Annotated in this window: 40 protein-coding genes (2 of these 40 cut by a window edge); 14 read left to right on the top strand and 26 right to left on the bottom strand. The window is 69.0% G+C overall.

The window, feature by feature from the left end; genetic code table 11:
* Window positions 1-2,646: the 5' portion of a PD40 domain-containing protein gene (locus IPN47_20215; protein ID MBK9410326.1), read on the bottom strand. The gene continues 684 nt to the left of window position 1, outside the view; the window shows 2,646 of its 3,330 coding nt (coding positions 1-2,646); it begins with the start codon at window positions 2,644-2,646; its stop codon lies off the left edge, out of view.
* Window positions 2,647-3,170: 524 nt separating this feature from the next.
* On the opposite strand from IPN47_20215, the gene IPN47_20210 reads away from it, so the two are divergent.
* The gene (locus tag IPN47_20210; protein ID MBK9410325.1) at window positions 3,171-4,871 is read left to right on the top strand and encodes an amidohydrolase family protein; all 1,701 of its coding nucleotides are present in this window, start codon (window positions 3,171-3,173) and stop codon (window positions 4,869-4,871) included.
* A 106-nt stretch (window positions 4,872-4,977) separates the two neighbouring features.
* Window positions 4,978-6,891, top strand: coding sequence for an erythromycin esterase family protein (locus tag IPN47_20205; protein ID MBK9410324.1), 1,914 nt, complete (start codon window positions 4,978-4,980; stop codon window positions 6,889-6,891).
* A gap of 59 nt (window positions 6,892-6,950) precedes the next feature.
* Here the strand turns inward: IPN47_20205 and IPN47_20200 are convergent, their stop codons facing one another.
* A complete protein-coding gene (locus IPN47_20200; GenBank protein MBK9410323.1) occupies window positions 6,951-7,454 on the bottom strand; it encodes a hypothetical protein in 504 nt (167 codons plus the stop codon).
* 736 nt (window positions 7,455-8,190) lie between these two features.
* Between IPN47_20200 and IPN47_20195 the strand changes: the two genes are divergently transcribed.
* Window positions 8,191-8,586: a hypothetical protein gene (locus IPN47_20195; protein ID MBK9410322.1), complete on the top strand. Its 396-nt coding sequence runs from the start codon at window positions 8,191-8,193 to the stop codon at window positions 8,584-8,586.
* Between the two features lie 118 nt (window positions 8,587-8,704).
* Here IPN47_20195 and IPN47_20190 read toward each other — a convergent pair whose 3' ends face one another.
* Window positions 8,705-9,865, bottom strand: a complete 1,161-nt coding sequence (locus IPN47_20190) for a carboxypeptidase regulatory-like domain-containing protein (GenBank protein ID MBK9410321.1) — start codon at window positions 9,863-9,865, stop codon at window positions 8,705-8,707.
* Window positions 9,866-10,702: 837 nt separating this feature from the next.
* On the opposite strand from IPN47_20190, the gene IPN47_20185 reads away from it, so the two are divergent.
* The 4 genes from IPN47_20185 (at window position 10,703) to IPN47_20170 (ending at window position 16,878) form a co-directional block, all read left to right on the top strand.
* Entirely contained in the window at window positions 10,703-11,110 is a 408-nt protein-coding gene (locus IPN47_20185) for a hypothetical protein (protein ID MBK9410320.1), read from the top strand.
* A gap of 277 nt (window positions 11,111-11,387) precedes the next feature.
* Window positions 11,388-14,531 carry a glycoside hydrolase gene (locus tag IPN47_20180; protein MBK9410319.1) on the top strand — a complete coding sequence of 1,048 codons (3,144 nt, stop codon included), beginning with the start codon at window positions 11,388-11,390 and terminating at the stop codon, window positions 14,529-14,531.
* A 1-nt stretch (window position 14,532) separates the two neighbouring features.
* Window positions 14,533-15,747, top strand: a complete 1,215-nt coding sequence (locus IPN47_20175; GenBank protein ID MBK9410318.1) for an MFS transporter — start codon at window positions 14,533-14,535, stop codon at window positions 15,745-15,747.
* A gap of 36 nt (window positions 15,748-15,783) precedes the next feature.
* On the top strand, window positions 15,784-16,878 hold the full coding sequence (locus tag IPN47_20170; GenBank protein MBK9410317.1) for a hypothetical protein: 1,095 nt from the start codon (window positions 15,784-15,786) through the stop codon (window positions 16,876-16,878).
* A 36-nt stretch (window positions 16,879-16,914) separates the two neighbouring features.
* On the opposite strand, the gene IPN47_20165 is transcribed toward IPN47_20170, so the two are convergent.
* From IPN47_20165 to IPN47_20115, 11 genes are all read right to left on the bottom strand, one after another.
* Entirely contained in the window at window positions 16,915-18,861 is a 1,947-nt protein-coding gene (locus IPN47_20165; protein ID MBK9410316.1) for a CocE/NonD family hydrolase, read from the bottom strand.
* Window positions 18,862-19,017: 156 nt separating this feature from the next.
* Window positions 19,018-20,328, bottom strand: a complete 1,311-nt coding sequence (locus tag IPN47_20160) for a hypothetical protein (protein MBK9410315.1) — start codon at window positions 20,326-20,328, stop codon at window positions 19,018-19,020.
* A gap of 218 nt (window positions 20,329-20,546) precedes the next feature.
* A complete protein-coding gene (locus IPN47_20155) occupies window positions 20,547-22,019 on the bottom strand; it encodes a phosphatase PAP2 family protein (protein ID MBK9410314.1) in 1,473 nt (490 codons plus the stop codon).
* 69 nt (window positions 22,020-22,088) lie between these two features.
* A complete protein-coding gene (locus IPN47_20150) occupies window positions 22,089-23,042 on the bottom strand; it encodes a hypothetical protein (protein ID MBK9410313.1) in 954 nt (317 codons plus the stop codon).
* Window positions 23,039-23,602 (bottom strand): hypothetical protein, encoded by a 564-nt coding sequence (locus IPN47_20145; protein ID MBK9410312.1) that lies wholly within the window; start codon window positions 23,600-23,602, stop codon window positions 23,039-23,041. Before IPN47_20145 ends, IPN47_20150 begins: the two co-directional genes overlap by 4 nt.
* Before the next feature lie 66 nt (window positions 23,603-23,668).
* Window positions 23,669-24,925, bottom strand: coding sequence for a RagB/SusD family nutrient uptake outer membrane protein (locus tag IPN47_20140; protein MBK9410311.1), 1,257 nt, complete (start codon window positions 24,923-24,925; stop codon window positions 23,669-23,671).
* Between the two features lie 22 nt (window positions 24,926-24,947).
* The gene (locus IPN47_20135) at window positions 24,948-25,592 is read right to left on the bottom strand and encodes a hypothetical protein (GenBank protein ID MBK9410310.1); all 645 of its coding nucleotides are present in this window, start codon (window positions 25,590-25,592) and stop codon (window positions 24,948-24,950) included.
* A gap of 232 nt (window positions 25,593-25,824) precedes the next feature.
* Window positions 25,825-27,933, bottom strand: a complete 2,109-nt coding sequence (locus tag IPN47_20130; protein MBK9410309.1) for a TonB-dependent receptor — start codon at window positions 27,931-27,933, stop codon at window positions 25,825-25,827.
* A gap of 125 nt (window positions 27,934-28,058) precedes the next feature.
* Window positions 28,059-28,832 carry a prolyl oligopeptidase family serine peptidase gene (locus IPN47_20125; GenBank protein ID MBK9410308.1) on the bottom strand — a complete coding sequence of 258 codons (774 nt, stop codon included), beginning with the start codon at window positions 28,830-28,832 and terminating at the stop codon, window positions 28,059-28,061.
* Window positions 28,833-29,358: 526 nt separating this feature from the next.
* Window positions 29,359-29,577: a hypothetical protein gene (locus IPN47_20120; protein ID MBK9410307.1), complete on the bottom strand. Its 219-nt coding sequence runs from the start codon at window positions 29,575-29,577 to the stop codon at window positions 29,359-29,361.
* 673 nt (window positions 29,578-30,250) lie between these two features.
* Window positions 30,251-31,258: a metallophosphoesterase gene (locus IPN47_20115; protein ID MBK9410306.1), complete on the bottom strand. Its 1,008-nt coding sequence runs from the start codon at window positions 31,256-31,258 to the stop codon at window positions 30,251-30,253.
* A 527-nt stretch (window positions 31,259-31,785) separates the two neighbouring features.
* Between IPN47_20115 and IPN47_20110 the strand changes: the two genes are divergently transcribed.
* Window positions 31,786-33,105 carry a M6 family metalloprotease domain-containing protein gene (locus IPN47_20110; protein MBK9410305.1) on the top strand — a complete coding sequence of 440 codons (1,320 nt, stop codon included), beginning with the start codon at window positions 31,786-31,788 and terminating at the stop codon, window positions 33,103-33,105.
* A gap of 45 nt (window positions 33,106-33,150) precedes the next feature.
* Here the strand turns inward: IPN47_20110 and IPN47_20105 are convergent, their stop codons facing one another.
* Entirely contained in the window at window positions 33,151-33,486 is a 336-nt protein-coding gene (locus IPN47_20105; protein MBK9410304.1) for a hypothetical protein, read from the bottom strand.
* 191 nt (window positions 33,487-33,677) lie between these two features.
* Between IPN47_20105 and IPN47_20100 the strand changes: the two genes are divergently transcribed.
* Entirely contained in the window at window positions 33,678-35,852 is a 2,175-nt protein-coding gene (locus IPN47_20100) for a TonB-dependent receptor (GenBank protein MBK9410303.1), read from the top strand.
* 133 nt (window positions 35,853-35,985) lie between these two features.
* Here the strand turns inward: IPN47_20100 and IPN47_20095 are convergent, their stop codons facing one another.
* On the bottom strand, window positions 35,986-38,103 hold the full coding sequence (locus IPN47_20095; protein ID MBK9410302.1) for a S9 family peptidase: 2,118 nt from the start codon (window positions 38,101-38,103) through the stop codon (window positions 35,986-35,988).
* 333 nt (window positions 38,104-38,436) lie between these two features.
* On the opposite strand from IPN47_20095, the gene rsgA reads away from it, so the two are divergent.
* Window positions 38,437-39,426 (top strand): ribosome small subunit-dependent GTPase A, encoded by a 990-nt coding sequence (rsgA, locus tag IPN47_20090; GenBank protein MBK9410301.1) that lies wholly within the window; start codon window positions 38,437-38,439, stop codon window positions 39,424-39,426.
* Between the two features lie 37 nt (window positions 39,427-39,463).
* Here rsgA and IPN47_20085 read toward each other — a convergent pair whose 3' ends face one another.
* Complete coding sequence (locus IPN47_20085; protein MBK9410300.1) at window positions 39,464-40,282, bottom strand: alpha/beta fold hydrolase; 819 nt, start codon at window positions 40,280-40,282, stop codon at window positions 39,464-39,466.
* Between the two features lie 12 nt (window positions 40,283-40,294).
* A complete protein-coding gene (locus IPN47_20080) occupies window positions 40,295-41,659 on the bottom strand; it encodes a serine hydrolase (protein MBK9410299.1) in 1,365 nt (454 codons plus the stop codon).
* On the opposite strand from IPN47_20080, the gene IPN47_20075 reads away from it, so the two are divergent.
* Together IPN47_20075 and IPN47_20070 are read left to right on the top strand one after the other, a co-directional pair.
* Complete coding sequence (locus IPN47_20075; protein ID MBK9410298.1) at window positions 41,652-42,452, top strand: helix-turn-helix transcriptional regulator; 801 nt, start codon at window positions 41,652-41,654, stop codon at window positions 42,450-42,452. The genes IPN47_20080 and IPN47_20075 overlap by 8 nt on opposite strands.
* Window positions 42,453-42,759: 307 nt before the next feature.
* Complete coding sequence (locus IPN47_20070; GenBank protein ID MBK9410297.1) at window positions 42,760-43,197, top strand: hypothetical protein; 438 nt, start codon at window positions 42,760-42,762, stop codon at window positions 43,195-43,197.
* 92 nt (window positions 43,198-43,289) lie between these two features.
* On the opposite strand, the gene IPN47_20065 is transcribed toward IPN47_20070, so the two are convergent.
* The 5 genes from IPN47_20065 to IPN47_20045 form a co-directional block, all read right to left on the bottom strand.
* Entirely contained in the window at window positions 43,290-44,690 is a 1,401-nt protein-coding gene (locus tag IPN47_20065; GenBank protein MBK9410296.1) for a hypothetical protein, read from the bottom strand.
* A gap of 3 nt (window positions 44,691-44,693) precedes the next feature.
* Window positions 44,694-45,731 carry a hypothetical protein gene (locus IPN47_20060; protein MBK9410295.1) on the bottom strand — a complete coding sequence of 346 codons (1,038 nt, stop codon included), beginning with the start codon at window positions 45,729-45,731 and terminating at the stop codon, window positions 44,694-44,696.
* 34 nt (window positions 45,732-45,765) lie between these two features.
* A complete protein-coding gene (locus IPN47_20055) occupies window positions 45,766-46,302 on the bottom strand; it encodes a hypothetical protein (protein ID MBK9410294.1) in 537 nt (178 codons plus the stop codon).
* Window positions 46,303-46,646: 344 nt separating this feature from the next.
* Window positions 46,647-49,709, bottom strand: a complete 3,063-nt coding sequence (locus tag IPN47_20050) for a hypothetical protein (GenBank protein ID MBK9410293.1) — start codon at window positions 49,707-49,709, stop codon at window positions 46,647-46,649.
* 69 nt (window positions 49,710-49,778) lie between these two features.
* Entirely contained in the window at window positions 49,779-51,881 is a 2,103-nt protein-coding gene (locus tag IPN47_20045; protein ID MBK9410292.1) for a S9 family peptidase, read from the bottom strand.
* Between the two features lie 188 nt (window positions 51,882-52,069).
* Here IPN47_20045 and IPN47_20040 point away from each other — a divergent pair, with 188 nt between their 5' ends.
* Both IPN47_20040 and IPN47_20035 read left to right on the top strand, forming a co-directional pair.
* Window positions 52,070-53,104, top strand: coding sequence for a hypothetical protein (locus tag IPN47_20040; protein MBK9410291.1), 1,035 nt, complete (start codon window positions 52,070-52,072; stop codon window positions 53,102-53,104).
* 166 nt (window positions 53,105-53,270) lie between these two features.
* Window positions 53,271-54,962, top strand: a complete 1,692-nt coding sequence (locus IPN47_20035) for a serine hydrolase (GenBank protein ID MBK9410290.1) — start codon at window positions 53,271-53,273, stop codon at window positions 54,960-54,962.
* Here IPN47_20035 and IPN47_20030 read toward each other — a convergent pair.
* The 3 genes in view from IPN47_20030 to IPN47_20020 are tightly spaced (at most 55 nt apart) and all read right to left on the bottom strand, a layout consistent with a single transcriptional unit that may run on beyond the window.
* Window positions 54,959-56,071, bottom strand: a complete 1,113-nt coding sequence (locus IPN47_20030; protein ID MBK9410289.1) for a hypothetical protein — start codon at window positions 56,069-56,071, stop codon at window positions 54,959-54,961. The genes IPN47_20035 and IPN47_20030 overlap by 4 nt on opposite strands.
* A 55-nt stretch (window positions 56,072-56,126) precedes the next feature.
* Window positions 56,127-57,293 carry an Ig-like domain-containing protein gene (locus IPN47_20025; protein MBK9410288.1) on the bottom strand — a complete coding sequence of 389 codons (1,167 nt, stop codon included), beginning with the start codon at window positions 57,291-57,293 and terminating at the stop codon, window positions 56,127-56,129.
* A 50-nt stretch (window positions 57,294-57,343) separates the two neighbouring features.
* Window positions 57,344-57,671 carry the 3' portion of a hypothetical protein gene (locus IPN47_20020; GenBank protein MBK9410287.1) on the bottom strand. 107 nt of this gene lie beyond the right edge of the window, so the window shows 328 of its 435 coding nt (coding positions 108-435); its start codon lies off the right edge, out of view; it ends in the stop codon at window positions 57,344-57,346.

Genomic DNA, 57,671 nt, shown 5'->3' with positions numbered 1-57,671 from the left:
TAACGTGTACTCCAGGTCACCGTTCTCCGAGGTCACCTGGATCTGGTGCTTGCGCGCCGCTTCCATGACCCACTGGCGCTGGTCGCGGCGCGGCTGCTGGTACTGCTTGAGCGAGACCGCCCCCCACTGCTTGAGCTTCACGATCCCCGCCTCGGCGAGTTCCGGCGTGGCGAAGTTCTCCTGGCGCGAGCCGTCGCCGGCGTAGAGCGGATCGCCGGTGGTGAAGACGCGTGAGCCGACGATCGTCCCCGCCTCGACCATCTCCGCGGTGGGAAAGAGGTTCTGCGACCACATCGACGGGTCCATCGTGGAGGTGATCCCGTACGAGAGGAAGATCGAGCCCTCGTAGTTGTGCTGGGGGATGATCCCGCGATGCTCGCGATAGTTGTGCGCGTGCACGTCGATGAAGCCGGGGATGATCGTCTTGCCGCTGGCGTTGAAGACACGCGCGCCGGCCGGGACGCTGCAGCGCCCCACGCAGGCGATGCGGTTGCCGCGCACGACCAGCGTCCCGTTCACCACGGCGCGCTTGTTGAGCGTCACCAGTCGGGCGTTGGTGAAGGCGACCGTCCCCGCGGGAACGTCCTTCGGGATGTTGAGGGCGATGCGCGTGGTGTCGGCGCGCTTCGAGGCCGGGCGATACGAGAAGAAGCGGTCCGCGCTGCCGTAGTCGAGCGTGGAGTCGTTGCGCCACGTCGGGAAGAGACCACCGGTGCTCGTCAGGCGGGTGGCGGGGAGCTTGGGACGGTTGCGATCGATGCGAATGGGGGTGCCGCCGCTCCCCCCCGCGACAAACGGCGTGACCCAGACGTTATCGCTCTCCTGGAAGGCGAGCCACTTGCCGTCGGGGCTGACCATGGCTTCGTCGGCCAGCGGAAACGACACATGCGCGCGCCGGTCGCTGCCATCGGGGCGGACCGAGTACAGCGTGCTCTCGGTGCTGGGCCCGGTACTGAACAGCTGCAGGTAGAAGATCCGTCCATCGGGGCCGTACGCCGGACGAACGATCTGGTTGCGGATGGAGTTGAAGGCGCTCCCCGCGCTCGCGTCGCCATTGTTGGTCACGCGGGTGACGAACTGCGCCTCCCCGCCAGACGCAACGCCGGCACTGCTGACGCGCACCACGTCCCAGTACTGGTTCCAGACGACGCCACGCCCGTGCCGCGATTCTCCTGCCCCGCGCGCCAGCACGATCTCGCGGCCGTCGGCGCTCCACGACGGATGGATATACTCCCCCGCCTCACGCGTGAGTCGCTCGGGAGTCCCGCCAGCCGCACGCACCTTCCACAGGTGCGCGCTCACCGTATCGTCCCAGCTGGTGAAGGCGAGCCACTGGCCATCGGGGCTCCACGCCGGGGCATACTCGAACGGGGTGAACGCGTCGGTGGTCACACGCTTGGGCGTCCCCTGTGGCAGGTCCATGACCCAGACGCGCCCCACGGCCTGGAAGGCGAGACGCTTGCCATCGGGCGATGCGCTGGCCCACCGCGTGAAACGCACGGGGAAGGACGCGCTCGTGTCCTGCACCTGGAAGTTGGCGAGCTGCGAGATCGTCCGCTTCACGCGCGCCGTGAATGGAATCGTGGTGACGACACCACTGGCCACGTCGAGCCGGCGGAGCTTTCCGCCCTGCGTGAGGTAGATCGCCTTGCCGTCCCGGCTCCAGGAGTACCCGGGGAAGGGACGCAGCACCTTGCCCCCCTCGAAGATGTCCTGCTCGACCGGATCCATGACGAGGCGCTCGTGCCCGGTCTCGAGGTTGCGCAACCAGAGCGCCGAGCGCGGGCCAAAGGTGTGCCCCTTCCAGGAGATGGTGCCGTCGGGGATGCGGCGCACGAAGGCGAGCCACTTGCCGTCGGGCGAGACTTCTGGCGCCCCCATGCCGCCCGACGAGGCCTGCACCTGCTGTTGCTGCTCGCCATAGGAGACCGCCGAGATGTCACCCGTGCGGATCTCCATCCGGCGGACCTGCGCCGAGCCGGAGAGGAAGTCGCCGCGCCCACCGTAACCCGCGAGCTGGGAACCCTGGTTGGTGACCTGGAAGTAGAGGTACTTCCCGTCGCGCGAGAGCGAGGGCCACGACGCCGGCTGCTTGCTCCCGGGGAGGAGTTCGACGCCGGCGCCGCCGTCCTTGTGGTACATCCAGATCCCGCCGCCACCCGGGGCGCCAGCGTTAGGCAGCTGGCTGCGCTGCACGACGATGTAGTCGCCGTCGGCGCTCCACGCGGGGGTCACGGCACGCACGTACAGGTCGGTGAAGATGGGGCGCGGGTTGCTCCCGTCGGCGTTCATCACCCACAGGTTGTTCTGTCCCCGCCGGTCGCTGATGAAGGCGATGAGCTTTCCGTCGGGAGAGATGCGCGGGTGCGTATTGATGGCGATCCCGCTCGCTTGCGTCAGGGCGACCGCCTCACCGCCGCTGGCCGGCATTCGATAGATGTGGCCGAGCAGATCGAAGACGAGCCACTGGCCATCGGGCGAGACGTCGACCGACATCCAAGTCCCTTCGGTGGTGGTGAAGTCGATCTCGCGGGTCGTGCCGCGCGGCTGCGTGACGTCCCACGTCGCGGGCTGCTGGGCGAACGAGGGCGAGGCGGCGAGGGTCGCCACGAGGGCGAGCGAGGCGTGGCGGGCGAACGATCGCATGGCGCAGTTCCAGTGAGGTGTCAGAAGCCCAAGACAATACCGCCCGTCTTCCCGATGCGTAATGCCACCCGCGCGCACTCCCCCGGCCCCGCACACGGTAACCCCCGTGATACCTCCGTGAACCTCCGTGTCTTGCTGTCTGAAAGCCTGACACGGAGGTTCACGGAGGGGACACGGGGGTTCACGGAGGAGAACCCAAGCCGCGCGCTGGCGGCGGACCGGGCTTCAGCGCCCGATGCGATGGTCTTCCGAGTGTCGACGTTAGGCAGCGGGCACCCGGCGAATGCCACCACGCAGGAGTTTGTCACGTGCCGCAGCCCTCGCGAGCACGCGAGCGACGATGGGGACGGGCGGGGGGCCATATGGGGTACTCGTGCGGTCACAGGCTGCCCGCCACGCGGGAGCGCTCGGCACCCCCGCACCGTCGCGCCGTGAAGGTGCAGAGGGATGGAGGACGTGCGCGGGGCGGCGATCAGACGTAGGATGGAGCGGTCGCGCCACCACTCCTCCGGACTCGTGCTCTCATGTCGCACCCCCGTTCGCTCGTTGCCAAGGCTCCACTCGCGTCGCCGATGACGCCGCGGTCGATGACCTGGGCCACCGCCATCGCCGCTGCAACGATCGCCACCGCGATGGCCGTCGCCCCCGCGCTGGCACAGGGGCGCGAGAACATCCTCGTCCCCAACAACGGACCGGGCACCCTCCCACTCGGCACCACCCGCGGCGTGCGCGGCAACCGGGTCGTCATCCGCAACGCGACGATCGTGAGCGGGCGCGGGTCGCCGGGGACCAACCGCGGAATGCCCCCGGAAGGGCCCGTCGACATCATCATCGAGAACGGCATCATCACCGACGTCGTGCTCCAGGACGCGGTCAACGCCGCCGGCTATGGCCCCAACTACCAGCGCCCCACCGGCGACGTGGTCATCGACGCCAAAGGGAAGTACGTCATTCCCGGGCTCGTGGAGATGCATGCGCACCTCCCTCCCCTCCGTTCGGACCTGGGGCCGCAGGGGCTCGCCTACGCATATCGCCTGTACCTCGGGCACGGGATCACCACGGTGCGCGACGCCGGCACCGGGGGCGGGCTCAAGCTGATGGCCGACCACCGCGCGCAGAGCGCCGCCCACGCCATGGTGGCCCCACGCCTCGTCCTCTGCCAGCGATGGCCGCTCCCGCTGCGCCGCTGGGACATCGGCAACACCCCCGACAAGGCCCGGGCGATGGTGCGGGAATTCAAGACGTTAGGCGCCGACTGCATCAAGATCTCCAAGAGCCCGGGACACTACCCCGACGTCATGGAGGCCGCGGTCGATGAGGGGAAGAAGCTCGGACTCCCCACCATGGTGGACCTCAAGGTGTCGGAGAGCGATGCCCTCGTCGCCTCCAACGCCGGCGTGCGCTCCATCGAGCACTGGTACGGGATCCCCGATGCCGCGCTCAAGGGGTCGCAGAACTTCCCCGCCGACTACAACTACTGGGACGAGCTCGATCGCTTCCGCTTTGCCGGCAACCTGTGGGCCGAGGCCGACAAGGAACCCGAACGGATCTCCAAGGTCATCGACCAGATGATCAAGAACGGGACCAACTGGGACCCGACGATGGCCACGTACGAGGACAACCGCGACATCTGGCGCAAGCTGGGGATGCCGGTGCGCGAGACGCTCGTGCACCCAAGTGAAGTCGCCGCCGGCCCGGATTCGTCCATCCACGGTGCCTTCAAGCGCGAGTGGTCGACCGCCGACGAGATCAACTGGAAGAAGAACTTCACCATCTGGATGAAGTGGATCCGCGAGTATCACGCACGCGGCGGGCTCCTCACCGCCGGGAGCGACGAGCCCGGCATCGGCGGGATCGCCCTCATCCGCGAACTGGAGCTGCTGCAGGAGTCGGGGCTGCACCCCATCGACGTCATTCGCGTGGCCACCACCAACGCTACCAAGGCGTTAGGCATGGAGACGCTCTGCGGCATTCGCGTGGGCTGCGCCGCCGACCTCGCCGTGATCAATGGCAACCCGATCGAGAACTTCAAGGTGATGTACGGCCGCGGTTACGGCGTCTACGGCCTCGTCCCCCGCGACGAGCAGTGGAAGAGCGGCGGCGTGGCCTGGACCATCAAGGCCGGCGAGATCTTCGACGCACAGGCGCTGCTGCGTGAGGTGGAGTCGTACGTGGCGAGCGAGCGCGCGCGGATGAGTGGAGGCAAGGTCGTGCCGAACCCGTGAACCCGTGCCCGGGCGCGACCGCACCGAGCACCCGATGGGGGTGCTGCGTCGCAGGTCGCGCTCCGCGCAACGATTTCTGTCGACACGCTGTCCAATCCGGCACGTCATGCCGCCTCCCCGACTCGCCGCACGGATTCGCTGTTTCGCCTACGCCGCGCTGGCCATCGCTCCCCTCGTGGGCGTGCGTGGCACGGTGGCGCACGCCCAGCAACCCCTCAACCTCGGCTTCGACCGACCCAGCGTCGCCTACGCCGATCGCCCGTGGGGGTGGTCGTTAGGTTGGTCGGCGTTCGCCCCGGGCGCTCCGGCGAGCTTCACGCTCGACTCGACGGTCCGCGCGGAAGGGCGCTTCAGCCTGCGGGTGGTGGCGGCCGACACGGGCGCGCTGGCGCCACCCCGCATGCTGATGTTGCAGCTCCCCGCCGAGGTCACGCGCGGCCGGGCGTTGCGACTGCGTGGGAGTGTGCGCGCGCAAGGGCTGCGCGGAGCGGCCTCGGTGCATCTCGAGGCGTGGGGTGATCGCGTCGTTCCGGCCGGCGACTCCATGGTGCTGCACGACGCGGCCGTCGACTCGGGTTGGCGATCGTTCGACCTCGCCGTGCGTGTCCCCGACGACGCGACGATCCACTCGATCGTCCTCATGGTTGGGGTACGCGGGAGCGGGACCGCCTGGTTCGACGCCATCACCCTCGATCTCGACGGCCTCCGGATCACCGAGCTGCCAGGCCACACCGCCGCGGTCACCGCTGCGCAGCGCGCCTGGTTGGCGCGGCGCACGGCCCCGATCTCCACGCTCAGCCCCATCTCCAGGGACCGCCACGCCGGGCGCCGGGTCGCCGCGCTCGACCCCGATCTTGCGCTCGTCTCCCGAATCGTGGGCAACGCGCGGCTCGTCGGGCTTGGTGAGTCGACACACGGGACGCGAGAGTTCTTTGTCGCCAAGCATCGACTCCTGGCGCACCTCGCGCGTGACATGGGCTTCGACGTCTTTGCCATCGAGGCCAACCAACTGGCGGTCGAGACGCTCAACGCCTTCGTGCTGGGGGGACCCGGCACGGCGCGCGATGCCATGCGGGTCCTGTTCCGAGTCTGGAATACGGAGGAGATGCTGGGACTGGTGGAGTGGATGCGCGCCCACAACGACGCGAATCCTCAGCGCCGCGTGCGCTTCATCGGATACGACATGCAGGACCATTGGACCCCGGGCGACTCGCTGGACGCGTTCGCCCGCCGCGTGGCGCCGGCATGGGAGGGACGCGTGCGTGCACTCACGAGCGCCTACCGCGCACAGCCGTCGTTCGTGATGCCTAACGCCCCAGACTCGGCGCGCGCGGCGTGGCTCGCCGCTGCGGACTCGCTGTGGCAGGAGGCATCGGCACGGCGCGCGGGATGGCTGTCGGTCGCGCGCTCGCATCGCGACACCATCGCGGTGGAGTGGGCCGTGCATTCGGCCGACCTCCTGCGGCAGGCCGCGTCGCTCAACCGATCGCTCAACTCCCCGGACCGCGACTCGCTCATGGCGGCCAACCTCGACTGGGCGATGCGCACCCTCTACCCCACGTCACGCGCGGTGGTCTGGGCGCACGACGTGCACGTGAGCCATGGTGGCGATCGCCGCCGCTCGTTCAATGCCGGGGCGCAGATGGGCGCGCACCTCAAGCGCACCTATGGCTACGACTATCGCGCCTTTTCGTTTCTCACGCGCGCCGGTGCGTACCGGGCCACGCGCGGCCTCGCCGACCATGAGATGATTGCCGCCGCTGCCTATCCGGCGCCGCCGGGGAGCGTCGAGGCGTTGCTGGCGACGCTCCCCCGCGCGCGGGGGAGCGTCGGGCTCGTGGCCGACGTGCGTGTCCCGGAGCACGACCAGCGTGGCAGCTGGCTCTGGCAACCGCGCCCCATTCGCCACATCGGCTACGCGGCGTACGACTACGGATTCGAGATCCGCGCGGTGATGCCGCTGGAGTTCGACGGTGTCGTCTTCGTCGAGCGCACCAGCGCTGCACGGCCGCTGCGTTAGGCGACCCGCTCACGGCCGGGGCCGCCGAACGGGCGCCCCGTTGACGCGACGCAGGAGCGTCAGATCGGTGGCGGCTCCATCCCCATCTTGGCCCAGTCCTCCTTCGCCGGGCCGTACACGCCATGGACGGGGAGGCCGGCAATACGCATGAGGACGGTGAGCTGACCACGATGATGGATCTGATGCGCCACCAGCGCCTGCAACGTCATGGCGCGCGACCACTGCTCCCCGTACATGTTGTCCATCTGCTGCAGACTCGCGTCATTCCACTGCGCGCGGAGTTGCTCCGGGAGCGCCGCGGCGGCGGTGCGATAGCCGCTGGCGATGTCGGCAGCCTGAGCCGGAACGGCCTCGCGTTCGCCGGGCCCCGCCACCTGCAACCCCGTATGACCCATCATCTCGGGAATGGTCTGGGCAATGTGCCAGGCCAGGCGACCGATGGTGCGCCCGTCGGGGACGGCGGACGTCCCTAACGAGGCGTCGGTGAGCGTGTCGAGGATCTTCTGGGTGGTCTCGGCCTCGTAGGCCCAGTTCGCCAGGAAGCTGTCGATGGTCGTGTACATGCCTACGGTCCTCCTGCGGACGATGTCGGGGGCGTGACGGCGTGCTGACCTGCGCGGGGCAAGTGTACCGCAGGCCACTCAACGGGGGCAAGCCGGAACCTCCCGCAATCCCGCAACCGACCTCCAACGTGCCGAGTGCCTCGCCCTTGGGTGACGCGCGGCACCCCACGGGACCCGGGACGACCGTCAGCGGCATTGATCATCGGTGCGTCGTGCGGGATTCCCAGGCCCGGTCGCGCACGCCCGACATGACGCGCGTCGCCCGTCACTTGTCGGGGCGGCGTGGAACGTGCATTGGGAGGCATCCGGTTACACCGCGTGTTGCGGTGTTGCGATCGCAAGATCCCGGGTTCGATTGGCCGATGTTGTCACGAGACGTTGCAGCCGCATGCAGCGGGTCCCTCGATCCGTGTCACCCGCGTCATGCAGCGTTCATCTCGAGCGCTCGGTGAGGCGACGCGATATCACCGGCCACTGGTGACATCGGGACTGTACAGATCACCACCGCCTGCTGCAATTTCGTAGGGTCACACAATCTTCTCACACCGTCCGACGGTAGCGACGCTTGCATAACGACGATCTCCTCGGACATTCGACGCCCTCGCACGGCGCGGCCAACGGCCGGGCGAGCGAGAGCGCCAGCGTGGACGGCGCGCAGGGCGCCGGCCCGCCAAGTGGCCGCTCGCGCGACGGCACGTCCGGGCGCCGCCTGGCCGTCGTTTCATGCACGGGACCCATGCGCCCACAGCCGGCGCGGGCGCGCGATGTCTTCGAATCGCCGCTGTTCAAGGAACTGTGCACCTTTGCCGAGCGCGAGGCCGACATCTGGTTCCTGCTCTCGGCGGAGCATGGACTGCTCGATCCCGAGACCGTCATCACCCCCACCGCCAAGGGGATCAGCCGCAAGGAGTCGGCGGCGCGACGGGAATGGGCCAGGCTCGTGATCGAACAGCTCACCCCGCACCTCACCGGTGTCGAGCGAGTCCTGGTCCTCGCCAACGCCCGCGCGCGCGAGTTCCTGCTCGACTTCCTGTCGCGCGAGGGGCGCGAGGTCGAAGTCCCAATGGATGGTCTCTCACTGGGCGAGCAGCTGCAGTGGCTGCGCAAGCAGAACGGCGGAACGCCGCACTAGGCGCCTGCGGCAGCTCGTCGACCGCTCCGGAGGGACGCTGCGTGGTCGGCGCGTTGCGACGCGTCGTGCGAGAGCCGGTCGGCGCCCGTCGGGTCAGCTCCGTGGGCGTTCGCCCGCGTCAGCGCGGCGGCCGCGACTTCCGGTACTCGATCTCCAGCGAGCGCACCAACTGCACGACGTCGGGGAGCCCCCATTCGGCCCCCGCGTCGGGCTCGGCGCGCCACCACATTGCGAAGGTGCTTTCCGGGACGACGATGAGCGACGACGGCGAACGGAAGGTGGTGTACCCCTCGAACCGTCGCGGCCCGTCCTTCTGGTTGATCCGAAGGTGGAACTCGATGCGTCGCAGCAGGCTCGTGGACGAGTCCATCAGGGCGTCACCTCCCCAGTCGGACCCCTTGGCCGACGGGCTGGGGGCAAAGCGGAGCCGCACCTGCCGCAGCGAATCGCTCCCCTCCACCCGTGCGGTGGTGATGCAGTGATGATCCCAGAACGCGGGGTCGCCAAGGGTGGCCACGAAGAGGATGGGAACGCTGAAGCCCAGGGGATGAAGGGCGACGACTGCACCCGGGGTGTAGCGATCGCCCCAGCGTTCCGAGTCGCCGCGTTCGCGTGAGCGATTGGCGCGCGTCACCTGTCCCATGCGATTGCGCCTGACGGTGTTCCGTTCGATCTCGACGCGGAACGGATAGGCCTGGCGAAAGGTCTCGTAGCGCTCCGCCCCCTCGCGCAGCTGGTCGAGCGCCCACAAGGCGAGCGGCTTCACGTTGTCGTCGATCGGGGGGCAATCGCGTGCGGCGGTGGTGGAGACCGAGGGGAGGGCAAAGGGGATGCGCGCGAGGCGCACGACCACCGGCTCCTCCCCGCCGCCCGGGAGCGTCGCCCACTCGAGCGTCAGATCGAGATACGCGTAGCCCAGCTGGCGCACGCGCAGCAGGAGTTCGCCCTGCAGCGGGAGTCGCACGCGCGCCTCCCCGTTCTCACGCGTGAGGGCGCGCGCCCCGGTCCCCCGATCGATGACCTCGGCGTTGGCCAACGGCGACCCGTCGGCATCGGCGAGGACGCGGATGGTGACGAGGCGGTCCTGCGCCGCGCGGGCGGTAGGCGCTGGGGCGCGAGAGGACGCGGGCGGGGTGAAGGGGTCCGTGCGCGTCGGCGGCGCGGCGTGCGCGGGTTCCGCACGCGTGAATGGCGTGGCGCTCGGGCGCGCCTGGCCGAGGCTCAGCGCGATGGCGGGGAGCCCGGCACAACAGAGGGTGAGCAGCGAGCGGGGAGACACGAGCGGAAGGCGAGGACGCGTGGTGCGATCACGAGCCACGAACGGCACGCATGCTTGTAGCCAACGTCGGCGTCGAGCGGAAGGTGTCCGGGGCGCCGGCAGGGTGTGCCGCGCGGGTACGCCACGTGCCGGCGCGCCGTGTGCGGGGCCGATGTCGGGAATGGCGGGGAAGCTGCGCAGGGCGGCGTATGGGTTCGGGAGGAACTGGCCGGACACGTGCCGCCGGGCGACGTCACGCCGGGCGACGTCACGCCGGGCAACGTCACGCCGGGCTTGCCGCGCGTGGACTTGCCGGATCGCTCTGCTGCAGCTGTTTTCCGTTAGGTCCTGCCGAGCACGCGCGACCGCACACCTGCACACACGCACCTGCACACACGCACCTGCACACGCGCACCTGCACACGCGCACCTGCGTGCGTGCCGTGACGCGCGGGTGCCCCATCGGTCACGGGGGCGCGATTGGGCCCCCGGGCTGCCTGGGACAATTGACCCATTCCTTTACTGGACGCTCACGGGAGATTGACAAGATTCACAACGCGCGCCGTTGTACCACTCGTCAGGCGGCTTTCTGTCATGACAACTTGCTGGTGGCGCAGCGCGTCTCTAGTATCGAAATCACGGTGCATCGCATGGTGCGCCGGGTGATGCGTCGCATGATGCGTCACGCGAGCGTCCCGGTCACACGCGGTTGCGCGCCACGAGTTCCTGTCCCGTGCCTTCAGCACGGACACCGACCGCGTGCGTGCGCCTCGGGGGTCGTGAAACCCCGCAGTGCCCCACCGCGTAGGCCCGGATACGACTCGATTCGTTTTCCACATACATTCGCAGGAGCCTTGCCATGAGCCGCCGCATCATCCTCTCCGCCATCGCCGCTGTCGCCGCCATCGGGCTGTCCGCCACGACCGCCGCCGCGCAGCAGAGCCGCGTGATCACCAACCGTTCGCAGCGGGTCGTCGCTACGTACGACTTCAAGGGAACGCGCAAGGCGATCAACTTCCCGATGACGGTCACGGTCACCGACTCGGCCGGGACGCTCGTGGCCTCCACGGTCCTGCAGGGCGAGTCGATCCAGCGCCCGCTCACGGTCGCGGTCATCGAGTCCGATCTCGTGCTCCAGGGCGAGACGCCCGACGGCGTCCTCACCCTCGTCCTCGACAAGCAGGCCGACGGCACCACGCCCAAGGTCGCCGACGGGCGCTGGTCGCTCGGCCGGGAAGCGGGGAAGCTGCGCGTCGCCGCTCGTTAGGCCCTGCCGGACGGTCGCCCCTCCCGGGGGGGCGACCGTTCGCGCATTTGTCGCTTCTTTTCGGGGGGCGAGGGCGGCGTCGGGGGAATCGTCCTGTCGCAGCCGACGGCCGGGATGCATGTTCGGGGCTCACGTCCCCTTCGCCTTACCCGTCCCCGCCATGCGCCCTTCCCTCCTTCGCGCCGCCGTCGTGCGGTCTCCGCTCGCACTCGCCGCGCTCCTCGCCGTCGTTGCGCCTGCGGCCCCGCTCACCGCCCAGGACCTCTCCTTCCCCGAGATGCGCTGGCGCGAGATCGGCCCCACCCGCGCCGGACGCGCGCGCGCGGTCTCGGGCGTCGCCTCGCTCCCCAACACCTTCTACGCCGGCTTCGACAACGGCGGCGTGTGGCGGTCGACCGACTACGGCGCCAACTGGGTCCCGATCTTCGACGACCAACCCACCGGCTCGATCGGCGCCATCGCCGTCGCACCGACCAATCCCAATACGATCTATGTCGGAAGCGGTGCGGGGATCATCCGCCCCGACCTGGCCATCGGCGACGGGATGTACAAGTCGACCGACGCCGGCAAGACGTGGACGCATCTGGGGCTGCGCGAAAGCCAGATGATCGCCGCCATCGCCGTCGACCCGCGCAACGAGAACCGCCTCTTCGTCGCCGTGCTCGGTCACCCGTACGGCCCCAACCCCGAGCGCGGCGTCTTTCGCTCGACCGACGGCGGGCGCACGTTCGAGAAAGTCCTCTACAAGGACGAGTACACGAGCGCCAATGAGGTGCTCATCGACCCGAGCGACCCCAACACCATCTACGCCACCCTCTGGCAGCAGCAGCAGAGCTTCATAGAAGGGCAGGGGTTCGGCAACGCGGGAATGGGGATCTTCAAGTCGACCGACGGCGGCACGACCTGGACGCAGCTCTCCGACGGGCTCCCGCCGATCCTGCAGGCCAATATCGCCATCGCCCCCAGCGAGCCCGGGACGCTGTACGCCGTGGTGGCGCCCGGCACGGGGGCCATCGGCTTCTACAAGTCGACCGATGGCGGCGCGCACTGGTTCCAGCCCGTCCTCGGCGCCAACAAGGAAACGCCTAACGGCAAGCAGGACATGCGCCCGCTGGCACGCATCGGGGGGGGCGACCTTCCCACGCTGGCGATCGATCCCAAGGACCCGAAGGTCGTCTACAGTGCCTCGGTGGTCATGTGGCGCACCATGGACGGCGGGTTGACGTGGTCGGCGGTACGCGGTGCACCTGGCGGCGACGACTACCAGCGCATCTGGATCAACCCCAACGACCCGAAGATCATCGTCGCCGTCGCGGACCAGGGCGCCGTGGTTTCCGCCAATCGCGGCGCGTCATGGAGCAACTGGTACAACCAGAACACGGCCGCGATGTACCACGTCACCACCGACAATGCCTTCCCGTATCGCGTCTGCAGCGGGCAGCAGGACTCGGGGTCGGCGTGCGTGCAGAGCCGCTCGGACGATGGGCGCATCACCTTCCACGACTGGCATCCGGTCAACATCCAGGAGTACGGGATGGCGGCCCCCGATCCGAAGAACCCCGATATCGTCTTCGGGAGCCAGCGCTCCGGCGTCTCTCGCTATGATCGCCGCACCGCGCAAACCACGCAGGTGGGACCCGACGCGTCCGGGACGCTCCCCGGCGGCGGAGCGATGAATCGCAACGTGCGTACCATGCCGCTGCACTTCTCGCCCGTGGACAACCAGACGCTGTACTACGTCTCCAACGTCGTCTGGAAGAGCACCGACAAGGCGCACAGTTGGACGCGCGTCTCCCCCGACCTCACCCGCCAGACGTGGGACGTTCCGGCCAACGCCGGGAAGTACGCCGCCACCGTGAAGCCGGCGCCGATGGGGAGCATCACCGCGCTCTCACCGTCGCCGCGTTCGCTGTCGATCCTGTGGGCTGGCACCGACGACGGACACATCCAGGTGACAACCAATGGCGGGACCACGTGGAACAACGTGACACCGCCGTCGATCAAGCCGTGGACGCGAATCTTCAACATCGAGGCGGGGCACTTCGACAACCTCACGGCGTACGCGGCGGCCAACACGTTGCGCCTAGACGACATCAACCCGCACTTCTTCCGCACGCACGACGGCGGGAAGACGTGGACCGAGATCAACACGGGGATTGCGGGCGGCGCGGTCGCCAACGCCATTCGCGAAGATCCGCGGCAGAAGGGGCTGCTCTACGCCGCGACCGACCTGCAGGTATGGGTCTCGTTCGACGACGGCGACCACTGGCAGACGCTCAAGAACGGGATGCCCCCCATCTCGGTGCGCGACCTCCAGGTCAAGGACGACTCGACGTGCCACTGCGCCGACCTCATCGCCGGAACGCACGGGCGCGGCTTCTGGATCCTCGACAACGTGACGCCGCTCCGGCAGGCGGCGGCGGCGCGCTCGGCGCTCTCGTCAGGCAAGCCGTACCTCTTCAAGCCGGCCCCCGCCGTGCGCGTGCGCTTCGGCACCAACGAGCCCACGCCATGGCCCCCGGAGATGCCATCGGGGGAGAATCCGCCCCCGGGGGGGCTCATCGACTACTACCTGGCCAGCGACGCCAGCGGACCCGTGATGCTCGAGATCCTCAACGCCAAGGGGAAGGTCGTCCGCAGCTACTCCAGCACCGAGCCGGTCTTCGACCCCGATCCGGGGAAGGACATGGCGGCCTACGACAAGGTCTGCCAGAAGAACCCCACCGCCGCGTACTGCGGGCTCCCGCTGTATTGGCCCGCACCGCAGTACATCATCTCGACCAAGGCGGGGATGCATCGCTTCAGCTGGGACCTGCGCTTTGACCCCGTGTCGCCGCAGGACCTGATTCCGGCCGGTGATGAAGAAGCGACGGGAGCCGTCCCCGGGCGCACGTACCCCAACTACAACGTGCCGTGGGTTCCGCCCGGCACGTACACCGCGCGCCTCACGGTCAACGGGACGTCGCAGTCGCAACCCATCGAGGTCAAGCTCGATCCGCGCGTGAAGATCGCCCCGGTAGCCCTGGCGCAGCTCAATGCGCTGAGCGTGGAGATGTACGAGGGAGCCGTGGCCGCGCACCGGGCGTTCAACGAGGCCAAGGCGCTGGGTGCGAAGGTCGCCGCGCTCACCGGCGCCGACGCCGAGTCTGTGAAGGGGGAGCTGGAAGCGTTGGCCCCCACGGGGCTGAATCGCATGCGCATCGGAGGCTTCCGCCGGCGCGGCGCGGCGACGGCCACGCCCACGCTGGAGGCGGTGAGCAACGCGTTGCAGGCGGCCGCAATGGGGATGCAAGGGGCCGAGGTGGCACCGACGGCGGTGCAGGTGGCGGCGGCCGCCGCCGCACGCCGGCAGTACGTCACCACGATGGGGCGGTGGACCCTCGCCCGGACGAGGGCCAAGGCGTTAGGCGTGGAACGCTGAGGTGCACGAGGCTCCCCACCCCTGGCGCTACGCCGCCCTGTACTTCCCCATGGGGCTGATGATCGGGTATCCCAGCGTCGCGCTGGGATACCTCTCATCGCGCGCCGGACTCCCCGTCTCGGCGGCGGCGGCGATGGTGGGGTCGGCCTTCTTTGCCCACGCCTTCAAGTTCATCTGGGCGCCGCTGGCCGATTACTCCCTGTCGCGGAAGGCCTGGTATCGCATCGCCATCGGGGTCATGTCGCTCGTCATCGTCGCCCTCACCGCGACGCCGATGCGCGAGTCGAACGTGCCACTCCTCTCGGTGCTCGTGCTCACGGGCAACTTCGCCGCGACCTTCGTCGCCTTCGCCACGGAGGGGTTGATGGCGTTTAACGCCGGGCCGGGAGGGCGCGGCCGGGCGAGCGGGTGGTTCCAGAGCGGAAACCAGTTCGGGCAGACCGCAGGGGGCGGGCTCGGGTTGTGGCTGACGAAGCACCTCCCGGAACCGTGGATGGCAGGGGCGGTGCTTGCGCTCCTCCTCGTGGCCTGCTCGTTGGCACTGCGCGGGCTGCAGGAGCCGGCGGGCCTCCCGCGCGGGGCACGCGTCGCCGACCGCGCGTCGGACGCGTGGCGCGAGTTGCGCGCCGTGCTGCGCAGTCGTGCGGGACGCATTGGGTTGCTGCTGGCGATACTGCCCATCGGGACGGGATCGGCGCAGTTCCTGTTCGGATCGCTGGGGCCGGAGTGGAACGCGTCGGCCGATGTCGTCTCGTTCGTCCTCGGCATCGGTGGCGGGATTGCCATCGTCACCGGGTGCATGGTCGGCGGAGTGCTCGCGTCCCGCCTGCCGAGCGCGCGCGCGTACGCCGTGGCGTGCACCATATCGGCGTTGGCCGCCTTGCTCCTCCTCGTCTCGCCGCGCAACACGTTGGGCTACGCCGCCTCGACGCTGACCTATACCTTCGCGCTCGGGCTCTGCTCCACGACGCTGACGGGGATGGTCCTCGGCGTGATCGGCGAACGCGCGGCGGCGACCAAGATCAACGTCTTCTTCGCCATGAACACGATGTTCGGGCTGGCGATGCTGCGCGTGGATGGGTGGGCACACGACCGATGGGCCACCAACGGGATGTTGCTCGTGGAGTTCGGGATCGGGGCGGCGTGCCTGCTGCTGTTCGTCGTGATGGAGCGGCGGATACGTGGGACGGAGGGATCGGCGGCGGCTCCTGTGTAGTTTGCGGGTGAGCGACGTCGTTCACCCGATTCCAGCATGCTGACCTCCTGCGCCTGGTGCGCCACCCCCTTCCCCGCGAACGACAGCATCGAGGAGATGCCCGTCGGGCGACGCCTCGCCTTCGATGCATCGAAGGGGCGGTTGTGGGCGGTGTGTCGCCGCTGCGAGCGATGGAACCTCGCCCCCATCGAGCAGCGCTGGGAGGCGATCGAGTCGTGCGAGCGCGCCTTTCGCGAGACGCGACTGCGGGCGAGTACCGACCAGGTGGGATTGGCGAAGCTGCGTGACGGCACGGAGCTGGTACGCATCGGCCGCCCAATCCCGCGCGAGTTTGCGGCCTGGCGATACGGCGACCAGTTCGGACGTCGTCGGGCGAAGGTGATCGCGTTAGGCGTGGGAGGGGTGGCGGCGGTGGGCGCGCTGGCGGCGGGGGCCGTCGCGCTCGGAGCCTCGGTGACGGCGTTCCTCCCCGTCATCCATGTGGCCAACCTGGTGAACGTGCTGCGCACCTCGTCGGCGCTCACGCGCGAGCGTCCGCTCGACGACCCGGCGGGCGGGCGAGTCCTCCCGATCGGGAATCCACGCTTGGTCAGCGCCTCCGAAGAGGACGGGGGGTGGGGGCTGGAGGTGCCGTACACCAGCCGACTCACCGACGATGACAAACCATCCGAAGGATGGTGGGCGCGCGGCATGAACAAGTCGGTCGCGATCGGGACGGTACGCCTCGTGGGGCCCTCCGCACGCGACCACCTCTCGCATTGTGTCCCGCGCCTCAACCGCGCGGGGGCGCCGACGCCGCGCATTCGCGGGGCGATCGACCTCATCGGTGAAGCCGGGGGGACCGAGGGGCTCCCGTCATTCCTGGCACGGCATCGCGCACGCTTCACGGCGCAGCAGACCTTTGGCGATTCGGGGGACCTGACCGCCCTCCCCTCGGAGGTGAAGCTGGCGCTGGAGATGGCGGCGCACGAGGAGACGGAGCGCGCGCTCCTGGCGGGAGAGTTGGCCGCGCTCGAAGCGCAGTGGCGCGGGGCAGAAGAAGAGGCGGCCATCAGCGATGACCTGCTGCTGCCGCCCCAAGTGCTCACGAAGCTCGATTCCCTGCGCCGGGCGGTCGAACGCTCGCGCTGACGCGCCGCCCGGCGGCAACGGCCGCGTGTCCGACCGCTAGGGATCCAGCCGGCGCAGCTCCACGCGCGTGGCCTTGAGCGCATGGTGATACACCCGCATCGTCGCCTTCACGAAATCCCCCGGCTTCGCTTCGAAGATGTTTGGCACGAACTTCTGCGGATTGCGATCGATGTGCGGGAACCAGGAGCTCTGCACCTGGACCATGATGCGGTGCCCCTTCCGGAAGGTGTGGTGGATCGAGGGCATCTCGAAGCGCACCGAGTCGGGGCGCCCCGGGACCATCGCCGAAGGCTTCTCCCACGAACGGCGGTAGCGCATGCGCATCGGCTCACCGCGCACCAACTGTTGGTAGCCGCCCACCATGAAGCCGCTGTTGTCCTCGGCCCAGTTGGCCGCCGAATCGGGGAAGACGTCGATGAGCTTGACGATGAAGTCGGCGTCGGTGCCCGTGGTGCTGACGTGCAGCACCGGCGAGACGGGGCCGGTGAGCGTCACGTCCTCGGTGAGGATCTCGGTCTGGTAGGTGAGGACGTCAGGACGGCGCGACGCGTGCCGCTGGTCGGCGGTGATGTAGTCGCGCGGCATCCCCTGCGGCTCGATGCGGTCGACCACCGGGACGGGCTTCGCCGGATCGCTCACGTACTCATCGAAGCCGCTCCCGCGCGGTGGCGGGGCGAAGGCGAGCTTGCCGTCGGGATGGAGGTAGAGCGCGACCGGCTTGGCGGCCGGCGCCGGCCACCGGTCGTAGCGATCCCAGCGATCGGCGCCGGTGCGGAAGACCAGCACGTTAGGCAGCGACGGGTCGGGGGCACCGGCGAGGTGATGGGCGAAGAAGGGATACTCCACCGAGTCGCGATAGAAGGGCCCGGTCTTATACTTCCAGCGCAGGCTGCCTAACACGTTGCCGTCGCCGCGGCTCCACCCGCCGTGCGACCAGGGCCCCACCACGAGCCCGTTCTTCGTCGCCGGCGACTGCTTGGCGATCGACTCGTACACCCACCACGGACCATGCAGGTCCTCGGTGTCGTAGAAGCCGCCGACCGTGAGCACCGCCGCCTTCACGTCCTTGAGGTGCGGGCGCAGGTTGCGCGCCTTCCAGTAATAGTCGTAGGCGGGGTGGGCGAGGATGCTGTCGAACATCGCCGCCGAACCGGCGGGCTGCATGTACCGGCGAGCGGCCGGCCCCACCGGCCCCATCTCGAGGTAGAACTTGTAGGCGTCGCGCATCCCCATGTCGAACGGGTAGCGCTTGTCGTAGCCCGGCTCGGTGCGTGGCCCGCGACCGAAGAAGGTGTAGAAGCCGAAGTTGTGCGGAAGGAGAAAGGCGCCGCCGTGGAAGTTGTCGTCCCCCATCCCGATGTCGGTCATCGGCGCCTGCGGCGAACAGGCGACGAGCGTCGGGTGGCGCGACAGGCAGCTCGCCGAGGCGTAGAAGCCGGGGTATGAGGTGCCGTAGATCCCGACCTTGCCATTGGTCGGCAGGTTGGCCGCGAGCCACTCCAGCGTGTCCCACGTGTCGGTCCCCTCGTCGACGTCGGTCGGCTTCTCGTGCCGTTCGAGCGCCGGGGTCATGTCGCGAAAGACCCCCTCGGAGAAGTGGCGCCCGCGCACGTCCTGGTAGACGAAGATGTAGCCGTCAGCCGCATAACGAGGATTCCCCGAGGGGCCGAGCGCGGGGCGATAGGCGTCGGCGCCGTACGGGGCCACCGAGTACGGGGTGCGCGAGAGCAGCACCGGATAGCGGCGCGTGGTATCGCGCGGGACGTAGATCGAGGTGAAGAGTGTCACGCCATCGCGCACCCTGATCTTCACTTCGCGCTTGGAGTAGGCGGCCTTGACCGCCTCGGCGGACGGCGCCGCGGCGGGGGGTTGCGCCGGCAGCTCCCTGGACGGCGCCAGCAGGGTGGCCGTCAGGAGCGCTGCCAACGGGACGACACGGGCAAACGTCAGGCGATCGCGAGACACGAGGGATGCTCCACGCATTTCGGGGTTGGAGGCGCCGTGCGGCGCCGGGACGATCCTCCACGATAGCTACCGCGACGCCCCGGCGTATGCGGAAGATCGCGGACACGACAACGCCCTCCCGACAGCGGGGAGGGCGCCGAGTCGCCGTGCCGAGTGGCTCGTGGACCGAGGCGCTCAGTTTGGTGCGTGGACCCCCTGCCCGCCGTACGGCCGGTTGGCACCGACCGCCTGTGACTCCAGCGGATAGGGGCGTGTGTTGTCGAGGCTGGCGACGCGTTGTGCGATGGAGCCGGTGAAGGGCGTGCGCGAGGCATTGCCGCCGAAGGGATCGGTGTACCAGGTCGCCGGACCGCCGGCGTTGTTGATCGTCGTCTGGTTGAAGTAGGTCTCGCGATGCGAGCCATTGAACGGCGAGCGTGGGTCGTCCCACGTCAGCTTCAACTGCCCGTAGTTGGTCCCCCAGTCGCACTCGCCGCCGCGCGTCCGTCGCTGCGTGCTCCCGCTCCCGATGCGTTCGTAGCACAGGTCCAGCGCGTAGCTCAGGCGCGAGGCGACGCGCGGATCGTGGTAGCGCGCCGGGTTGAAGACGGCGAAGTGCGGGTCGAAGTAGGCGATCTGTCGCCCGCTCGCGTCGCGCAGGTAGTTGGAGGTGACCCAGTCCTCGTACAGCGCGCTGTAGGACGACCAACGTCCCGCGGGGACGAGGAGGTACTTGTCGGCGCAGGTGCGGTCGGGGATGAGGCGCGTGCCGCGTCCGTTGAGCTGCCCCGGCATCGGCGTCAGGTCGGTCTTCACGAACGTCCCCTTGGCGCAGCCGCGCTCGAAGCGCGCGACGCGATCGATCCGCGACAGCACCGTCGCCTGCAGGAAGGTGCCGTCACTGCAACGCACGGCGTAGAAGATCTCGTGCGTGTTGTTCACCAGCGCATCGGGCGAGTGCGTCCCCTGGTGAAGCTTGGCCATCCAGTCGCACGTCACGCCAAACGGGACGCGCGCGCCATTGACCGAGTAGTGCAGCTGGACGTCGTTCTCCCACTCGATCTTGTGCCCCACGTGGTCCTCGTGACGCATGGCGCCAGGCTGCCAGGACAGCAGCGCTTCGTTGGCCACGCCAAAGGGGACGGCCCCGACCAGCGCGTACAGCTTCGACCCCCGCGGATCGCGCCCGTGCTCGTGGCCGAACGTGCAGCCGGTGGCCGGATCCACCGGGGGATGCCAGGTGGGATAGCGCTTGCCGTCGGGCCCCGTGACGGCGAACTGGTCGTGGACGGCGGCCGTGCAGCTGTCGAATCGTCCCGGGCGCCAGGTCCCCATGGCGGAGCTGTTGCCGCTGGCGGGGGCGACCACCGAATGGCCGGTGTGATCCGATGTGGGTGCGCTACCGTGGTCCGACACTGCGGTCGCCGTTGGCGCGTCGCTGCGCTGGCAGGCGCCCGTCGCGAGGAGCGCAGCAGCGAGGACGGCACGAGATACGGGTGAGAGCATCGGGGTCTCCGGCGATTCACGGGGGGGGAGGTGGCCCAGGGGCGGCCATGGAGCTCCAGCGATCGTGAATCATGCCGCATCGGGCCGCCAAAGACCGTGATGAAGCGAAAGGCCGTTTGGTGATACTGGTCGCGTTCGCCTGCGCGGTGACGTGGGCGCGGCCCTCGCACCGCGGGACGATTGCGCGACCGATTCGTCGCGCGAAGACGTCCGACGAACTACCGGACCCCGTCGGCGTTCATCCGCGCGACCACCGCCTTCCCCACCTTGGTCCCCAATGTGTCGCCCGCCTCGATGTCGAAGCGATAGTGCACCCCCGCCCACACACGCGAGTTGGAGGCCTCCACGGCGTAGTCGTCCCACAGCTTCGCCTTGTCGGGAAAGAGCGCCGTCATCACCTGCGCGGCCGACGTGGAGATGGTCGAGTGACCGGAGGGATACGACGGGAAGGGGGGCGTCGAGAAAATGGTGTTCATCGTCGGGTCGACCGTGATGGGACGGGCGAGCCAGTAGTGGAACTTGGCGTCCCAGCAGGCGACGAAAGCGTCGTACATCGCGATGCTCACCCACACGCGCGCACGCGCCGCGCGCGGGAGGCTCCAGCGGCGCCGGGCCAACTCCTCCTCCACAAAGAGGTCCCATCGCGCCGTCGGCGCCTCGGTGGCCCAGAAACGGGCGCGATCCATCTGGGCCACCGTCCTCCCGCCAGCCGCAAGCCGGCGCAGCTCGTCGAGCGACGCCTGCCACCCCGCGCTCCCGGGGGGCGGATACGGCGACGGGCGATAGGCGCTCCCCGACGGGATCACCCAGGTCTGCCACGTCCCGGCAAGGGCGTCGAACGGGACCTTCACGCGCCGCGCCGGCGTCGGCTGCCAGACGTACGCCCCGGTGGGCATCACGCCATCCCACACCCGGTCGGCGCCGTCGGACGCGGCACGTTGCAACACGCGGCGCGCCACCGCCTCGCCTAACGCGTAGCCCGCCTCCACGTCGCTGCGATAGGCCGCACCGGCGGCGATGCGCGCCTCACCCGCCTCGCGCATCAGCGCCCGCAGCCGCGCCGTGTCACCAGGGAGGGCGTTCGCGGCCAGCACGGCGCGCGCCGCGGCCGCCACCGCGGCGTGCTCGCTCGGATAACTGGGGACACCCCCATCCGACACGCGCAACCGCACACGATCACTGGCCTCGGCTGGGGAACGCCGCCGATAGGCCCACTTGGCATCCCACGTCGCGAGCACCGCGTCGTACGTCGCGGCATGCAGCAGCGCCATCAGCCGCGCCGAGCGCGCCGGGGTGGCGATGCGCACGTCGGGGAGGATGGTCCAGTAGACGCCCAAGAGGTCGACCGCGGTGCGGGTCCACAGGCTCGTCGGGTCACCCTCATGCAGGCGAAGGACCGAATCGCTCACCGCCGTCACGCTGCGTTGCAGCGCGACGATCTCATCGAGTTCCCGAGCCGCCTGCGTCGAACCCTCGGCAGGCGGCGCGGCAGGCCGGAGTGCGCCGGCGCGCGGGAGGACGAGGGTCGGCCAGTTGGCGGCCTCCGCCTCCACAGGTGGCGCCAGCGTGACGTGCGGTTCCGCACAACCGGAGACCGTCAGGAGCAAGGTGGCGATCGTCGCCGGCACCGCGCACCGGACGCGCGGCGCATGCCGCGGCGTTCCGGTGACCCCAGCGCGTCGCCGTTTCATCGACGCACCGCGTCGCTGCGGGACGCCCTCGGGTCGGAAGGTGATCGTCCGCGGCGTGCCGGGGCCGTATCACCAAAGTCGTCGCGGTACGGCCGGATCGCGAAGGGCGCGCTCGCTCCCGATCGGCTCGCCCTGGTCGGCGATGGGTTCGACCGTGATCACGTGGGTCCAGCGCGAGCCGCCCGTGGCGTCCTTCTCGCGCAGGTCGAGCGGGAGGCGCAGGACGGAAGGGAACGGGAAGCCTAACGGGTTGGAGAACCAGTCGTCGCCGGGAAACTCCTCCTCCCCCGCCGTCTGGAAGTCCTCGACCCCGGAGAAGGGGCCCCACCCGGTGTCGTCGCGTGTCGTGATCGCCCCCGACGCGTCAGGGACGAACTTGCCATACGAAAGCCAGATGGCGTCGGGCTTTCCATGGTCGCGCACCATCCACCCTTCGTAGATCCATCCCGGCGTGAGCGGCGACAGGCGCACCCACTGGTCGTTCTGCGGCGTCTGCCGGGGGGCCATGTTGAACAGCCACACGCCACACTCCTCAAACGACGGATAGCCATTCATGAAGTTGTCGCTGGGGCTGAACATGGTGAACTGCCCCGGGACCTGCTTGAGCGGGAGGTTGCCCAGCGTCAGCGCGTTCTCCACCGACAGCGTCGCGCGCCCCCCCTTCCACTCGCCCTTCATCAGGCGATGTGCGGAGGGCGATCCCGCCGGGTCCTTGAGCGTCTGCACGGTCACCACGATCGACGCCGGTTCGTTCGTCGGCAGGGCGACGTCGAGCGTCCCGCTCGTCCCGCTCACGGCGAGCGTGCCGAGGGGGGTGGCGCCGCCGGCCGCGTCGAGGCTCCACGCCTCATAGCGCCCCTGTGACACCGGATCGAGCGCGACCAGCCCGGTCACCGTCAGTTGCAATCTGGCTTGGGCCGAGGGACCGGTGCTCTCCGGCGAATCCCCACCGCCGCACGCCGTGAGCCCCGCGAGCATCGCCAGCACCGCCTGCCTCGCGAGCGTCGCCCCTCGACGCATCATTCGCCCCCCGACCCGCGGTACTGGTCCGCCCCTCCGCCTCCACCGGGGTCGGCGGGGGGCGTCGATCCCGCCCTGAATCCCTTGGTCACGATGAAGGTGACCACCACCGCGAGGGCGCTTCCCACCACCCATGCGGTGCGCTTCTTCGAGAGCGTGCGCACTCGCACGTCCGTCACGTCACGCGTCCCCAGCGTCACCCGCACCCCACTCACCGGGAGCTCCTGCCCCCGGATGGGGGTGACCGAGGCGACGTCGAGCACGTAGCGGTCGCCCTCCATGCCCTTGAGCATCCCCGTCACGCGCAGGATGCCGGGGCCTAACGCGGCGGTGTGCGTTCTGCGCCCCTCATCGGTCAGGTCGAGTGCAATCGCCACACCGGGCGCGAGCGTCGTCGTGGGCGGGACGTACGTGTAGCACGCCGTGAGCAGGTGCAACGCGGCCAGCAGTGCCCCCCCCGTGCGGAGCGAACGCGACCGTGGACGGCGCCCTGTGGCCGCGCCGTCCCGGTGGTCATCTCCGCCACGCTCCTGGTCCATCACCGTCACGTCAATGTCCGGCATGCACGTCACGATCGGGCCGGGCGGCCACGCGCCGATCGTCCGGCGCGTGGCCCTCCCTGCGCGCGATCAGGTGCCGCGCAGGTTGGGGTTGGACTGCGTCTCGTTGAGCGAGATCGGGATGCACTTGTCGCGCGTGTCGAGGTAGCTGTTCTTGGCCGGCCCCGTCTCGGCGTTCCACCGGCGCAGGTCCCACAGGCGGCGCCCCTCGAGCCACAACGTCGCGCCACGCTCCTTCTGCAGCACCGGCCACGCCTGGGCCGCCGTCGTGATCCCGGTGAGCGCCGGCAGCGGCGCCGACGTGGTGTTGTGGAAGGCGCGTACCTGGTTGATGAGCGTCACCGCCCCGGCCACGTCGTTGTTGCGCAACGCCGCTTCGGCACGCAGCAGCAGCATCTCGGTCCCCTTCACGATCGGGATGTCGGCGGCCAGTGTGGCGTACTTGCGCTGGCGGAAGAAGGTCGTGCGCCCATCCTGACCCACCGCCAGCGCGCCGCTGGTCGTACGCACCGTGTCCCACGGCACGCGCGGGTCACGCACCGTGGCCCACTGCGTGTTGAAGACGGTGAACTCCGAACGCGTGATCGTCTCGAACGCCAGATCGTTGTTCTCGGCCGTGGTATTGGTGGAGAACGGCGCCACGAAGACGTAGGCCGTGGGGACGACCGAGGCATCGGTCACCGCTGCCGTCCAGTTGTTCTGCCAGGCGCGCACCGAGGCGCGACCGCCCGAGGCCACGCGCAGGAGCGAGTCCTTGATGGCGCCGGTGAGCGAGTTGGCAATGCGGATGGCCTCGGTGAACTGCGCCTCGGCGCGCTGGAAGTGCACCTTGTGGTCACCCGACGGTCCGCCGTCGATGACCGAGTTGCACGTCAGTTCGCCTAACAAGCGATTGGAGAGCCCGGCGTAGATGTTGGCGCGCGCGGCGAGCGGGGAAGTGTCGTACCCCGTCCCCAGCACCTCCTTCATGCGCACGATCCCCTGCTCCGCCACCCAGCGGGAGCGGTGCATCCCGCCCCAGTGCCCGTTGATGTCCTCGGGGCGGATGATGCCGCGGTTCCAGAGCCCTTCACCCGGGCCGTAGCTCCCGGAGTGGTACAGGTCGTCGGACATGATCGCCGCCCCCTGCGTGACGACGTCATACGCACGCGAGAGGTCGAAGGCCATCCCCGTCACGAGCCCGGTCATGGCCGTCGGGACATTCAGGTTGTCGTCGGCGATGGGGCCGGGGTTGGAGACGTCGAAGAAGTTGCAGCCGGCGGTGGTCGCCAGGGTGGTGATTGCGACAGTCGCCGAGGCGCGTCGCACGATTCGATTCCACTGCATCGTGTGTGATCCTCGGTTGGGGTTACCAGTTGGTCCGGAAGGAGAGCGAGAACGAGCGCAGCTGCGGGAGCGTGTAGTACTCACGCCGTCCCACCTGGCTGTCGGCCTGGTCCGACGACTCCGGGTCGAGGCCGTTGTAGTCGGTGCTGAGGAAGAGGTTGCGCCCGGCGAGGCTGAGCGTGCCGCCGCGCGACCCGGGAATCCACTTGGCCGGCACGCGATACGACAGCGTCACGTAGCGCAGGCGGAAGAAGTCGAGCTTCTGGATCCAGACGTCGCCGAGGTTCTGCGTCGTGTTGTAGCCGCAGCGCGTGCGGTCGAGGGCGTTGATGCCGTTCAAGGCGCTGGCATCGCCCTTGGCCGCGGCGATGATGGCGCGCTGGTTGGCGTAGCACGGACGCCAGTTGCCACGAATGGCGTTCTGGTAACCGACGTAGTTGATGTTGTAGCCCCCCTTCTGGAACTCACCCAGTCCGTCGATGGTGAGCTTGTCGAACAGGGTGAGCGTGGTGCCGAAGCCCATGATGTTGGTGGGCCACGTGGGACCGATGTACATGTTGGTGTCGGAGCGTACCGGCGCCTCGAACTTGTCCGCGTTGAGGATCTTGCGGGCGAAGAGCGAGGTGACCGGGTAGCCCACGCGCACCTCGGTGAAGCTCCCGCCCACCGCGATGAGCGGCCTCGTCGCCGAGGTCGGTGGCTTCGCTCTTGAGGTGCGTGAAGTTCACGCGCCCACGCCAGTCGAAGTTGGAGCGCCGCACGAGGCCCGGCGTCGAACTTGACCTCGAGCCCGGAGTTCTGGACCTCGCCGATGTTCTCGAGCTGCCGGTTAAGGAAACCCTGGCTGGGCGGATACCGCACCTGGATGAGCGCGTCGGACGTGGTGGTGTTGAAGTACGTCATGTCGACCGAGAAGCGACCGGCAAAGGCGCTGGCCTCGAGCCCGAATTCGGCTTCGCGCGTGCGCTCGGGGCCCAGGTTCGGGTTGCCCAGCTGGTTAGGCGAAAAGCCCGGCTTGGCTTCGTCGCCCGCGATCGGATCCCAGGTGCGCACGGCGTCGAAGGCCCCGGCGCCTTGCCCGACTCGCCGATGGCGGTGCGCAGCTTGAACGTCTCGATCGTGTTCTTCGGCCACCACTCATGGTCGGAGAGGGCGTACGCAAAGCCGACCTTGGGATACCACTGCGGGCCGAAGTCCTTGCCGAAGGCGCTGTTGCCGTCGACGCGCATGCCTAACGTGAGGAAGGCGCGGTCGTTCCAGCCGATCTGCTCCTGGAAAAAGAGCCCCGCGTTCACCACGCGGCGGCGCGTATCGGTGCCGACCGTGCGGCGCGCGGCGCTCGTGATCACCGGGTCACCCGGGCCGGAGAACTCGTCGGCCGTCACCGCCGTGCTGCTCAGGTTGTCCTGGAAGAGCTGCCCGCCCACCGACGTCGAGGTGGTGAAGGTGCCACGGAAGTCCTTCTTGTACGTCGACGCATAGTCGACCGAGAGGAACTGCCGCACCCAGTTGGCCTGCGTGAGCTGCCCCACCGCGTTGCGCAGGTGGCCGAACGGGATGATCGAGCGATTCTCGACGTTGTTGTAGTCGAAGCCGACGGACAGGCGGTTGGTCCACGCCTCGATCGGCGAGTAGTTCATGGTGAAGCCGGAGATGTAGTGATCCGTCTTCGTCTTGGTGCCGATGGTGAGCGCCGCGTTGTTGTTCATGCAGATGATCCCCGTCTGCACGCATCCGGCGCCCCGATAGTTGCCCGCGGTGCCACGCGCCACGTTGAGCAGGAAGCCGTTGGCCAGGTTGCCGTCGGCAATCCAGTCCTGGTCGCCCCGCTGGTACGACGAGTTGAGCGACAGCTCGAGCTTCTGGAACGGACGGAAGGCGAAGTTGCCGCGGAAGCCCCCCGTGGTGTACTCGTTGGACTCGAGCGCCCCTTCTTCATTGGAGAGGTTGCCGGCCAGGAAGTACTGCGCGATGTCGCTGCCACCCGCCACCGACATCGCCGCCTTCTGCACCGCCCCGGTGCGAATCCACTTGCCGCGCGACGGGCAGGTGGCGTCCTCGAACTTCACGTCCTGCCCGAACGTCGCGCTCGTCGGCACGATGTCGAGGCCGAACAACTCCGGCCCCTGGCAATCCTTGAGGTAGACCGCCGTGGGGTCGCCATCGACCTTGAGGTAGTCCAGGTCGTTGGTCCCGCCGGTGAGGTCGAGCGACCACTGCGGCTTGCCGGCACGCCCCCGCTTGGTGAAGATCTGGATCACCCCGCCCGACGCCTCCGTCCCGTACAGCGTCGTCGCCGCCGCGCCCTTCACCACTTCCACGCGCTCGATGTCTTCGGAGCGGATGTCGTTGAACGGGTTGATGGTCTGGCGCGCGTTGGTCACCGTCGGGGAGACGCCGCTGTAGATGCGGACGCCGTCGACGTAGATGATCGGGTTGTTGTCCTGCGAGATGGAGTTGTTGCCGCGCAGGCGGATCTGGCCGCCGGCCCCCGGCTGTCCGGAGTTAGCCAGCACGGTCACCCCCGGCGTCTGCGCCGAGAGCAGCTGCTGCGCGTTGGCCACCGGGGCGTTCTGGATCTGCTCGGCGGAGATCGTCGCCATGGAGTTGGTGATCTCCTTGCGGCGCACGTCACCCGTCGCGGTGACCACCACCTGCTCCAGCGCCACCGGCGCCTCACGGATGACGAAGTCGAGCGTCGCCGTCTCGCCGGCGGCGACGTTCACCTGGGCCGAGGCGGGGGCAAAGCCGAGGCGCACGACACGAATCGTGCGCGGGCCGGCGGGCACATTGCTGAGTCGGTACTCGCCGTTCTCGTTGGTCTGGGCACCGATCGCCGTCCCCACCACACCCACCTGGGCCTGGGGGAGCGGGCGATTGGCCCCCTCCACGATGACGCGCCCGCGCACCGAGCCGGTGGCCTGCGCGGCCAGTGGCGAGGCGATGGCGAGCGCGAGCCCGGTCGACAACAACGACCGTGCGAGTGATCGAAGCACATCTCTGGACATGAAGCTCCTCCTGGTGCGTCAGGTGGGGGGAGGGAGGGTCGAACGGGACGTCGGGGGGCAGCGGTACACGATTTCGAAGCAGCGGCAATCAGGGCAAGTCACGTGGGACGGGTCGCGATCGACCGTCAGGTGCAGGTGTGGCGGCGCGCGGCGCCCCGTCGGGCCGCGCGCGTTCGCCTCCTACCGCGTGCGGAGCGGCGGCTGCGGCTTCGAGAGGTCGAGATAGGGACGCAGGTTCCACTCGAAGAAGGTCCAGGTGCGGGTCCACGCGTCGATCTGCTCGGGCGAATCGACGCGCTCCAGCGTCTTGGAGTCGACGCGTCGGCTGAAGGCGTGGCCACCGCAGCCCCCAGGGGCGGGGTCGACGTAGACCTTCGTTTCGGTCGGGCTTGAGGGCGCGCAGCTTCCAGACGATCTGCTGGTCCTCGACGTAGTTCACGTCCTCGTCGTTGGTGGCCACGTGCACGAGGATGGGACGCTGCAGCTTCTCGACCGAATAGAGCGGCGAGCGCTTGATGTACTCGTCCTGCTTCTCGTGCGGGAGCCCGCGCAGCCCAGGCTGCGTGGAGAAGTCGCGCTGGTAGCGCGGCCTTAACCAAACGGAAGACGAGATTGGTCACCGGGACGATCGCGGCGCCGGCCTTGAGCGGCGTGTCGCCGCGGAACAGGAGGTGCGCGGTGATGAAGCCTCCGTGGCTCCATCCCATGACGCCCACCCGCTCGGCATCGACGTGCGGCAGCGTCTTGAGATAGTCGTAGGCGCCGTAGACGTCGTCGACTTCCTTGGCCCCGTAGTCGATCGCGCGGTAGTGCGCCTCGCCGTAGCCAGTGCTTCCGCGATAGTCCGGGGCGATGACGACATAGCCGCGCTCGACCGCCTCCTTCACGAACGGAAGCATCGTCGCCCCCCACGAGGTGCACGCCGCCATGCACCCAGATCATGGCGGCGTGCCCTTGCCCGCGCTTGTTGAGCGGCTGGAAGAGGAAGGCCGGGATGTCCATGTCACCCACCGGCGAGCGATAGGTGATCTTCTTGAAGTCCATCACCCCCGCGCTGCGGGCGGCGTAGGTACTGTCGATCGCTTCGCGGTTCTTGATGTCTTCAGCCCAATCGCGCGTCGAGTGATCGGCGGGATCGGCGCTGACGTACAGCGACTCGGCGCGCGTGGTGGGGGCGGGGCGGCGAGTGCCGTTCGTGCGCGCTCCACCCTGCTGCTGCGCGCCGACTTCCGGCGTCAGGACCAGGACGCCCACTGCCAGGGCGAGGACGACTCGTGCACCGGCGGGGGCCAGTCGAGCAAGGGCTCCGGACATGTAATGACGCTCCTGCATCCGCGGGGGGGACGGCGAAATACGGTGGGAGGGGAGGTCCCGCAATATTTCGTATGCACTCCGGTGTGCAAGAGGAAGAGCCCGCCCGATTGCCTAGCTGGCCATGATGTAGTGGCAGCCGGCTTCCTGCGCGCGAAGGCAGGCGAAAATGCCGTTCGGTTGGATGATGATTCCGGGGATCATCAGCTCGGTCGCGCGCTTGCGTGCCTCGGCGTTCTCGATCCTGTCCTTCTTCGCGATGCGCGACGCCACGAAGCGGAAGGCCCAGCCGCAGGCGAGGACCGTTCCTCCGCTCGTGAGAAACGTTTCCACGTGTACTTCTTCGCCCGTTCGTCGCTCCCAGCCGACGCGCCGCTTACCGGGTTGGTGAGGCGCCACTTCTTCCCCTCATTCGTGCGCAGCTTGTTGTCCTTCCCCACTTCGTAGCGCGCCCAGTACTCGTCCTTCATGATCAGGTCGATGGCCGAGTGGCGGAAGACGACGACGGGAGACATTTCGGCCCGCTCGGTGCCGTAGACCTCCTTGTACATGTCGCACCAAGCGATCGCACGCACGAGGCGGCGCCGTCGGCGATCTCGGGCGATCGAAGACGGCGCGGTACTTCCCGTTCACGCGATCGGTCCAGCTCATGTCCCACGTTTCGGTGATCGGCAGCGGGTGCTCGTCTGGTCGATCGTGACGGGGTGCCGGCTCCACGAGGCGCGGCGCGGCGGCGTGCAGGAGGGACGGGGCGCCGGTCACGCCGAGGATCGAGGCGCCGCCGAGCAGGCCGAGGAAACGACGACGAGGAGTGGGCATTGGAAGACGGGAGACGGGAGACGGGAGACGGGAGACGGGAGCGCGCGGCCTGGCCGGGCGCGGTGCGGAGCGCCGATGCGAGGTTAGCGCGAGGACGCGGTGGCGTCGATACCGAGGGGGATGAAGCGTCCCTCGCCGACGATCGAGCGAGAGATGGAGTACAGGGTGATACCGGAGGGGAAGTTCATCAATGGACCACCGCTGGCTCCAACGATCGCCGCCCTGATCGAAGCGCGTGGCGATGCCGGGGTAGCGCAGGAGTTCGCGGACGCATGTGACCGGCGAGGGCGAGCGGATACGGATGCGGGGCGACGCGCGCGATGACGTCGCGCGCGTTGGAGACGGTGTGTCGGAAGGCGGCCTTCCCGTTGACCGTGATCACGCTGGGAGCGGGCGGGGCGTCGTTGTAGCCGTTGATCGTCTCGACGGCGGTGAAGAACGGGATGTGGTTGAAGGTCACCACGGGGGTGCCGGCCGGGACGACGGCGAGGTCGCGCTCGAGCCATGCCAGCTGCAACGAGTCGACGTGGCCATAGTAGCGCGTGTCGTCGATGTCGACCGTGTTGAGGGCGACGAAATGGACGCCCCCGGCATTGAACGAGTAGTAGTCGGGGCCGCGATAGTGGCGGTACATGCTGCGGCCGTAGAGCGGGTGATCGGCGGCGACGCCGGAGCGGTCGCGCTCGATGCCGAAGATCTCGTGATTGCCCGGGACGGTGTAGAGCGGAACCGGCACGGGCGCGACCTGCTCCTGAAAGAGGTCGTAGTAACCGCGCGCTTCGACCTCCCCCACCCGAAGCGCATCGCGCACCAGGTCGCCGGTGATGAGGACGAAGTCGGGGCGCAGCGAGTCGACGAGGGCGCGCAGGCGCTGCATGCGCCCCACCGACGCCGGGGCGATGTGGGTGTCGGAGGCGTGGACGAAGGTCAGGCGACCACCATGGGCCGGCGCACGCTGTAGCGCGAAGTCGACCGTCGTCGCGCCATCGACCACCGTTGCCCAGAACGCCCCCGTGTTGCGGTAGCCGTCGGGGATGCTGGCAAAGACGATTCCGGTGCGCAGGGCACTCGTCAGGCGGTAGGCGCCGTCGGCGCCGGTGACGACGACCGAGTCCTGGTCGGAGACGGCGACGCCCGCGGATGGCGCTCGCCGAGCCTTGTCGCGAGCGCACCTCGTGCGCGACGCGCGTATCACGGGTGCCGTGCAGGGCCGCAGGGTGCGCCGAGATGACGCCACTCGCGCCGGGGAGGCAGGCGACGGCCATCCACACGGCGAGGCGGGGAGACGTCATGTGGGCGTTCCTCGGCGATAGGGGGAACGAAAGAGTACGGTGCCGAACTCGTCGGCGCCACGTGACGCGGCGCTGCACGTCGGCGCCACGTGACGCGGCGCTGCGCGCCGTCGCCCGCCGGGGCCTTGCCGAGTCCGCTCGCGTCGGCTTGCCGCGGCCTGACGCCCGATGCATCGTCGGTGCGCTGGCGAGGTGATGCGGCACGCACGGGCCGCCGCGACCACGCGGAGGACCGCCGTCATCACGGGCTGATATCGATCGAACGGCCGCCACAGCGGGACCTAACGAGAACCCCGAGGGCTCCATGCTTCGCCTCTTCCGTCCGTCGCGTCACCTCACCTGTCACAAGGCGCGCTGCTTCGTCCCGCCCTCGCCGCGGCTCATGCACGACCTCCTGCAGCGCTACCGTGCCTTGCTCGAGGAACGGCGCATCCCCAAGGGGACGACCTTCAAGCAGTTCTTCGACGTGTGGGTCTCGGCGCGCCGTGGCGAGAACTTCATCGGGCTCGACGACGGCAGCCTCGATCACGGCCCCGCCGGGGGGGCGCAGGCGCTGCATCGCCCCAAGGTGCAGCTCAAGGGGGTGGTGAAGACGCTCGTGCTGCTCGTCGACTTCCCCGACCAGGCGCATGCCATCGAGAAGACGCCGGGCTACTACAAGCGCATGCTCTTCTCCCTCAATCGCGACTTCGCCACGGGGTCGATGCGCGAGTACTTCCGCGGCATCAGCAACTTCAAGCCGGGAGCGAAGGGGAGTGGCATCGACGTGCAGGGCGAGGTCCATGGCTGGTTCCGCATGCCGCAGCCCTTGTCGTTCTACGCCAACGAGGCGTCGGGGATGGAAGACTCCTTTCCGCGCAACGCGCCCGGACTCGCCGCCGACGCCATCAAGGCCGCGCTCGCGGCGGGGGTCGACTTCACGCCATTCGACGCGCTCAAGGAGAAGGTCGTGACGGCGCTCTTCGTCATACACGCCGGGCGCGGTGCCGAGGAGACGGGGGAGAAGGGGGACATCTGGAGCCACAAATGGACGATTCCCGGGAGCCCGGTGGTGGCGCCGGGGCTCAGGGTGAAGACCTACCTCACCGTGCCTGAAGATTGCGGGGTCGGCGTCTGTGCGCACGAGTGGGGGCACCTCGCCGCGCGCTGGGCCGACTTCTACGACACCGGCGAGGACGAGGAGACCACGTCGAACGGGCTGGGTGACTTCTGCCTGATGGCGAGCGGCTCGTGGGGCAACGGCGGCGTGACGCCGAGCCTGCCTAACGCGATGCTGCGGCAGTTCCACAAGTGGATCACGCCGACCATGGTCACGAAGACCACCGCCGGGTTGCAACTGAAGCCCGCCGCCGAGGGTGGGCAGTCGCTGGTGATCGTCAACCGGAAGACGATGTCGGCCCGGCAGTACATCGTCGTCGAGTATCGCCGGCGCCAGAAGCAGGACGCCTTCCTGCCTGACGAGGGGATTGCCGTCTATGTCGTGGACGAGACGGTCGACGACGTCAACGACGAGGAGAACCTGGCGATCGAACTGATTCAGGCCGACGGCAAACGTGATCTTGCCGGGCTGTTCGACGTGGGGAACTCGGGCGACAGCGGCGACCTGTTTCCGTTTGGTGCACGCCGCGCGATCGGCAAGGCGACGCGCCCGGCGCTCAACCTCCCCGGGGGGAAGTGGTCGGGGGTGACGATCACGGTGAAGGGGCGCCCGGGGGACCCGACGATGAGCGTGGATGTGACGATTGGGTGAGGGCGGGGGCGGAAGGCGGTGACCTCCCCCGCCCCGGGCACGCGCCTACGGCCCCGGCTCCCCCTCCCCCACCGGCTCCAGCGCCGTACGCAGCCGCACGAACTGCGGATCATCGAAGGTCTGGAGCCGTACCGGCTTCTCGTTGCGCAGCATGTCGAGCACCGCCGGCAGCTCGCGCACGTGAAAGAACATCCGCACCCCGAAATCCGACGCGACTTCCGGCGGCGGCAGCGGATCGAGTTCGCCGTAGAACTGGATGATCCCGATCGTCTCCGTGTCGTCGAACAGGGTGATGGTGGCGACGGAGTGGTCCTTGTCGACGCCGTTTCGCGACGACCAGAAGTGGTACGCGTAGCGCTTGATCTCGACGTTGGTGGCCATGGCGCGCGGGTGAAGGACGGTTCGCTTCAGCTGGCGAATGCTCCAGCCTGTCGCCCAGGCGGAGCGAAGGCCGTGCGCTGAATCACAGGCGCCGCCGCGCACCGATCGTCGTCACGTAAGGGAACGCCCGACAAATCCACTACGTACAAGCCACACTGCAACGGTTGTTGTGTGCAGCACAAGCTTGGACCATGCCTAACACCCCCTCTATCCGACTGCTGGCCGTGGCGCTGGTTCTGGCGCCCGCCGTGAGCTCCCCTGCGCTCGCACAAGAGCGGAAAGCCGATTCCACGCGCACGCTGCGCACGGTCACCGTGACCGCGACCCGCGCGCCGACCGACGTGCGCCAGGTGCCGGCGCCGGTGACGGTGTACGACTCCGCGAGCATTCGCGAGAAGTCGCCCAACAGCGCCGCCGACCTCCTGCGCGAGGCCCCGGGGGTCGACGTCGTGGGGACGGGGCCCAACCAGGGGCGCCCCTCCATCCGCGGCCAGCGCGGACAGCGCATCCTCCTCCTGCAGGACGGGCTGCGCCTCAACAACAACCGCCGGCAACAGGACTTTGGCGAGCTCCCCGCCCTGGTCGACGTCGACCAGATCGAGCGGGTCGAGGTGGTACGCGGCCCGTCGTCGGTGCTCTACGGCTCCGACGCCATCGGCGGGGTGATCAACCTCATCACCCGCACGCCCCGCGCCGACGGCACGACGCGCGTGCGCGGCAACCTTGGCTATCGCTACTCCGGGGCTGGTGAGCAGCAGCGTGGCGACGGATCGCTCACCGTCACGCGCGGCGCCTTCGCCTTTACCGGGAGCGGCTCGCTGCGCAACGCCGGCAACTACGAAGTCCCCGGCGGGAGCTTTGGCGACCTCACGCTCCCCGACGGCATCAAGCTCGACGACTCCGGCGTGCGCGACCGCTCGCTCAACCTGTACGCCTCGTGGCGCGGGCAGGGGCGCAGCAACGCCTGGATCCGGCACGATCGCTACGTCGCGCGCGACGCCGGCTTCGGCTTCGTGGAGCCCCGCATCCTGGGCGACACCTCCACGCGCATCAAGCTCACCTATCCGTGGCAGGCGGTGCAGAAGACGTCGGCCGGGATCAACCTCTCGTCGTTAGGCCTCCCGTTCGCCGACCGCGTGGACCTCTCCCTCTACACGCAGGGGAACAAGCGCGACTTCGACTCGTTCGTCGACGTCTACGTCCCCACCGGGCCGGGGCGCACCGCGGTCATCAACAGCCGCAGCTACAACACGACCGACGTCGGGAGCTCGGGGCTGCGACTGGAGGCGGCGAAGGTGCTGAGCCGCGTCGTCTTCACCTACGGGCTGGACGCCGTGCGCGACGATGCCGTCGCCAACGATTCGGCCTACTCGCGCACGACGGGCTTTGGCCCCAACCCGATCATCAGCTCCAGCACGCGCCCCTCGCTCCCCGACGCCGACATGCGCAACGTCGGCCTCTTCCTGCAGGGCGACTGGCGCCTGCACGAGCGCTTCTCGGTGATCACCGGGGTGCGCTATCACGACGTGCACGCCGAGACGCGGCAGACGGCGGGGCTCCCCGACAGCGTCGCCGGGCTCAAGGCGAACAACCGCACCACGGTCTACGCCGTGAACGGCATCTACCGCCTCACCGATCATGTGAGCGCGGTGGCGACGTACGGGCGCGGCTTCCGCGCGCCGAACCTGATCGAGCGCTACTTCTCGGGACCGTCGACCGATGGGACGGCGATCCAGGTGGCCAACCCCGGGCTCGACGCCGAGACGTCGACCAACGTGGACGTTGGCCTGCGTGTGAGCGTCGCGCGCGTCGAGGCGGAGTGGTTCTACTTCCGCAACAACCTCAAGGATGGCATCCTGACGCGCCCCACCGGGCGCACGATCGGGCGGCTGGCCGAGTTCCAGAACATCAACGTGGAGCGGCTGCGCACCAGCGGGCATGAAGCCACGCTGCGCGTGGACCTGGGGCGCGGATTCGACCTCAACACCAACTACACGAAGCTAGAGACCAAGAACCCCGACCGCCCGGACATCCCGGTGGCCGGGACCTACAGCTCCAAGCTCAACGCCGCGCTGGGCTACCGGCCGCGCGGCGGGCGCTTCTGGGCAGAAGGGGCGGTGCGTCGCCAGGGCGAGCAGCAGGACATCAACCTGGGGACGAGCCCGATCGGGAGCGTGCTCCCCGCCTTCACCATCGTGAACGTGCGCGGCGGCGTGCGGCTGGCGACCATCGCCGGGCGCCCGCAGGAAGTGGGGCTGGGGATCAACAACCTCGGCAACGCACTTTACGCCGAGGCGGCCAACAGCGCCTTCGTCCGCCCCGAGGCGGGGCGTCACGTCGTGCTCTCCGTGCGCTCGAGCTTCTGATTCATTGAACGAACGCGACCCCGGGACGCGGTGGGACGCTCCCCGGGGTCGTTAGGCTCCTTCGCCGCCCCGCCCTGGCCGACTCGTCTTCCGGCCATGGCGGGGTGTTCGTTAGGGGAACGCGCTCGGCTGCTCAGCTCACCCCGGGCGACTTCTTGAGCCACTGGTCGAGCCAGCGCCGTTCGTTGAGCATGCGGTGCACCTGGTTCCACGAGCCGCTGATGGAGTGCGGCATCCCCTCGTACTGGATCATCTTCGTGGGGACGCCGTTCTTCTTGAGTGCCACGTACATCTGCTCGGCCTCGGAGTACGGGACGCGCTGGTCGACCTCGCCGTGGATGAACAGCGTCGGCGCCTTGACCTTGTCGGCGTAGGTGAGCGGCGACTGGCGGATCATGATCTCGCGCGCCTTGGGGTCCCACGGCGTGCCGTAGAACTCCGTCTCCTTGGTGCGGGCGATGTCGGCGGTGCCATAGTCGCTCACCCAGTTCACGATCCCCGCGCCGGGAATGGCCGCGGCAAAGCGATCGGGATACTGCGTGATGAGCCAGTTGGTCATGAAGCCGCCGTACGAGTGCCCCATGGTCGCGACCTTCGACTTGTCGATCGGGTAGCGGGCGATGGCGTAGTCGATGCCGGCCATCACGTCCTCGCCATCGCGGTTTCCCCACCCGCCCCACGTTCCCCACAGGAACTTCTCGCCGTAGCCGGTGCTGGAGCGGAAGTTGACCTTGAGGACGAAGTAGCCGTTGGCAGCGAGGTACTGGCTCTTGAAGTCGAAGGCGTAGCCGTCGGCCGAGTGCGGACCGCCGTGGTTGCTGACGACGAGAGGATACGGCCCCGCGTTGGCCCGGTAGCCGTACGGATACATCAGCCACCCTTCCACCGGCGTGCCGTCGGCGCTGGCGAACTGCAGTCGCTCGGCGCGGCTGAGCGCGAGGTCGCGTAGGGCCTCCTCGTTGACGCTCGTCAGGCGGCGCTCGTTGCTGCCATCGATGTTGGCCACGTACACGTCGGCGGGGGTCTCGATGAGCCCCACGGTGTAGGCGATGGTGCGGAAGCCCTTATCGACGGTGAGGCTGTTGATGCGGCGCTCGCCCCTGGTCACCTGCTCGACGGCGCCGCCGGCAGCCGCAACGCGGAAGAGGTGGTTCCCGCCCCCGACGCCGCCCATGAAGTAGACGTAGCGCCCGTCGGGGCTCCACATCGCATTGCTCGGCAGGTAGTCCCAATCAGCGGTGAGGTTGCGCTCGGCGCCGCCGTCTGCCGGGACGAGGTAGAGATCGGTCGCGCCGCCGTGGTCGAGCTTGCGGGCGATGACGGCATTGGTGGAGAGCTGCTTGGCGTACAGAACCGAGCGGCCGTCGGGGGAGAACGAGGCGCTGGTGTGCTGATGGTCGGTGTCGGGGGTGAGGCGGCGGACCGCGCCGTCGGTGGCCACCGTGTACACGGCGCTGGCGCCATAGCGACGTTCGTCGCGATACGCAGAGTCGGCGGTGAAGAGCAGGCGCGTGGCGTCGCGGTTCCACTGCAACCCCTGCGGTCGAAGGCCGAGCCGCGTGAGTTGCTGCTCGCGGCCGTCGCGGGCGAGGAAGATCTCCTGCGGCGGGCTCACGGCCGGGTCGGCGCTGTTGGGGACCGGGAACGGCTGGCCATCGCGCTGGAAGTCGAGCCAGTCGAACTGGACTCCCTTGAAGCGCGCCTCGTGCCGCTCCTCGAACTCTGTCATCGCGGCACGTGCACGAGGCGGGGGCGGGACGTTGCGCAGGGAGGCCGTCACCGCGCCGTTAGGGGCGGGGAGGGTGAGTTCGCCGCCGCCGGGACCGTTGCGACGCGAGGGCGGGCGCTCGTATTCCGTCACCTGCGTGGGGGTCGCGGGGTCGAGGCGCCACCCCTTGTTGTCGGCGACGTACTGGAGCTGGCCGTCGGCCGACCAGGAGGGCGCGGTCGCGTGGCTCCCCTCGGGCGAGACGCGCCGCGCCGGCGCGCTTGCAGCTGCCGGCACGAGCCAGACTTCGCTCGGCTCGGCGTTGGTCGCCTCGAGGCGTGCGGTGAGGGCGAAGGCCACCCAACGCCCGTCGGGCGAGAGCGCGGGAGCGCCCACCGACTTGATGCGATAGAAGTCCTCGACCCGCAGGGCGCGGGCGTTAGGCGTGCTGGAGGCGCCAGACTGCGCCGCTACGGGCGACGCGAGGGCCAGCAGAACGAGTGCGCCGGGGAGGGTGACGCGCAGGCGGGTGAAGCACGGCATGGACGACGGCCTCCGAAGGGAAGGAACCGGCGCAAAGCTGGCCACCGAACCCGGACGATGCTAGCATTCTCCCCAACCCTTTCGTCGGTGATGCCGTTGCAGTCCCCCAACGCTGTCGGTGGCCGCGCGCCTCGCGCGTCCTGACCTGATCGCGCGCGCCCACGCTGGTTGGTGGGCGCTCCCCGGTTGCCGAAGTCGGCGACCGCCCTCCCGTCGGACGTCGCGGGGCGCCCTGTCGCGCTCCCGCCGGTGGCATGTGCGCCATCGGCCTCTGCTGACACGCGCCCACCTCGCGCTCGACGCGCGAGCGGTGGCGCCCAGACGCCGACTTCCATGACCTTGATACGAGCCCGCGTAGCCGCGGTCCATCGTTCGTCGCTCCAACTCCTGCATGCCGGTGCGCTCGTGCCGGCAACGCTTTCGTCATCACTCATTCGCGACCCCGACCCGCTCGCGCGCCCCGGCGTGGGCGACTGGGTCACGGCCGAAGCACTCCCCGACAACAGCTGGCGCGTGGCCGCCGTGGAACCACGCCACTCGGCGCTGGTGCGACGGGCGGCCGGCGAGCGCCTCGAGCCGCAGCTCCTCGCTGCCAACATCGACGTGGCGCTGCTCTTTGCGCCGCTACCCGACGACGTGAACCCGCGGCGCCTCGTGCGCCTGGCCGCCCTCGCGTGGGACGGCGGGGCGACACCGGTAGTCGTCCTCAGTCGTGCCGACCTCGTGGACGGCACGGCGCTGGCCGAGGCGATGCAGCAGGTGCAGTCGCAGCTGCCGGGGGTCGACTGCGTTGCCATCTCGTCGATGAGCGACGAAGGCGTGGCCCCGCTCAGGCCATGGCTGCGTCCCTCGTCGACGCTCGTCTTCCTCGGCCCGTCGGGGGCGGGGAAATCGACCTTGGTCAACCGGCTGGCCGGCGCCGCGCTGATGCGCACCGGCGTCGTCGCCGATGATGGCAGGGGCAAGCACACCACGACGCACCGCGCCCTCATCACCTTGCCTGACGACGTGACGGTGATCGACACGCCAGGGCTGCGCGAGGTGGGGATGTGGGTGGGGAGTGCGGGGAGCGAACACCTCTTTGCCGACATCATGACGCTGGCGGAGGGCTGTCGCTTTGGCGATTGCACGCACGCCCAGGAGCCGGGGTGCGCCGTGCTGTCGGCGCTCGAGAGCGGGACACTCGGCGCCGACCGCTACGACCAGTGGCGCCAGCTGCAACGTGAGTGGGACCGCGCCGAGCGTTCGGTGCACGAGCAGCGACGGTTCGAACGGACGTTCGGCCGGGCGGTGAAGCGGTTCTACAAGGACCGCGGGACGTGATGCCCGGAGAGGCAGGGGGAGGCGGCGCGCCGTCGGACTACGGGCGCGCCGCTGCCCCTCCCTGCTCCACCTCGCGCAGGAAGGCCGCCAGCACCGCATTGAACGGCTCGGGGTTTTCCATCGGCAGCGCGTGCCGCGAGTCCGCGACCACGGCCAGGCGCGCGTTGGGCATCAACCGCAGGTACTCCTCCTTCGATGCCACCGACGTGTAGTCGTGGTCTGCCGTGACGACGAGCGTGGGGAGAGCGATCCCACCGATGCGATCGAGCACCGTCCAGCCGAGGATGGCGTTGAGCGTCGCGAGGTACGCCTTGGGATCATTGGCGCCCAGCGTGGCCTTGAAGCTCTCGCGCAGTGCCGCGTGCTCTGGCTTGGGGAAGAGCTTGGGGGCGAGGATCTTTGCGAAGGTCGCGGGTCCGGCGAGCCTGGTGATCACTTGGCGCACGCCGATGGCCCAGCGTTCCACGAAGGTGCGCGGGACGACCGCCGGCCCGCTGTTCACGATGGTCATCGACGTGAAGTAGGACGGATCGTCGACCGCCATCTGGAAGGCGATCATCCCACCCAGAGACAGCCCGACCACGTGCGCCGGCCGCGCGCCCAGGTGGTCGAGGAGGGCGCGGGCATCGGCGGCAAACTGCGGGATGCTGAACGGTCCCTGGGGGTGCAGTCGATCGCGCGAGGCCGGCGTGCCGCGCAGGTCGAGCGTGACGACCCGATAGCGCGGGGCGAAGGCCGCGACCTGCAGCTGCCACGTCGCAGCATTGGCGCCCAGCCCGTGGAGCAGGAGGAGTGGCGGCCCCTCGCCGGACACCTCGTAGGCGAGATCGGCGTCGGCGAGGGAGAGGATGGGCATGCGCGCGTTTCCCTACTTCACCACCGCCGCCAGCACCTTTCCCAGGAACTCGTTGATCGCCCCGTTCTCGATCCAGCGCACCACGACCACCAGGTCATGCTCGGGGTCGACGTACACCAGGTTGGTCCCGTTGCCCACGTGCCCGAACGCCGACGCCGGGGCGTTAGGCATCCACTTGCGGTCGGTGTTGAGGAACCAGTTCATGTAGCCGTAGGTGGGCTGCGGTACCGTGGGGGTGAGCGAGAGCTTGACCCACTCTTCGGAGAGGATGCGCTTGTCGCCCCACATCCCGCGCCGCTGGGTGAGCAGGCCGAAGCGCGCCATGTCCCAGGCGTTGATGAACATTCCGCCGCCCCAGTGCCCGCCCCCCGACACGACCTGCACGGGGCGACCGTCGAGGGTGATCCAGGCATTGTCGTAGCCGTTCCACCGCCAGGTGCGCGAGGCGCCGATGGGGTCCATCACGTGGTCGCGCAGCACCTCGGGGAGCGGGCGACGCCAGATGTTGGTGGCGGCGAGGGCGAGGACGTTGACGCGCACGTCGTTGTACTCGTACGCCGTCCCCGGCGCCTTGCGCGGTCGCGATTTCCACTCGGCGCTGTTCTGCGCCGGGCGATCGGCCCACTCCGGCTTCCCCCACAGCGTCCCCTCCCAGTCACTCGTCTGCCGCAGGAGGTCGTCCCAGATGATCGTCTTGTTGTGCGGCGTGTTCCACGGATCCAGGAACATCGGGTGGCCGAGTTCCGAGCCCGGCTCAGAGGAGGCCGTCAGCCGCAACCGGTAGACGGGCGCCTGCGACTTCCAGACCGTGTCGCGTACCGAGGGGATGAGCCCGCGGTCAAAGGCCAGCCCCACGGTGGCGGAGAGGAACGACTTGGTGACCGAATGCGTCATGTCGACGCGATCGGGCTCGCCCCACTGGGCCACGAGGTAACCGCCGCGCACGATGACGCCGCTCGGCTCGCCGCGGGGCTTGAAGGGGCCGATCCCCTGGGCCAGCGGTTCGTTGCGGCCGAAGGAGCGATAGTGCGACTCCTCCATGTCGCGCGGGGCCTTGGCGTCGTTCGCGATGGCGAAGGCGATGGCGGCGGCGAGGGCAGCGGAGTCGAGGCCGGCGGCGGCGGGGGCGCGACGCTCCCAGGTGGTGCCGGGGGACGTACGGGGGCGCGGCACGCGCGCGAGCGGGGGCCTGGGAGAAGGCGACCGTCGAGGCGCCGGCCGACGCGGCGACGGAAGACCAGAATGCGACGACGATGGCGGAGGCGCGTACCATGCGGGGCCCGGTTGAGGGAGTCGCACCAAGCTACAGGACGAGCGCGGCGCGCCATAGCACGTCGCGCGAGCGGGCGGGCCGGCGCATTTTGACCATGTGGCCATCGCCCCCCCATATCGCTACGCCGAGACCGCCCCCTCGCCCGCGCTCGCCGAGTGGGTGCTCTCGTTCTGGCACTTTGCGGCCGACGCGAGCCCTCCGGCTGACGCTCCGTTCGCCGTGTGGCCCGATGGCTGCACCTCGGTCGCGATCGTCTCGCTCCCCCGAATCGCGCCAATGCTCACCGTCGTGGGGCCGCGCGCGACGTCGTTCCAACCAGGCGTTGTCGCCGGCATGCGCCTCGTGGGGATGCGGTTGTGGCCCGACGCAACGCCGCTCGTACTCGCGCTGTCCCCGCGCGCGCTGCGCGACCATCAGGGGCCGCCACCACCGACGCTCGCCGCGCGATTCGCGAGCGCTGTCGCCGCCATTCCGGCCAATGGGACCAGCGACGAGGCGATGGCCGCCCTCGATCGGTGGATGCACGGTGAGCGGGACGCGTTCGTCTCCCCCGATCCGCGGGTTCGTCGTGCCATCCACGCGGTGGCGTCCGCACGCGGCGAGGCGACGGTCACGCAGGTGGCCCGGGCCGCCGGGTCGAGCATTCGCCAGCTGCAACGTCTCTTTCCCGAGGCGACCGGACTCACGCTCTCGGAGTATGCTCGTGTCCGGCGACTACGCGAGGCACTCGCGCTCCGCCTGTCCAACGACGCGGCCCACTGGTCGCGAATCGCCGCCGAGCGCGGCTTCGCCGATCACGCCCACCTCACGCGCGAGTTCGTCGCCCTCGCCGGGTTGCGTCCGACTGACGCGGCGCGACAGCTCTCGTTGACGGCGCACGACAACGTCGCCCCGTGAGCTCCCCTTGAGCCCCCGGCGGTCGGCGCTGTCGGTGACGGGCATCGACGGAGCGCGACGTCCTCTTCGCGCGGCGGACAACGGCGCGAAAGTTCAAGCGCGCCCCCGTCACGTCCGCCGAGATTCCCGCAGTCCCGTTCACCCTGGAGTCTCCGCCGTGCCGCTCCACCGTCACCTGCCGGATCGCGTCCGTTCGCGCACATCCACGCTCGCCTTGGCGACCGTCGCCGCCCTCTTCGCCGCCTCCCCCGTGGTGCGGGCGCAGGACCCCGGGGCGGCGCAACGCGTCGCTCGCCTGCGAGCGTTGATGACGCCTGTCGCCCCGCTGGCGGGACAGTGGGCCGGCGATGCGCGAATCGTCACCGGGCCCGGCGCAGCGCTGTTGGTGCGCCAGCACGAGGATGTGGTGCTGGGCGCCAGTGGAACCGTGCTCTTGATTCGCGGCACGGGTCGCACGACCGAACCCTCCGCGCGCGACTCCGTCGTGTTCGAGGCGGCGGGCATCATCTGGGCCGATGCGCAGGCGGGGAAGCTGCGCATGCGCGCCTACCGCGAGGGCAACGAGATCGAAGCGGATCTCGCGGTGCGCGCCGATACCCTGGAGTGGGGCTTCGCCGTGCCCGGCGGGCGCGTTCGCTACGTCATTGCGTTTGGCAACGATACCTGGCACGAGGTGGGCCACTTTCTGCGAGACGGGGCCCCGCCATACCAGGTGATCGAAATGCGGCTGCAGCGCAAACGCTAAGGTCGTTAGGCGGCGCCCCGGGCCACGCGGGGCGTGCAGAGCGAGGCCCATGACGCGTGGCCGGTCGCGCACGACCCGTTACGCCAGGCCGGTCACGGGACGCACGCCTCGTGGTTGACCTCGCGCGCCCGCTGCGGCAGCCCAGTCGGCGGACGCAGCTCGGCGAGTGCGCGTTCTGCGGCTCCGACCTGCAACTCGAGCGGACCGAGCTGGGCCCGGAGCGCCTCCAACCGCCCCACGTCGTCGTTGCACGCCTTCACCAAGGCCCGACGTGCCGACTCCTGCAATGCCGGGCGGCGGGCGGCGAGTTCCGACGCCGCGTTCGCCGACGTCGCGAGTTGCGTTTGGCCATCGTCCACGCACCGCGAGTACGCCTCGAGGTTGCCGCCTACCCAGCCGAGCACGAACTCGCGGGACTGCGCTTCCCCAGACTTCGCGCGCGACGCCACCGCCGCGCCAGCCTGGGTGGTGATGGTCTGCAGGAAGAGGAAATCGCCGAAGCTCCCGAAGTGCGGTTCGGCATAGCCCGCATCGCGGATCTGCTTGCGGTAGGTCGGCACGTTGGGGGCGAGTTGCGCGTAGTCTCGTCGATACGTCGCCAGTTGCTGCTGACGGTCGGCGGAGAGCGCGGACGGCGCTACGCCCGGTGCACGCGGGAGGAGTGCGAGGACGGAATCCAGGATCGATGGCGGTTGCAGCACGTTGAACCCGAGGCGCTGCAGCAATGGCTTCCCGGCGAGTTCGTCCGCCGCATTGCGCGCCCGCATGACACAAACCTGCCGGGCGACGATCTCCCGCTCCCCGCTTTCGACCGTCGGACGGGCCGCCGCCGCTTCTCCCGGATCCAGGTCGGGCGCCGGAATGGCCTCGCACGCCGCGGCCGAGGACCATCGCTTGGCGGCATTGCGTTGCTCGAGAGCCGTGATCTCGCCCTGCTTGGCGGCAAGCGCTGCGCGCGCCTCGTCCACGCGACGTCGCAGCGACGACGTCTCCCCCTCACGTCGCGCGACCGCTTCCCACTCGGGATACCGGAATCGCGCCGTCTCCGGGCGATCGCGGTCGACGCGTCGTATTGGGAGCAGGCGCTGGTCGGGCATGCGAAAGAGCAGGCAGGCCGCCCCTTGGGGCCCGGCCGTGAGCGACGCCGGGAGGGTGAACGCGAGTGAGCGTTCACGCGGACCTCGGTGTCGTGTCCCCATCACGCCGTTGCACCCGCGCGACGCGTAGCTCGCCGGGCCGGTGTTGGACAGGCAGTCCAGCGCGACGTCGCCCCGCGCCGTTCGATACTCCGCCAGCAGGGACACGCCGCTCGTCTGCAGGGCGGGATCCCACGGGTGCTTGGCGCTCCACTCAAGGATGACGCGGTCGCCCTCCACCGTGACCTTCGTCTCGAGGGTTTCTCGACTCTGCGCCGAAACGCGACCGGCGAGGGCGGCTCCCAGGCATACCGCGCCAAACCACCAGCGACCCCGGACAATCATGGCAGCAGGCATGGCTCAAGGGCGAACGCCGGGGTCGATTTCCTGCGTCAGGTATCCCATGCGCAGCATGGTCTCCCGGGTCAGCGACGCCGTGTCCTTGATGCTCACTTCGTACATCACCTCCAGCATCCGGAGCGCGGGGCGAGCCCGCGGTTCCGTGTCGCCGATCCGTTCACGCAGGGAGGCGATGGCAGCGTTCATGCATTGCCGTTCGATGCGCATGTAGATGTCCTGCATGGCGGCAAGGCCCTCATCGCGAATGCGTGTGAGGTCGCGGAGCTCGTCCGATTCCGCGTAGGGGACCTCGCGCCCTCCCGCCCGGGCGAAGCGCATGAAGTCCTGCAGGTTCTCGCTTCGCTGCGGATTCGCGGTGGTCAGCAGGAGCGTATTCTGGAAGTGCGTGAAGAGCCGCGCGGCCATGAAGCGGGCCGAGAGGCACTGTTGCTCGACCAGGTCGCGCAACTTGCCACTGGCCATCTGGGCGATGAGCTGGGGGTCGAGCGCTGTCGCCGCGATGGACGCGGAGTGCACCTCGTAGGTCGCGTCGGGGTCGAGGTACCTAAAGAGTCCCCCCATGAACGCCACGGTGCACGCGCTCACACAGGCGACCTCGCCGGACGGCGACGGCCACTGCATCGCCGTTCGCACCCGCGCCACGTTAGGCACTCGCACCGTCATGCGGGCTCGCCGCAGGAGGCGCCCGATCTCGATCCCCTGGTTGAGATTTCCCCCACCCGAGAAGAGCCACACCTCCTCGAAGCGCGCCCCCCGCAGGGCACCGGCGAAATGCAGGGAGTCGCCGTCGTACCAGACCGAGTCCTTCCCTTCTCGGGCCGGATACCACCCCGGACTGGCGAACCGCTTCTGATACGATTCGCAGTTGGAGACGCCGAACCGGCCGACGTCCCGCGGAATGTTCCCCCGACCGCAATCGCGGATGAACAGCACCGAGTGACCAGCCTGGTCGCGCACCGCCTCGAAGAGGAGGGCGTTCGGGAGGGAGAGCGCACCCAGCGCCACGCTCAGGACAGGCGCGACGATCAGCGTCAGCATTGCTGCGTATGCGGGCGGGGCGGGAGTGGAGCGATCACAGTTCGGGCTCGTATGTGCCGCCGGGCTTCCGGCAGAACTTGGTCACCGACTGCTCGCCAGCGCTCACGTCGGCCAGCTGGTCGACGACGATCCGACACTCCTTTTCCCCTTCCTGCGTCGGCGCCGTCGTGGTCAGCGTGCCCGATCGCTGGCTCTCGGGCATGACATACGTCCGCGTCGTCGGCTCCGCCTCGGCCACCGCCGCGTCCATCTCCTTCTTTCGTGCCTCCAGGTCGCGCTTCGACAGCTTGTCGTAGGCGCTGCCGGCGAGCGCGGCCCCACCCTGGCACAGGATCAGCGCCGCACCCACCTGCAGCGCCTTTGTCATCTGTGATGCCTGCGTCCCCGTCAGCCCCTGCCGCTTGATCTCGTACTGCGCGACCTTCTCGCCCAGCTTCCATCCACCGTACGCCAATCCGCCGCAGAGCGCCGTTTGCATCAATCGCTTCTTGAGCTGGGCTTCGGCCGCGCGAGGCGCGAGGCCCAGGGCGCAGGCCAGTCCAATGAACACGAGCACAAGTCGCCGCACCATGGTGGCACGAACCGCGCTTGCGTCAGCAGCAGGCGAGGGGTAGGCAAGCATCGACATCTTGAATCTGGGGAGGGGGGAGGGGGGAGCCGCAGATCGTCGGACGCAACGGCGCACCCGGGGCGCGCAGGAAATGCGCCCCGAGCCGCACCGACACCGCTAACGCTCGGCACGATCGCGCCCCAGATATCGGGCCCCAGCCTACGAGTGTCAAGCAACAGCTGTATCGCGTTAGCGCGCCAGCGGCGCAAAATCCCCCCGTCGCACGCCTCTGCCTGTCGTTTCCTGTATGGATCGCCGAGCTCGCTTCCGTCGGACCCTGCCAGGCTGCGCCGCCGCGACCTTCACTACGGGACCACGACCGCCTTCAGCACCACCCCGGCCCCCTCCGCCTTCCGTTGCAGCTCCGCAAACCGCCCCGCCAGCAGCGCGTTGAGCGTCGCGAGGTCGACCTTGAGCTGGGCGTCGAGCTGCTCGATGGTGCGCTCCTGCGCCACGGTCGGCCGGGTCGACGAGGCCTGCATTGAACCATCCAGGTCGAGGAAGCCGAACTTGGGGCCCCCGAAGCCGGCGCCGAAGCGGCGCCCTAACGAGTCGAGCTGCTGCCGAACCTGACCCATGAGCGCGGCCAGCGAGTCGCGTCGCGCCGGCGTCGTCGCGAGCGCCTTCTCCAACCGCTCGCGCTCGGCCGTCATCTGCTTGTGCAGTTCCACCCCGTCGTTGAACGACTTCTGCAGCGCCGCCAGCCGCACCGACGCGGCATGCCGCGCCTCAAGCGCACCGGCGGCGATCTCAACGCGCGAATCACCGCTCACGTCGACCGGCTGCGAGACCTCGCGCCCACGCGCGGCGAGCGTGACGGTGTAGCGTCCCGGCGGCACCCACGCTCCGCTGGGGAGGCCGAACCACCCTTCGTCGGCGTCGGTCACCCCGGGGGCGCGATCGTTGTGCAGGTCCCATGCGGCACGGTGGATCCCCGCGGCCGCCGGGACCTTGAGCGTGCGCACGACCTTGCCCGCGGCGTCGGCGACCTTGAGCGTCGCCACCGTGTCGCTCGCAGAGGCGGGAACGCCTAACGCGTAGGTGATGAGGGCCCCAGGGGGCGGATTGGGCGCCTGGAAGTTCCGCGCCCCCGGCGTGGGGAGGACGCGCGTCACGAAGCGCTGCATCACGGGACGGATGGGATAGAGCGCCGCCTCGCCAGATGCAACGACTGGCGCCCCCTTGTCGAACAGGCTGATGTCGTCGAGGACGATGATGCTGCGACCGTGCGTGCCCAGCACCAGGTCCCGGTGCTTCGGGTGAATGGCGATGTCGTCGATGCGCACGCGCGGCAGCGCACCGCCCACGTACGCCCAGCGCTTCCCGCCATCGAAGGTCACGTACAACCCGAACTCGGTCCCCGCGAACAGCACGTCGCGGTTGGACGGATGCTCGGCGAGCGTCTTGACCGAGTGGCCGACGGGAAGGTCGCCCGCGACCGCGCTCCAGGTGGTGCCGCCGTCGGTCGTGCGATAGAGCATCGGCGCCAGGTCGTCGTCGTAGTGCCCGTCGAAGGCGACGTACGCCGTGCGCGCCTCGTGCTGCGACCAGAGCACCTTGCTCACCCAACGCGGCGCCGGGAGCCTGAAGCGCGCGGTGATGTTGGTCCACGCCGCACCGCCATCGGTCGACAGTTGCACCTGGCCGTCGTCGGTGCCTACGAGGAGCACCCCCTGCGACCGCGGCGACTCCGAGACGCTGGTGATGGTCCCGTAGTCGCTCACCCCATCGTCACGCGACGGGGTCGTCGAGTCGCGCACGATCCCCATGATCGGGATCGACTTCCACTCCTGGTTGCGCGTGAGGTCTGGGCTCACCACATCCCACGACTCCCCGCCATCACGCGTGCGAAAGAGCTTGTTGCCACCATAGTAGATGGTCCGCGGATCGTGCGGGGAGCGCACCATCGGCGTGCTCCAGTTGAAGCGGATGGTATCCTTGGCGTCGGCCGGCACGGGACGAATGCCACGCTCTTCACGTGTCGCCAGGTGCACGCGGTACGCGCGCCCGCCTTGCGAGTTGGCGTAGATGTAGCGCGGGTCGGCCGGGTCGGTGACGGTGAAGAAGCCGTCGCCATAGGCGATGTTGATGACGTCGGCGTTGGTGATCCCGACGCCGTTGTACGTGCGGACGGGGAGCCCCCACGTCCCATTGTCCTGCGTCCCGCCGTACACGTAGTAGGGATCGCGATCGTCGACGTCGATGTCGTAGAACTGCCCGATGGGGAGGTTGTCGATGAAGTCCCAGTTCTTCGCGCCGTCGTACGTGAAGTAGAGCCCCCCGTCGTTCCCCAGCATCATGTGGTTCCCGTCGTTCGGGTTGAGCCACAGCGCATGGTGGTCCACATGGATGCGGTCGCCGGTGCTGTCGGTCGTGAAGGTCTTCCCGCCATCGATCGACTTGTGCACGTAGGTCCCCAGGACCCAGACACGATCGGGATGCTGGGGATCGACGCGCACCTGCGAGTAGTACATCGGCCGCGGATTGAGCGACGACTGCCGCGTCCACGTGCTCCCCTTGTCGTCCGAACGGAAGACGCCGCCGGCCTTGGCCTCGACGATCGCGTAGACGGTGTTCGGCTGGCTGGGTGCGATGGCGATGCCGATGCGGCCCTTCACGCCGACAGGCAGGCCGTTGGTGAGCGGTTCCCACGTGTCGCCGCCATCGCGCGAGCGGAACAAGCCGCTCCCTGGGCCGCCTCCCACAAAGCCGAAGCCGCGGCGCTGGCGCTGGTACATCGCGGCGTACACGGTGCGCCCGTCGGGGTCGAGCGCGACATCGACGGCGCCGGTGACGTTGTTGCCGGCGAGAACCTTCTTCCACGTGGTCCCGCCGTCGGTGGTGCGGTAGACCCCACGATCGTCGTTAGGTCCCCACAGGTGCCCCAGCGCCGCGACAAAGACCGTGTTGGGGTTCCGCGGGTGGATCACCACGCGCCCGATGTGGTGCGTCTCCTTGAGCCCCATGTGCGTCCACGTCTCGCCACCGTCGAGCGACCGGTAGATCCCGTCTCCCCACGTGGAACTCTGGCGATTGTTGGGCTCCCCTGTCCCCACCCACACGATCCCGGGATCGCTCGGCGCGATGGCAATGTCACCGATCGACGTGCTGCGTCCATCGCGATCGAAGACCGGGGCCCACGTCGTCCCGTTGTTGGTGGTGCGGAACACCCCGCCTCCGGCCGTCCCCACGAAGATCGTCGACGGCCGACCGGGAATCGCCTCGATGTCGTCGATGCGCCCCCCGAACGACGACGGGCCGATGTGGCGCCAGGGGAGCGTACCCAGATCCTGTGCGGGGAGCGGCGCAGCGAGCAGGACGCCGGCAAGGAGCGCCTGGGCAAGGACGGAGAAGCGACGCGAGGGCATGGTGACGAATGGAAGGAATGTGACGTTAGGCACCGTGTAGCGGGCGTGCTGGGCGCGGGGGAGCGTTGGTCACCGCCCCCGGCCGAGCGCTCCGACATGTCGTAGCAGGAACTCCATCTCCCGAGTGGCCAGCTCCACCGTCCCGCTCATCGAGCGACCACCGGCATGCCCGGATCGCAGGTCGTGCAGCAGGATGACAGGGAGTCCGGAGGTCGAGGCTTGCTGAAGCCGCGCGGTGAAGCGACGCGCCTGCCACGGCGGGACGCGCGTGTCGTTGATCCCCGTCTGCACCATCACCGCCGGATAGCGCACGCCGTCCTTCACGTTCTGGTATGGCGACATCGTGCGGATCGCCTCGAACTCCGCGGGCTGGCGTGCATCGCCGTACTCCAATAGCGCCGGCGCGTTGTTGTGCGTGACAAACGTGGGAAACCGCACGAGGTCCAGATCCGGCACACCGACGAAGGCGGCCCGGAAGAGGTCGGGGCGCTGCGTGATGGCCGCTCCCATCAGCAGCCCCCCGTTGCTGACGCCGCGAATGGCCAGCCGCTCAGGCGCGGTGAAGCCGCTGTCGACCAGGAACTGCGCCGCCGACGTGAAGTCGTCGAAGACGTTCTGCTTGTTGGCGAGCATCCCCCCCCTGTGCCACGCCTCGCCGAACTCGTTGCCACCGCGCAGCGTCGCCTGCACGTAGATCCCGCCACGTTCCACCCACAACGCCGCGCGCGCATCGAAGCGCGGGCCAAGGTTCACCGCAAAGCCGCCGTAGCCATGGAGGAGCGCCGGCGTGTTGCGGCTGCGCGCGTGCCCGCGCTTCTGCACCACCCAGAGTGGCGCGCGCGTCCCGTCCTTGGAGCGATACCAGTGCTGCGCGACCTCGAAGGCGCTCGTATCAAAGGCGACCCTGGCGCGCTCCCACACGGTGCGTGCACCAGTCGCGAGGTCGAGCTTGTAGGTGACCCCCGGTTGCGTGAACGATGCAATCGTGAGGAGCGCACTCCCCGGCTCAGCGCCGCGAATCGAGACGGTCGCGTGCGGAGGAACGGCGACCTCTCCCGCTGGCTGCCCGTCGCGCGTAAAGACGGCGATGCGATGCGCCGCATTGCGCAGGTAGGTGACGTACAGCTTGCCGTCGATCAGCGTGAAGGCGTCGAGCACATCCTCCGACTCGGGGAGAACGATGCGCCACGCCTCGCGACGCGGGTTCCTGAAGTCGACTGCGACAACGCGCCCGCGCGGCGCGTCGAGGTCGGTGCGCAACCACAGTTCATCATCGACCACCTGCGGCGTGAAGTGCGCGTCGACACCTGCCGTGAGGTCGACGAGGTTCCCCGTCTGCGTGTCCTGGACATGTACCTCGTTGCGCGCCCACCCATGCGAAATGGTATAGATGCGATAGCGCCCCTTGAGCGCCGTCGACACGGCGAGGAAGTGGGTGGGCGGGAGGAACTCGCCGTAGAGCAGGCTGTCGCTCCCCGCCGAGAGCCCCAGCTGATGGTAGCGAAAGCGCGGCCCTTCGAGACGCGAGCGATGCACGTAGTAGAAGCCGCGCCCGTGCGGTGCGAAGGCGAGCGACGCGTACAGCGCCGGCGGGAGCGAATCGGCGAGGTCCTTCCCCGTGCGCAGGTCGCGGATCTTCACCGTGATCTCGTCCGGCCCCCCGTCGCGCACCGAGTACATCAGCAATGAGCCGTCAGGTGAAACGGCCTCGATCGCCACGCTCGTGGTGCCGTCGCGGCGCAGGTCGAGCGGGTTGATGAGGCGTTCGTACTGGCTGTCGGGGGCTACGATCCCGGCGTTCGGGACCCAGTGCCGACGATAGACCGAGGCGACTTCCTCGCCGGTGCGGCGCAGCGTGAAGTACTCCCAGTCACCGCCGCGGCGCGGCGCGCTCGATGTCGGAACGTCGAGCAGGGCGCGCAAGCGGGCGCTGAGCGCCCGCCGTGCCGGGGTGTCGGTCCCCAACGTCTCGAGGGCCAGTCGGTTCTGCGCCGCGATCCAGGCCAGCACGTCCGGCGACGTCTGCGACTCCAACCAGCGGAAGCGGTCCTCGACCGCCACGCCATGCAAGGTGTCGACCACCCTCGACACGCGCGTGGCGAGTCGCGCTCTCGGCTGGGCCGCGACGGTCGACGCGGTGACGGCGGTGGCGCACGCCGCGAGGCGCAGCACGCGCCAGATGCAGCCGACGGCTCGCGCGGGTGGTCGAGGGGGGCGTGCGCTGGGCATGGCGGGCTCACTCCGGGGCCGTTCGGGTCGCAGAAGCTACGCCCGGCAGCGCGCTTCCGCTGCCCTCATCTCGCGGGCCGGGGGTGCCGAGACTGTCCCATATGCCTACCAGTCGCGTTGCATTCGTGCCCTTGGCGTCACTCCTCGTGTCGCTCCTCGCGTCGCTCCTGGCGGCCGCCTGCGGCGGCGAGGGGGGGAACGCCACCTCCGGTCCCACCAACGGCGTCGCCCCGCCGCCGGGCGGGGTGGCCGAGTTCTCGGTGAGCCCGCTCCCGATCGACTCGTTCGCCCTCATCACCCCGCTGGGCAACCTCAATCCGCCGGGGCACACACTCCCCACCGATCACGCCTACTTCTACGCGATCGACTTCGACCGGCGTCCGATCATTCGCGATAGCCTCGTGCGCACGGTGTATGCGCCCGCCACCGGCGCGATCGAATTCATGATGCAGCCGGTCGGAACCGACTGGAAGATCCAGTTCCGGGTGACGAAAGAATTCTCCTACTACGTGGACCACGTGATCCCCCGCCCCGGGCTCACGTTAGGCATGATCGTGCGCGCCGGTGAAGTCCTCGGGCGGACCAACCCCGGCGGCGCGATCGACCTGGGGGCCATCGACACCCGCGTGACGCTCACGGGCTTCGTGAACCCCAAGCGCTACCCGACGACGTCGCTGCACGCGGTGACGCCGTGGAAGTACTTCGTGGAGCCGATCCGCTCGCAGCTCTATGCCAAGCTGCGCCGCCACCCGGCGGCCGACCCCGATGCGCGCATCGACTTCGGCATCCCGGGCCGATTGGTGGGGGACTGGTTCCACGAGTCGGTCCCGAACAGCACGGAAGCGAGCGGGCCGGCGGGCTGGCCCAAGTCGCTGGCCTACGTCTACGACTACTACGATCCGACCAAGGTGCGCATCGCCATCGGCGGCACGATCGCCCCGCCGGGAATCTGGGGGATCCGTGACGATGCCCCGCGCCCGCGCGACCTGAGCGTGGCCGACGGCAAGGTGGCGTATCGACTGATGTACACCGAGTCGACGCAGATGCAGTACGGGCTGATGCTGGTGCAGATGATCGCCGAGGACCGGATCAGGGTGCAGGTCCTCGTGGGGAGCCAGGCCGGCGACGCGGAGTTCGACGAGCGGGCGCAGGTCTACGTGCGGTAGCGGCGCAGGGCACCAGCGGCAGGGACGCGGCATCAGTCGCCGCGCTCCTGACGCTGGTGTCCCTGCGCCAGGGGTGCCTTGCGCGATTGCTTTCCGGGGGACATTTCGCGGGCGGTCGTCGGTCGACCGAGACGTCGCCATCCCTCGCCCCGGAGTGCCGTCCCACATGCCCCGCATTCTCGCCCGGCCCCTCCCCCGGTTTCTCGCCCGGTTCCTCGCCGTCGCGGTCGGCTGTTTCTGTACCGCGGCGCCCATGGTGGCCCAGTCCACGCCGGCCGCGGTCACCGCGCGCATCGACTCGCTCTTCGCCCCCTACAACAGGACGGACGCCCCCGGCCTCGCCGTCGCCGTCGTGCGCGACGGACGGATGATCTTCGCCAAGGGGTACGGGATGGCCGACCTCGAGCATCGCGTCCCCATCACGCCGTCGACCGTCTTCGACGTCGCTTCGGTCTCCAAGCAGTTTGCCGGGATGGCGATCGCGATGCTGATCGGCGAGGGGAAGGTGCGTCTCGACGACGACATCCGCCGCCACATCCCCGAGATGGCCAACATCGGCGCGCCGATCACGATCAACCACTTGCTGCACCACACCAGCGGGGTGCGCGACTGGCCGGGGACGCTCGGCTTGGCGGGATGGCGCTACGACGACGTGATCTCGTTCGAGCAGATCCTGACGATGGCCTATCACCAGCGATCGCTCAACTTCGTCCCCGGGAGCGAGTACACCTACTCCAACACCGGGTACAACCTGCTGGCCGAGACGGTGCAGCGGGTGACGGGGCAGTCGTTCCGGGCGTGGACCGACGCCAACCTCTTTCAGCCGTTAGGGATGACGCGGACCGTCTTTCGCGACGATCACACCGTCATCATCCCTGACCGCGCCCTGGGCTACACGCGTGGCGCCGACGGCCGCTGGCACGCGGTGACCAACAACCTCACCGCGCTCGGCTCCAGCTCGATGATGAGCACCGTCGAGGACCTGGCGCGGTGGGTCATCAACTTCGACTCGATGCGTGTGGGCGGGGCGCAGGCGATGGCGCTCACGCGCACGCGTGGGGTGCTCAACGACGGATCGACGATCCCGTACGCGTTCGGTGTGTCGCACGGGGAGTACCGTGGGGCAGCGACCGTCAACCACACCGGGTCGTGGGCCGGCTTCGTGACGTACGTGGTGCACTTCCCGCAGCATCGTTTTGGCGTCGTCGTGCTGGCCAACGCCCCGCAGGTGACCCCCACGCGCGCCGCGCAGCAGGTGACGGACATCCTGCTTGGCTCGGCGCTGGCGCCCCTCCCCGCGACCACCGAACCTCCCGTCGTGCAGCTGCCGGCAGCGACGCTCGACGCCTACGCCGGCACGTACAAGCTGGGCCCCGGTTGGTACGCGCAAGTGCGGCGTGACGGAAACGGGCTCACCGTGCAGGCGAGCGGCGAGGGCGTCGCCCAGATGGTCGCGCGCTCGGAGCAGGAGCTGTGGATCCCGAACTTCGGCGCGTCGATGACGTTCCAGCGCGACGGGAGCGGACGCGTGACCGGGCTCCTGTACCGTGGGCGCGTCTCGCCGCGCATGCCCGACCGCGAACCGGCGGCGGCACCCGTGGCCGACTACGTGGGCGAGTACTTCAGCAGCGAGTTGCAGGCGACGTACCTGGTCGAGCTGCGCGGCGGGGGGCTCGTCGTGCGGCACCGGCGGCATGGCACGGGGGTGCTGATGCGCCGGTGGGGCGAGGATTTCGGCGCGACGCTGCCGAGCATGCGCTCGGTCGCCTTCGTGCGCGACACGAAGGGGAAGGTGAACGGCTTCGTGGTCAACATCGACGAGCGGAGCCGGGACATCAGGTTCGCGAAGGTGCGTTAGGCGGGGAGCGGGGCCCTGGCGCGAGCCGCGCGCCACGCGCGTCCCCTCAGCCCCGCGTACTCACGTCGGCGGGGCTGCGGGACGGCGGGCTCCTTACTTGAGTCGGCACGGAACAGCGGGACGGAAACGGACATGACGAGTGCCGCATGCCCGGCTCCGAGGTACTTGCCTTGCTTGCTGGTGAACAGCGCGGCCAAGGCGGTGCCGGCATCGCCGGGATAGTACTGCGGAAGGCGCACGCCGACGGTGATGATCGGCACGGCCGTCTGACGCGCGAGCAGCTCGTCGAGCCGTTTGCGATTCATCGGCACGAAGGCGATGCCGAAGTATGGAGTGCTCCACGTGGCCTGCGTCGGCTCGGTTGTCTTCACGACCTGGGGAAGAGCAGCGTCGCCACTGTCCGCCTGCTGCATCCCGAGCACCGGCCAGAAGGAGACCTGCTTGACGTCGACCCCCCCAAGCCCGAGCGAGACCCCGCTCGAGATGCGCCGGGAACTCCGCGTCGGAAGGCCGATACCAAGTGCGACGTTCTGCGCGAAGTACTCCTTGAGCGCATCGGGAGCGCCAAGCGCACCGACGACTGCACCGAGCGCGGAGCCGACGAGGCTCGTGCCGAGGTCGAAGGTCGTAGCGCATCCCTCGCAGATCCCGGTTGCCACTCCCACGGTGAAGGCGACCTTCGGTTCCAACGTGTGCGGGAAGGTCGGCGGCAAGCTGAAGTTGGCCGCGACGGCACGGTCAATCCATTCCCGCGCGCGAGCATCCGACTCGAGCTCGCTGCGTGTCAGCGTCGCTTCCGACTTGAAGTCTTGCACCGCGATCTCCAGCTCGCGCAACGCTCTGCGTAGCGTAGGATCACCCACGGGCGTGCGCCGGATGAGTTCCCCGGTCTCACGCAGGCGTGACGTGGATCGCGCGAGCCGCCGCACAGCGGCTGGTGTCGCCATCGATTCGTCCAGCTGATGCACGGCGACCTCGGCCATGTAGCCCAGCGCCAGATTGCGGAAGTAGGTGAGCGTATCCCTCGCGATGGACGCTGTCCGGCCGGCGAGGTGCGCCGCGGCCTGCGTGGCCTGTGCTTCGGCATTGCCCGGGACGGCCAGGAACACGAGGGCAGAACACGCGGCGCGTCGGAGCGCAACCGGTAGGCGTCTCATCTCGTCCTCACGGAAAGACGTTGTACGTGAAGTCGCGAACCCCCGATCCGCGTGGGATCAGGTTGCCAAAGTCGGAAAAGTAGCGGTAACTGCCGGTGTACCCGGAGCCACTCGCGAACGCATGTACCAAGGAGTTGGAGTACAGTCTATAGTACCCGAGAAAGACCCGCTGTCCACCGATCGGAACGGTGCAGTTGCAGCGGTTCTCCGACTGCAGTCCGAAGTTGATGGCCATCAGCAGCGATGTGCCGCTGAGATTGGAGACGAGTGGCGCGAAGTACCACTGGCTTCCCACCAGGTTGTCGATGTTGAGATTCACCGTCCCGCTGGGCGTCGTCAGCGTCCAGCGACCGCTCATGCGATCGCCGAGCACGCGGCCGCCGAGCTGCGGTTCGATGACCTCGAAGGTGACATCGAGCGTCGGGGCCGACGGAACGGTGGCCTGCCGAGTGGAGAGTGCCGGCACGACACCGATCGCCTGACCCTGGGCACGGATCGCTACTGCGGCGATGAGCTGGTTGGTCACGACGAGCGTGACCTGGCTCTGCGGAGCCGTTACCGACACGGCCGCGATCCCGACGCGTCCCTCGATGGTCGCCGAGATCGTGGTCGACCCCCCTCCCAGGGAGGTCACGACTCCGTTCGAGACGGTGGCGACCGACGGGTTTGATGACGACCAGAAGGGAGTACGATCGGAGAGGACGTTCCCGTTCGCATCGAGCGCATCGGCTGTGAGCACTGCAGTGGCGCCAGGCGCCAGTGAGAGGGCGGACGGGGTCACTCGCACGCTGGCGACCGGCGCGGCCGTGAACGGCGGGGCGACCGTGAGCGGCGCGGAGCCGACTACACCGCCAAGCGTCGCCTGAATGGTGGCCGCGCCCGGAGCGATTCCGGTGACGGTCGCCGTGGCGCCAGCCGGGTTCACGGAGGCGACCGTGGTCGAGGACGTCGTCCAGCCGGGCGACTGTCCCTGCATGAGGTTTCCGTTCTGGTCGCGCAGCTCGGCCGTCACGATCAGCCGTTCGCCCGTGCGGATCGAGATCTGCGATGGAACGATGCTGATGCTGGTGACCCTGGGCGTGCTCGGCGGCGGATTGGTGATTCCGTCGCCGCCGGGACCTGGGTCGGAGCACGCCGTCAGCATCGTGAGGCAGCTGATGAGCGCTATGGCCATCGCTGCGTGGTGTCGAAGGGAGCGCATGGTGTCTCCGGTACCCGTGTAGCTCACGGGACGGTGAAGATGTTGGCGAGGATGGCGCGGGCGCCGACGTCGACGCGCACGGGAGTGCGGGCGACCTGCCCGAGGTTGAGCGTCTGCCCCGGCGCGAGGCGCGGAACGCTGCCGGCGTTGCTCCAGACCACGAGCCCCGAAGCACCCACGCCCTGCAGCGTGTAGTCGAAGCGCAGAGGGACCGGAGCGATCCCAGTGACCGCCAGGGTCACGGGCCCCCCTCGTTCGCCGTTGCAGCCATCGGCCGGCGACAGGTGATCCTGCGTGAGCCGGAAGGTGGCTACGGGCGCGCCGTTGGCTGCGAACGTGTTGAACGACGCT

The organism is Gemmatimonadota bacterium (assembly GCA_016719105.1).
GTDB lineage: Bacteria > Gemmatimonadota > Gemmatimonadetes > Gemmatimonadales > Gemmatimonadaceae > SCN-70-22.
The sequence above is the reverse complement of the archived record's forward strand: the minus strand, read 5'-3'. Positions and strand labels throughout refer to the sequence as shown.

Bases quoted from the DNA above. Each gene is read 5' to 3' on its own strand.
- IPN47_20210 (MBK9410325.1), top strand. From the start codon at position 3,171: ATGTCGCACCCCCGTTCGCTCGTTGCCAAGGCTCCACTCGCGTCGCCG.
- IPN47_20205 (MBK9410324.1), top strand. From the start codon at position 4,978: ATGCCGCCTCCCCGACTCGCCGCACGGATTCGCTGTTTCGCCTACGCC.
- IPN47_20200 (MBK9410323.1), bottom strand. From the start codon at position 7,454: ATGTACACGACCATCGACAGCTTCCTGGCGAACTGGGCCTACGAGGCC.
- IPN47_20195 (MBK9410322.1), top strand. From the start codon at position 8,191: ATGCGCCCACAGCCGGCGCGGGCGCGCGATGTCTTCGAATCGCCGCTG.
- IPN47_20185 (MBK9410320.1), top strand. From the start codon at position 10,703: ATGAGCCGCCGCATCATCCTCTCCGCCATCGCCGCTGTCGCCGCCATC.
- IPN47_20180 (MBK9410319.1), top strand. From the start codon at position 11,388: ATGCGCTGGCGCGAGATCGGCCCCACCCGCGCCGGACGCGCGCGCGCG.
- IPN47_20170 (MBK9410317.1), top strand. From the start codon at position 15,784: ATGCTGACCTCCTGCGCCTGGTGCGCCACCCCCTTCCCCGCGAACGAC.
- IPN47_20165 (MBK9410316.1), bottom strand. From the start codon at position 18,861: ATGCGTGGAGCATCCCTCGTGTCTCGCGATCGCCTGACGTTTGCCCGT.
- IPN47_20160 (MBK9410315.1), bottom strand. From the start codon at position 20,328: ATGCTCTCACCCGTATCTCGTGCCGTCCTCGCTGCTGCGCTCCTCGCG.
- IPN47_20155 (MBK9410314.1), bottom strand. From the start codon at position 22,019: ATGAAACGGCGACGCGCTGGGGTCACCGGAACGCCGCGGCATGCGCCG.
- IPN47_20150 (MBK9410313.1), bottom strand. From the start codon at position 23,042: ATGATGCGTCGAGGGGCGACGCTCGCGAGGCAGGCGGTGCTGGCGATG.
- IPN47_20145 (MBK9410312.1), bottom strand. From the start codon at position 23,602: ATGCCGGACATTGACGTGACGGTGATGGACCAGGAGCGTGGCGGAGAT.
- IPN47_20140 (MBK9410311.1), bottom strand. From the start codon at position 24,925: ATGCAGTGGAATCGAATCGTGCGACGCGCCTCGGCGACTGTCGCAATC.
- IPN47_20130 (MBK9410309.1), bottom strand. From the start codon at position 27,933: ATGTCCAGAGATGTGCTTCGATCACTCGCACGGTCGTTGTTGTCGACC.
- IPN47_20125 (MBK9410308.1), bottom strand. From the start codon at position 28,832: ATGCTTCCGTTCGTGAAGGAGGCGGTCGAGCGCGGCTATGTCGTCATC.
- IPN47_20105 (MBK9410304.1), bottom strand. From the start codon at position 33,486: ATGGCCACCAACGTCGAGATCAAGCGCTACGCGTACCACTTCTGGTCG.
- IPN47_20100 (MBK9410303.1), top strand. From the start codon at position 33,678: ATGCCTAACACCCCCTCTATCCGACTGCTGGCCGTGGCGCTGGTTCTG.
- IPN47_20095 (MBK9410302.1), bottom strand. From the start codon at position 38,103: ATGCCGTGCTTCACCCGCCTGCGCGTCACCCTCCCCGGCGCACTCGTT.
- rsgA (MBK9410301.1), top strand. From the start codon at position 38,437: ATGACCTTGATACGAGCCCGCGTAGCCGCGGTCCATCGTTCGTCGCTC.
- IPN47_20085 (MBK9410300.1), bottom strand. From the start codon at position 40,282: ATGCCCATCCTCTCCCTCGCCGACGCCGATCTCGCCTACGAGGTGTCC.
- IPN47_20080 (MBK9410299.1), bottom strand. From the start codon at position 41,659: ATGGCCACATGGTCAAAATGCGCCGGCCCGCCCGCTCGCGCGACGTGC.
- IPN47_20070 (MBK9410297.1), top strand. From the start codon at position 42,760: ATGACGCCTGTCGCCCCGCTGGCGGGACAGTGGGCCGGCGATGCGCGA.
- IPN47_20065 (MBK9410296.1), bottom strand. From the start codon at position 44,690: ATGCCTGCTGCCATGATTGTCCGGGGTCGCTGGTGGTTTGGCGCGGTA.
- IPN47_20060 (MBK9410295.1), bottom strand. From the start codon at position 45,731: ATGCTGACGCTGATCGTCGCGCCTGTCCTGAGCGTGGCGCTGGGTGCG.
- IPN47_20055 (MBK9410294.1), bottom strand. From the start codon at position 46,302: ATGGTGCGGCGACTTGTGCTCGTGTTCATTGGACTGGCCTGCGCCCTG.
- IPN47_20050 (MBK9410293.1), bottom strand. From the start codon at position 49,709: ATGCCCTCGCGTCGCTTCTCCGTCCTTGCCCAGGCGCTCCTTGCCGGC.
- IPN47_20035 (MBK9410290.1), top strand. From the start codon at position 53,271: ATGCCCCGCATTCTCGCCCGGCCCCTCCCCCGGTTTCTCGCCCGGTTC.
- IPN47_20025 (MBK9410288.1), bottom strand. From the start codon at position 57,293: ATGGCCATAGCGCTCATCAGCTGCCTCACGATGCTGACGGCGTGCTCC.